This window comes from Vreelandella lutescens, assembly GCF_014640815.1.
GTDB lineage: Bacteria > Pseudomonadota > Gammaproteobacteria > Pseudomonadales > Halomonadaceae > Vreelandella > Vreelandella lutescens.
This window is the reverse complement of record NZ_BMHM01000003.1, coordinates 515,525-572,210: the sequence shown is the minus strand read 5'-3', so window position 1 is coordinate 572,210 and position 56,686 is coordinate 515,525. Positions and strand designations below refer to the sequence as shown.

General features: G+C 56.7%; 53 protein-coding genes and 2 pseudogenes (2 of these 55 cut by a window edge). 24 read left to right on the top strand and 31 right to left on the bottom strand.

Annotated features, from left to right (window positions below; all coding sequences use genetic code 11):
* From IEW65_RS10155 to IEW65_RS10140, 4 genes are all read right to left on the bottom strand, one after another.
* Positions 1–241: the 5' portion of an MGMT family protein gene (locus tag IEW65_RS10155; RefSeq protein WP_188639353.1), read on the bottom strand. The gene continues 62 nt to the left of window position 1, outside the view; 241 of the gene's 303 nt are visible here — the first part of the coding sequence; its start codon is at positions 239–241; the stop codon falls past the left edge of the window.
* A 28-nt stretch (positions 242–269) separates the two neighbouring features.
* Positions 270–878, bottom strand: a complete 609-nt coding sequence (locus IEW65_RS10150; protein ID WP_188639352.1) for an FMN-dependent NADH-azoreductase — start codon at positions 876–878, stop codon at positions 270–272.
* Between the two features lie 190 nt (positions 879–1,068).
* The gene (locus IEW65_RS10145) at positions 1,069–2,520 is read right to left on the bottom strand and encodes an alanine/glycine:cation symporter family protein (RefSeq protein ID WP_188639351.1); all 1,452 of its coding nucleotides are present in this window, start codon (positions 2,518–2,520) and stop codon (positions 1,069–1,071) included.
* 251 nt (positions 2,521–2,771) lie between these two features.
* Complete coding sequence (locus IEW65_RS10140; protein WP_188639350.1) at positions 2,772–3,194, bottom strand: secondary thiamine-phosphate synthase enzyme YjbQ; 423 nt, start codon at positions 3,192–3,194, stop codon at positions 2,772–2,774.
* Between the two features lie 165 nt (positions 3,195–3,359).
* On the opposite strand from IEW65_RS10140, the gene IEW65_RS10135 reads away from it, so the two are divergent.
* On the top strand, positions 3,360–3,920 hold the full coding sequence (locus IEW65_RS10135) for a lipocalin family protein (protein WP_479694275.1): 561 nt from the start codon (positions 3,360–3,362) through the stop codon (positions 3,918–3,920).
* A gap of 12 nt (positions 3,921–3,932) precedes the next feature.
* Here IEW65_RS10135 and IEW65_RS10130 read toward each other — a convergent pair whose 3' ends face one another.
* The gene (locus IEW65_RS10130) at positions 3,933–4,850 is read right to left on the bottom strand and encodes a LysR family transcriptional regulator (protein WP_188639348.1); all 918 of its coding nucleotides are present in this window, start codon (positions 4,848–4,850) and stop codon (positions 3,933–3,935) included.
* Between the two features lie 131 nt (positions 4,851–4,981).
* On the opposite strand from IEW65_RS10130, the gene IEW65_RS10125 reads away from it, so the two are divergent.
* A complete protein-coding gene (locus tag IEW65_RS10125) occupies positions 4,982–6,055 on the top strand; it encodes a tartrate dehydrogenase (protein WP_188639347.1) in 1,074 nt (357 codons plus the stop codon).
* 93 nt (positions 6,056–6,148) lie between these two features.
* Here the strand turns inward: IEW65_RS10125 and wrbA are convergent, their stop codons facing one another.
* Complete coding sequence (gene wrbA, locus IEW65_RS10120) at positions 6,149–6,748, bottom strand: NAD(P)H:quinone oxidoreductase (protein ID WP_188639346.1); 600 nt, start codon at positions 6,746–6,748, stop codon at positions 6,149–6,151.
* Between the two features lie 228 nt (positions 6,749–6,976).
* Here wrbA and IEW65_RS10115 point away from each other — a divergent pair, with 228 nt between their 5' ends.
* From IEW65_RS10115 to IEW65_RS10075, 9 genes are all read left to right on the top strand, one after another.
* A complete protein-coding gene (locus tag IEW65_RS10115) occupies positions 6,977–7,417 on the top strand; it encodes a hemerythrin domain-containing protein (RefSeq protein ID WP_188639345.1) in 441 nt (146 codons plus the stop codon).
* A 202-nt stretch (positions 7,418–7,619) separates the two neighbouring features.
* Complete coding sequence (locus IEW65_RS10110; protein WP_188639344.1) at positions 7,620–8,606, top strand: succinylglutamate desuccinylase; 987 nt, start codon at positions 7,620–7,622, stop codon at positions 8,604–8,606.
* Between the two features lie 231 nt (positions 8,607–8,837).
* Complete coding sequence (locus IEW65_RS10105) at positions 8,838–9,608, top strand: ABC transporter ATP-binding protein (RefSeq protein WP_188639343.1); 771 nt, start codon at positions 8,838–8,840, stop codon at positions 9,606–9,608.
* A gap of 18 nt (positions 9,609–9,626) precedes the next feature.
* The gene (locus tag IEW65_RS10100; RefSeq protein ID WP_188639342.1) at positions 9,627–10,328 is read left to right on the top strand and encodes an ABC transporter permease; all 702 of its coding nucleotides are present in this window, start codon (positions 9,627–9,629) and stop codon (positions 10,326–10,328) included.
* A 1-nt stretch (position 10,329) separates the two neighbouring features.
* Positions 10,330–11,061: an ABC transporter permease gene (locus tag IEW65_RS10095; protein ID WP_188639341.1), complete on the top strand. Its 732-nt coding sequence runs from the start codon at positions 10,330–10,332 to the stop codon at positions 11,059–11,061.
* A 134-nt stretch (positions 11,062–11,195) separates the two neighbouring features.
* Complete coding sequence (locus tag IEW65_RS10090; protein WP_188639340.1) at positions 11,196–11,966, top strand: transporter substrate-binding domain-containing protein; 771 nt, start codon at positions 11,196–11,198, stop codon at positions 11,964–11,966.
* A 335-nt stretch (positions 11,967–12,301) separates the two neighbouring features.
* Positions 12,302–13,099, top strand: coding sequence for a transporter substrate-binding domain-containing protein (locus IEW65_RS10085; RefSeq protein WP_188639339.1), 798 nt, complete (start codon positions 12,302–12,304; stop codon positions 13,097–13,099).
* 90 nt (positions 13,100–13,189) lie between these two features.
* Positions 13,190–14,338 (top strand): beta-aspartyl-peptidase, encoded by a 1,149-nt coding sequence (gene iadA / locus IEW65_RS10080; protein WP_188639338.1) that lies wholly within the window; start codon positions 13,190–13,192, stop codon positions 14,336–14,338.
* A 75-nt stretch (positions 14,339–14,413) separates the two neighbouring features.
* Positions 14,414–15,238 carry a TraX family protein gene (locus IEW65_RS10075; RefSeq protein ID WP_188639337.1) on the top strand — a complete coding sequence of 275 codons (825 nt, stop codon included), beginning with the start codon at positions 14,414–14,416 and terminating at the stop codon, positions 15,236–15,238.
* On the opposite strand, the gene IEW65_RS10070 is transcribed toward IEW65_RS10075, so the two are convergent.
* The 3 genes from IEW65_RS10070 to purE all read right to left on the bottom strand — a co-directional run bounded on the left by IEW65_RS10070 (position 15,216) and on the right by purE (position 18,660).
* A complete protein-coding gene (locus IEW65_RS10070; RefSeq protein ID WP_188639336.1) occupies positions 15,216–16,841 on the bottom strand; it encodes a diguanylate cyclase domain-containing protein in 1,626 nt (541 codons plus the stop codon). The two genes, IEW65_RS10075 and IEW65_RS10070, sit on opposite strands and share 23 nt — an antisense overlap.
* 141 nt (positions 16,842–16,982) lie before the next feature.
* Positions 16,983–18,122 carry a 5-(carboxyamino)imidazole ribonucleotide synthase gene (locus IEW65_RS10065; protein ID WP_188639335.1) on the bottom strand — a complete coding sequence of 380 codons (1,140 nt, stop codon included), beginning with the start codon at positions 18,120–18,122 and terminating at the stop codon, positions 16,983–16,985.
* Between the two features lie 10 nt (positions 18,123–18,132).
* On the bottom strand, positions 18,133–18,660 hold the full coding sequence (gene purE, locus IEW65_RS10060) for a 5-(carboxyamino)imidazole ribonucleotide mutase (protein WP_188639334.1): 528 nt from the start codon (positions 18,658–18,660) through the stop codon (positions 18,133–18,135).
* Positions 18,661–18,877: 217 nt separating this feature from the next.
* On the opposite strand from purE, the gene IEW65_RS10055 reads away from it, so the two are divergent.
* The gene (locus IEW65_RS10055; protein WP_188639333.1) at positions 18,878–19,150 is read left to right on the top strand and encodes an XRE family transcriptional regulator; all 273 of its coding nucleotides are present in this window, start codon (positions 18,878–18,880) and stop codon (positions 19,148–19,150) included.
* Between the two features lie 123 nt (positions 19,151–19,273).
* Here IEW65_RS10055 and chrA read toward each other — a convergent pair whose 3' ends face one another.
* Positions 19,274–20,467 (bottom strand): chromate efflux transporter, encoded by a 1,194-nt coding sequence (gene chrA / locus IEW65_RS10050; protein ID WP_188639332.1) that lies wholly within the window; start codon positions 20,465–20,467, stop codon positions 19,274–19,276.
* 101 nt (positions 20,468–20,568) lie between these two features.
* A complete protein-coding gene (gene ilvD / locus IEW65_RS10045) occupies positions 20,569–22,254 on the bottom strand; it encodes a dihydroxy-acid dehydratase (protein WP_188639331.1) in 1,686 nt (561 codons plus the stop codon).
* Between the two features lie 134 nt (positions 22,255–22,388).
* Between ilvD and recC the strand changes: the two genes are divergently transcribed.
* Positions 22,389–25,943, top strand: a complete 3,555-nt coding sequence (gene recC, locus IEW65_RS10040; protein ID WP_188639330.1) for an exodeoxyribonuclease V subunit gamma — start codon at positions 22,389–22,391, stop codon at positions 25,941–25,943.
* Positions 25,944–25,956: 13 nt separating this feature from the next.
* On the opposite strand, the gene IEW65_RS10035 is transcribed toward recC, so the two are convergent.
* Positions 25,957–27,528 carry an ATP-binding protein gene (locus IEW65_RS10035; protein ID WP_188639329.1) on the bottom strand — a complete coding sequence of 524 codons (1,572 nt, stop codon included), beginning with the start codon at positions 27,526–27,528 and terminating at the stop codon, positions 25,957–25,959.
* A 65-nt stretch (positions 27,529–27,593) separates the two neighbouring features.
* Positions 27,594–28,790, bottom strand: coding sequence for a nicotinate phosphoribosyltransferase (gene pncB, locus IEW65_RS10030; protein ID WP_188639328.1), 1,197 nt, complete (start codon positions 28,788–28,790; stop codon positions 27,594–27,596).
* Positions 28,791–28,936: 146 nt separating this feature from the next.
* Here pncB and recB point away from each other — a divergent pair, with 146 nt between their 5' ends.
* Positions 28,937–32,611, top strand: a complete 3,675-nt coding sequence (gene recB / locus IEW65_RS10025) for an exodeoxyribonuclease V subunit beta (protein WP_188639327.1) — start codon at positions 28,937–28,939, stop codon at positions 32,609–32,611.
* The gene (recD, locus tag IEW65_RS10020) at positions 32,608–34,905 is read left to right on the top strand and encodes an exodeoxyribonuclease V subunit alpha (protein ID WP_188639326.1); all 2,298 of its coding nucleotides are present in this window, start codon (positions 32,608–32,610) and stop codon (positions 34,903–34,905) included. Before recB ends, recD begins: the two co-directional genes overlap by 4 nt.
* Positions 34,906–35,096: 191 nt before the next feature.
* On the opposite strand, the gene IEW65_RS10015 is transcribed toward recD, so the two are convergent.
* The 9 genes from IEW65_RS10015 to IEW65_RS09980 form a co-directional block, all read right to left on the bottom strand.
* A complete protein-coding gene (locus IEW65_RS10015) occupies positions 35,097–37,514 on the bottom strand; it encodes an AAA family ATPase (RefSeq protein WP_229755540.1) in 2,418 nt (805 codons plus the stop codon).
* Complete coding sequence (locus IEW65_RS10010; protein ID WP_188639325.1) at positions 37,489–38,196, bottom strand: ABC-three component system middle component 1; 708 nt, start codon at positions 38,194–38,196, stop codon at positions 37,489–37,491. The genes IEW65_RS10015 and IEW65_RS10010 overlap by 26 nt, the downstream gene beginning before the upstream one ends.
* Complete coding sequence (locus IEW65_RS10005) at positions 38,196–39,629, bottom strand: ABC-three component system protein (protein ID WP_188639324.1); 1,434 nt, start codon at positions 39,627–39,629, stop codon at positions 38,196–38,198. Before IEW65_RS10005 ends, IEW65_RS10010 begins: the two co-directional genes overlap by 1 nt.
* A 113-nt stretch (positions 39,630–39,742) precedes the next feature.
* The gene (locus IEW65_RS17170; protein WP_268234718.1) at positions 39,743–39,871 is read right to left on the bottom strand and encodes a DUF427 domain-containing protein; all 129 of its coding nucleotides are present in this window, start codon (positions 39,869–39,871) and stop codon (positions 39,743–39,745) included.
* Positions 39,872–39,973: 102 nt separating this feature from the next.
* Positions 39,974–40,744 carry a carbon-nitrogen hydrolase family protein gene (locus IEW65_RS10000; RefSeq protein ID WP_188639323.1) on the bottom strand — a complete coding sequence of 257 codons (771 nt, stop codon included), beginning with the start codon at positions 40,742–40,744 and terminating at the stop codon, positions 39,974–39,976.
* Positions 40,745–40,836: 92 nt separating this feature from the next.
* The gene (locus tag IEW65_RS09995) at positions 40,837–41,103 is read right to left on the bottom strand and encodes a Txe/YoeB family addiction module toxin (RefSeq protein ID WP_159342812.1); all 267 of its coding nucleotides are present in this window, start codon (positions 41,101–41,103) and stop codon (positions 40,837–40,839) included.
* Positions 41,096–41,350, bottom strand: coding sequence for a type II toxin-antitoxin system Phd/YefM family antitoxin (locus IEW65_RS09990; RefSeq protein WP_062360219.1), 255 nt, complete (start codon positions 41,348–41,350; stop codon positions 41,096–41,098). Before IEW65_RS09990 ends, IEW65_RS09995 begins: the two co-directional genes overlap by 8 nt.
* 82 nt (positions 41,351–41,432) lie before the next feature.
* Entirely contained in the window at positions 41,433–41,768 is a 336-nt protein-coding gene (locus tag IEW65_RS09985; protein WP_188639322.1) for a zinc ribbon domain-containing protein YjdM, read from the bottom strand.
* Between the two features lie 105 nt (positions 41,769–41,873).
* Positions 41,874–42,236, bottom strand: coding sequence for a winged helix-turn-helix transcriptional regulator (locus IEW65_RS09980; protein ID WP_188639321.1), 363 nt, complete (start codon positions 42,234–42,236; stop codon positions 41,874–41,876).
* 92 nt (positions 42,237–42,328) lie between these two features.
* Between IEW65_RS09980 and IEW65_RS09975 the strand changes: the two genes are divergently transcribed.
* On the top strand, positions 42,329–42,658 hold the full coding sequence (locus tag IEW65_RS09975; protein ID WP_188639320.1) for a nuclear transport factor 2 family protein: 330 nt from the start codon (positions 42,329–42,331) through the stop codon (positions 42,656–42,658).
* Positions 42,655–43,428: an SDR family oxidoreductase gene (locus IEW65_RS09970; protein WP_188639319.1), complete on the top strand. Its 774-nt coding sequence runs from the start codon at positions 42,655–42,657 to the stop codon at positions 43,426–43,428. The genes IEW65_RS09975 and IEW65_RS09970 overlap by 4 nt, the downstream gene beginning before the upstream one ends.
* Before the next feature lie 87 nt (positions 43,429–43,515).
* Here the strand turns inward: IEW65_RS09970 and IEW65_RS09965 are convergent, their stop codons facing one another.
* Complete coding sequence (locus tag IEW65_RS09965; RefSeq protein ID WP_188639318.1) at positions 43,516–45,192, bottom strand: methyl-accepting chemotaxis protein; 1,677 nt, start codon at positions 45,190–45,192, stop codon at positions 43,516–43,518.
* A 513-nt stretch (positions 45,193–45,705) separates the two neighbouring features.
* Here IEW65_RS09965 and IEW65_RS09960 point away from each other — a divergent pair.
* The gene (locus tag IEW65_RS09960; protein WP_188639317.1) at positions 45,706–46,674 is read left to right on the top strand and encodes a zinc-binding metallopeptidase family protein; all 969 of its coding nucleotides are present in this window, start codon (positions 45,706–45,708) and stop codon (positions 46,672–46,674) included.
* Between the two features lie 26 nt (positions 46,675–46,700).
* Here IEW65_RS09960 and IEW65_RS09955 read toward each other — a convergent pair whose 3' ends face one another.
* On the bottom strand, positions 46,701–47,594 hold the full coding sequence (locus tag IEW65_RS09955; RefSeq protein ID WP_188639316.1) for a dihydrodipicolinate synthase family protein: 894 nt from the start codon (positions 47,592–47,594) through the stop codon (positions 46,701–46,703).
* A gap of 55 nt (positions 47,595–47,649) precedes the next feature.
* Positions 47,650–48,402 carry an SDR family oxidoreductase gene (locus IEW65_RS09950; RefSeq protein WP_188639315.1) on the bottom strand — a complete coding sequence of 251 codons (753 nt, stop codon included), beginning with the start codon at positions 48,400–48,402 and terminating at the stop codon, positions 47,650–47,652.
* A 174-nt stretch (positions 48,403–48,576) separates the two neighbouring features.
* Between IEW65_RS09950 and IEW65_RS09945 the strand changes: the two are divergent.
* Positions 48,577–48,819: pseudogene (locus IEW65_RS09945) on the top strand (AraC family ligand binding domain-containing protein); the annotation flags it as partial.
* A gap of 90 nt (positions 48,820–48,909) precedes the next feature.
* Here the strand turns inward: IEW65_RS09945 and IEW65_RS09940 are convergent.
* Entirely contained in the window at positions 48,910–49,230 is a 321-nt protein-coding gene (locus tag IEW65_RS09940; protein WP_188639314.1) for a hypothetical protein, read from the bottom strand.
* A gap of 189 nt (positions 49,231–49,419) precedes the next feature.
* On the opposite strand from IEW65_RS09940, the pseudogene IEW65_RS17230 reads away from it, so the two are divergent.
* From IEW65_RS17230 to IEW65_RS09930, 3 genes and pseudogenes are all read left to right on the top strand, one after another.
* Positions 49,420–49,551 (top strand): annotated as a pseudogene (locus tag IEW65_RS17230) (type II toxin-antitoxin system RelE/ParE family toxin); the annotation flags it as partial.
* Positions 49,509–49,763 (top strand): type II toxin-antitoxin system RelE/ParE family toxin, encoded by a 255-nt coding sequence (locus IEW65_RS09935; protein ID WP_479694274.1) that lies wholly within the window; start codon positions 49,509–49,511, stop codon positions 49,761–49,763. The pseudogene IEW65_RS17230 and the gene IEW65_RS09935, both read left to right, overlap by 43 nt.
* A 10-nt stretch (positions 49,764–49,773) precedes the next feature.
* Positions 49,774–50,076 (top strand): helix-turn-helix domain-containing protein, encoded by a 303-nt coding sequence (locus IEW65_RS09930; protein WP_188639313.1) that lies wholly within the window; start codon positions 49,774–49,776, stop codon positions 50,074–50,076.
* A 78-nt stretch (positions 50,077–50,154) separates the two neighbouring features.
* Here the strand turns inward: IEW65_RS09930 and trpA are convergent, their stop codons facing one another.
* Together trpA and trpB are read right to left on the bottom strand one after the other, a co-directional pair.
* Entirely contained in the window at positions 50,155–51,003 is an 849-nt protein-coding gene (gene trpA, locus IEW65_RS09925; protein WP_188639312.1) for a tryptophan synthase subunit alpha, read from the bottom strand.
* Between the two features lie 20 nt (positions 51,004–51,023).
* Positions 51,024–52,241: a tryptophan synthase subunit beta gene (gene trpB / locus IEW65_RS09920; protein ID WP_188639311.1), complete on the bottom strand. Its 1,218-nt coding sequence runs from the start codon at positions 52,239–52,241 to the stop codon at positions 51,024–51,026.
* A 122-nt stretch (positions 52,242–52,363) separates the two neighbouring features.
* On the opposite strand from trpB, the gene IEW65_RS09915 reads away from it, so the two are divergent.
* Positions 52,364–53,257, top strand: coding sequence for a LysR family transcriptional regulator (locus IEW65_RS09915; RefSeq protein WP_188639310.1), 894 nt, complete (start codon positions 52,364–52,366; stop codon positions 53,255–53,257).
* On the opposite strand, the gene IEW65_RS09910 is transcribed toward IEW65_RS09915, so the two are convergent.
* The 3 genes from IEW65_RS09910 to IEW65_RS09900 are packed head-to-tail and all read right to left on the bottom strand — an operon-like array spanning position 53,254 to position 56,010.
* Entirely contained in the window at positions 53,254–53,652 is a 399-nt protein-coding gene (locus IEW65_RS09910; RefSeq protein ID WP_188639309.1) for a VOC family protein, read from the bottom strand. The genes IEW65_RS09915 and IEW65_RS09910 overlap by 4 nt on opposite strands.
* A 35-nt stretch (positions 53,653–53,687) precedes the next feature.
* Positions 53,688–54,377 carry a VIT1/CCC1 transporter family protein gene (locus IEW65_RS09905; protein ID WP_188639308.1) on the bottom strand — a complete coding sequence of 230 codons (690 nt, stop codon included), beginning with the start codon at positions 54,375–54,377 and terminating at the stop codon, positions 53,688–53,690.
* A gap of 49 nt (positions 54,378–54,426) precedes the next feature.
* The gene (locus IEW65_RS09900) at positions 54,427–56,010 is read right to left on the bottom strand and encodes a PQQ-dependent sugar dehydrogenase (RefSeq protein ID WP_188639307.1); all 1,584 of its coding nucleotides are present in this window, start codon (positions 56,008–56,010) and stop codon (positions 54,427–54,429) included.
* A 148-nt stretch (positions 56,011–56,158) separates the two neighbouring features.
* On the opposite strand from IEW65_RS09900, the gene IEW65_RS09895 reads away from it, so the two are divergent.
* Positions 56,159–56,686, top strand: the 5' portion of a protein-coding gene (locus IEW65_RS09895; protein WP_188639306.1) for a glycerophosphodiester phosphodiesterase. 402 nt of this gene lie beyond the right edge of the window; only the first 528 of its 930 coding nucleotides appear in the window; its start codon is at positions 56,159–56,161; its stop codon lies off the right edge, out of view.

Here is a 56,686-nt window from a genome sequence, read left to right as displayed (position 1 = left end):
CGGCGCGCAGCTTTTCGTGCTGGCGTGCCGCGCCGCCATGATCAGCCAGCTTTAGTGACGCCGCGATAACGCGGTGCCAGGGCAGCTGGTGGCCATCGGGTAAGTGGCGCATGGCCGACCCCACCATGCGCGCCGTTGCCCCTTCGGTCATCTTGGCAATGCGCCCGTAGGTCGTCACCCGCCCGGCTGGAATCTGATCCACAATGGTGTAAATCTGTTCGAGCAGTTCCGGACGTGGCATGACAACCTCGTTGGCTTATGGCGTTGGTTTAGAGCGCTTCGACCAGTTGATCAATGGCTTGGAAGGCTTCTTTCATCGCGGCATCGCGATGGGCATCGCCCATGTTCAGGCCTTCGGCAAACACCACTTCCACATCGCTGATGCCCATCAGGCCCAGCATGGTTTTCAGGTGCGGCGTTTGGCTATCAAACTCAGTGCCCGCGTATTGACCGCCACGAGCGGCCAGAATAATCGCCCGCTTGCCTTCGATCAGCCCCTGCGGGCCGTTTTCAGTGTAGCGGAACGTTTCACCGGCGCGCAGCACGCGGTCAAACCACGCTTTCAGCTGTGACGGAATGCCCAGGTTGTACATCGGCACCGCCAGGACCAGCACGTCGTTAGCGCGCAGCTCTGCCAGCAGCTCATCAGAGTGAGCGGCCAGTGCCTGCTGCTCTGCCGTGCGCTCTTCAGCAGGGGTCTGCCAAGCGCCTAGCTCTGCAATATCGAGGTGCGGCAGCGTGTTAGCGACCACATCGCGGTGGGTAACGGCGACGCCATCGCGTGCAGCGGCTTGCTGTTGAAAATGAGTCGCCAGCGCATTGGACTGACCGTTATCACCGAGAATGGAAGAGGTGACTAACAGGGCACGAGTGGTCATGAAAATTCCTTAAAAATCAGGGGGAAGGTTAGGCGCTATTCTACGGCGCTTTTGGCTAAGCAAAAGCGCAACGTTTTCCGAGTTTCATTCGACAAAATCGAATTATCTTCCCCCTTGAAAAAGCCCCGCTCGACGCTGCTTTCACCGCAGCACCCAGGGGGCTGATAACGCCTAACAGGCAAACGCGTGCCTACTTTTTAGCAGGCCATGCGTTCGGGTCGACCTTTTTGGCCAGTTTCGGGAACTGGCTGGGGTCAAACACCGGCTCTTTTCCTGCTTTTAACTGGGTGTCGTAATCCTTGAACAGCGCAAAGGCAATGGGCGACAGCAGCAGAATCGCCACCAGGTTGATAATCGCCATCATGCCCATGGAGAGATCCGCGAAGTTCCAGATTGCCCCCAGGCTGGCCACCGAACCGACCATGATCATGCCCAACACGGCAAAGCGGTAGATCATCACCGCCAGCGGCGCACGACGCCCCGCCAAGTACTCGATGTTGGATTCGCCGTAGGAGTAGTTGGCAATCACCGAGGTAAAGGCAAATAGCAAAATGGCGATAGCGATAAACATGCCGCCCCAATCACCGACATGTGTAGAGAGCGCCATTTGCGTTAGCTGAATGCCATTATTCTCTTCACCTGCCAGTAGTTCAGGGCCCGCCATGATGATGATCGCCGCCGTCGCGGTACAGATCACCAGAGTATCCAGGAACACCCCCAGCATTTGAATGAAGCCCTGTGCCGCCGGGTGGTCTGGGCGGGTGCTGGCGGTAGCGGCGGCGTTAGGCGCAGAGCCCATGCCTGCTTCATTAGAGAACAGGCCACGCTGAATACCGTTCATAATCGCCTGGGAGATGGCATACCCCATCGCACCGCCCGCCGCTTGCTCGATACCAAACGCACTCTGCACAATCGTCATGATCGCTGCGGGCAGGTCGCTAATGTTGACGGCGACCACCACCAGGGCCAGCACTAAATAAAGCAATGCCATGAGCGGCACTACCAGCTCAGCCACTTTAGCAATCGACTTTAAGCCACCGAAAATAATCGGCGCGACGATGGCCATCAGTACTAACCCCATGGCCCAGGTGGGAATGGCAAACGCCTGCTCCATGGCCTGGGCGATAGAGTTGGCCTGTACGCTATTAAACGCCAGCCCAAACGCGATAATCAGGCAGATCGAAAACAGCACCGCCAGCCAGCGAAGACCTAAACCGCGCTCAATATAGCGCGCCGGGCCACCGCGGAAGGTGTTATCGCCATGGTCGGTTTTGTACGCCTGGGCCAGCGTGGACTCTACAAAGCTCGTGGCCATGCCCACCATGGCGGTCATCCACATCCAGAAAATCGCGCCCGGGCCACCAAAGTAGATGGCCACCGCAACGCCCGCCAGGTTACCGGTGCCTACACGGGCCGCTAAGCTGGTTGAGAGCGCCTGAAAAGAAGAGATACCGCCGTTAGACTGCCTTGAGCTGCGCAGCAGTTTGAACATATGACCGAAATAGCGAATCTGAATAGCGCGGGTCATTACCGTGAAATAGAGGCCAGCACCGATGAGCAGGTAAATCAGCACGCTGCCCCATAACAGCCCGTTGCCGCGATCCACCATCGCGGTCAACAGCGGAGGAAGAGTAAAATCCATACCAAACACGCCTTTTTTGAAACAATGAAGGCGCTTCATTCTTCACGGTTGCACCAAAATGGCAAGAAAATTGGCAAATTTCCTGCTTAACAGTCATAAACACTGCCTAGCGAGAGCCAGACAGCCACTCCCATACCTCGCCCGCCTCTTCGCTTACCTGCCGCTTGCTAGGACGCACGAGCCAGAGCCAGAACGCGATAAGTGACTGACCGCCATGCGACGAGGCAGCTTATATCACGGCGATGGTGCGTTTAAGCACATCCGCTCAGCGTCGCCAGTAGCCGACGAGAACCTCCCTGCTCACGGTGTTCACCTAGCCACACCCCTTGCCAGGTGCCAAGCGCTAAGCGGCCATCGCGCACCGCAAGGCTCAGCTGGGTGCCCAACAGGCTAGACGCCACATGCGCGGGCATATCGTCAGGGCCTTCCAATGTGTGGCGAAAGTAGTTAAGCCCTTCCGGCACTAGGCGGCGTATAAAGGCATCCAAATCGTGACGAACATCTGGGTCGGTGTTTTCATTGAGCGTTAACGAGGCGGAAGTGTGCATAAGCTGTAAATGCAGCAGCCCTTGGTGGCACTCCGCCAAGCAGGGCAGCGCCCGAGCAATATCATCAGTAATCAGGTGAAAGCCCCGGGGCATTTCCGGTAAGTGAATCTCTTGTTGATGCCACATAATCACTCCTTTGTTATCAGCATTGTAAGAGGAAACCGTCACAGACATACCATAGCCTATTTCCTTTACTAGCTGCGTAAACCCCAGTGGGGAACCATGGCACGTAGGGCCCCACACTGATAGATTTAATGTTTATTGTTCACGTGTTAACCAAGGAGCGAGATGATGAAATCCGCATGGCGGCCAGGGAACATGGCCACGCTGGTAGCGGTAGCCACCACCGGCACACTGCTGATCGGCTGCACGGGCATTCCCGACGGGACCGAGCCGGTCACCGGGTTTGAACTAGAGCGTTATCTAGGCGAATGGTACGAAATTGCCCGCCTGGACCACTCCTTTGAAGAGGGGCTGGACTGCGTGACGGCTACCTACAGCCTGCGCGACGATGGCGGCGTCAAGGTGATTAACCGGGGCTACAACCTGGAAGAGCAAGCCTGGGATGAAGCCGAAGGGCGCGCTTACTTTATTGATGATGAGAACGTTGGACGCCTGAAGGTCAGCTTTTTTGGCCCGTTTTACGGCGGCTATAACGTCCTTGAGCTAGATGACGACTACCAGTGGGCGTTGGTGGCGGGCCCTAACCGCGACTACCTATGGATTTTAGCCCGTACGCCCAGCCTTGAAGGCGACGTGGAGCAGCGTCTACGCCAGCGCGCCGCCGAGCTGGACTTCCCCACCGATGAGCTAATTGACGTGGTGCAGGACCAAACCTGCCCAGGCCGCTAGCACGCCCCCTCGTTAGCCATTGGGTAAGGCGGGCACCCTGCCCGCCATTTCCCGCTGTAAGAAATCGATCAATGCACTGATGCGCGCAGGAACATGGCGGCGGTGCTCAAACACGGCGTAAAAGTCGGCGCGCACGCCCTGCCAATCGGGCAGTAGATTCTGCAGTGAACCGCTTGCCAAGTGCTCGTTGACATCCCACCAGGAGCGCAGCATCACGCCGTGGCCATCCAGTGCTAAGCGGGTAATCACCTCGCCGTCGTTGCTGGCCAACGGCCCGCTGACCTTCACCGCTTGGCGCTGCTGCGAGTGGCGATGCTCAAAGCGCCAGAGCGGGAAGTCGCTATCGTTTTCACGAATCACTAGGCAGCTGTGTTGGGCAAGATCGCTCGGTACGTTCAACGCGGGCATCTGCGCCATATAGCTTGGCGAGGCGCACAGCACCCGTCGGTTGGGCAGAATACGCTTGGCCACTAGGCGCGAATCCGGCGGCTCGCCAATGCGAATCCCTATATCAAAACCGTGATCGCTTAAATTAAGCGGGAAGTTGGTCAGCTCCAGCCAGCTCTCTATGGCCGGGTGCTGGGCGCAAAAGCGTGAGAGCAGCGGCGCAATATGCCGCCTGCCAAAGCCAAAGGTCGCGTTAACTCGCAGCCGTCCGGTTAGCCCTTGGCTCGCGGTATCGCTGAGTGCGCTTTCCAGCGTTTGCAGCTCTTCTAAAATCAGCCCGCCCTGAGTGAGATAGCGCTCCCCTTCGGCGGTCAGCGTCAGGCGGCGAGTGGTACGCGCCGCCAGCGTCACGCCTAGCCGGGCTTCTAGCTGCTTTAAGCGCTTGCTGACGGCCGAGAGCGACAGGCCCAACTCTCGGGCGGTAGCGGTTAAGCTCCCTGCCCGGGCAAGCTGCTGAAAAAAGGCAAGATCATCCAGCATCATGGGATTCTTCACTTTAAGGCAACAATAGCTTGCATAGTAGCCTGATTATCTCGACGCCAACAGGCGCTACACTCATACCACGGAAGCACGCCCTGCTACTTTTGTAACGTCTAACAAAACAAGGAGCCCCCATGGCCCATCGTATTGCAGTCATTGCTGGCGACGGTATCGGTACCGAAGTCATGCCCGAGGGTATTCGCGCACTAGAAGCCACTGCCAAGCGCTTCAATATCGACCTGGAATTCACCACGTTTGAGTTCGGTAGCTGCGACTACTACCTGGAACACGGCAAAATGCTGCCTGACAACTGGTTTGAGCAGCTCAAAGGCTTTGATGCGCTGTTCTATGGGGCGGTGGGCTGGCCAGACAAAGTGCCGGACCATATTTCACTGTGGGGCTCACTGCTGCAGTTCCGTCGCCAGTTCGACCAGTACATCAACCTGCGCCCTTGCCGGTTAATGCCTGGCATTAAAAGCCCACTGGCGGGCCGCAAGCCCGGTGATATCGACTTTTACGTGGTGCGCGAGAACACCGAGGGCGAGTACTCCAGCGTCGGTGGCAAGATGTATGAAGGCACCGAGCGTGAAATCGTCATTCAAGAAACGGTGATGAGCCGTATCGGCGTTGACCGCGTGCTGAAGTACGCTTTTGATCTAGCGCAAACCCGCCCGCGCAAAAAGCTCACCTCGGCCACTAAATCCAACGGTATCTCCATCACCATGCCTTACTGGGACGAGCGCGTGGCCGAGATGGCCAAGCAGTACCCAGAGATCGCCGTGGATAAATTCCACATTGATATTTTGACCGCCAACTTTGTGCTGCACCCGGACTGGTTTGATGTGGTGGTGGGCAGCAACCTGTTTGGCGATATTCTTTCCGACTTAGGCCCGGCCTGTACCGGCACCATCGGCATTGCGCCCTCGGCCAACATCAACCCGGAAGGCAAATTCCCCAGCCTGTTCGAGCCAGTACACGGCAGCGCGCCGGATATCGCCGGTAAGGGCATTGCCAACCCCATCGGCCAAATCTGGTCTGGCGCGATGATGCTGGAGCACCTGGGCTATAAAGAGGCTGGCGACGCCATGGTCGATGCCATTGAAGCCGTGCTGAGCGAAGGCGATAGCCAAGTGCTCACCCGCGATGTAGGTGGCCAGGGCACCACGGTCAGTTTGGGTAAAGCCATTGCCGAGCGGATTGGCAGCTAATCCCCTATAAAAACAACGCCCCATAATGTACAACGCCTCGCTGCATCAGCAGCGAGGCGTTGCTCGTTTTCAGCTAGCATTTTCAGCTAAAGGTTAGCTCGCTAGTTTGGCAGCAATCTCAGCAACATGTTTACCCTGGAAGCGAGCGATTTTTAGCTCGCGATCATCCGGCTGACGGGAGCCATCACCACCGGCCAGCGTTGCAGCACCGTATGGCGTGCCGCCGCTTACCTTGGAAATATCAAACTGCTCTTCAATGCCGTAGCCAATCGGCACAATCACCATGCCGTGGTGAGCCAGCGTGGTCCAGGTGGAAGTAATAGTCATCTCATCGCCACCGCCGGTACCGGTAGAGGTGAACACACTCGCCACCTTGCCACGCAGCGCGCCGTTGGCCCATAAGCCACCGGTTTGGTCCAAGAACGTGCGCATCTGGCCAGCCATGTTGCCAAAGCGGGTCGGCGTGCCAAAGATGATGGCATCGTAATCGGCCAGCTCCTGAGGCGTGGCTTCCGGCGTGGTGAAATCCTGCTTTCCGCCCGCGTTTTTGAATGCCTCGTCTGGCATGGTTTCAGGCACGCGTTTCACCGTGACCTCTACGCCATCAACACCTTTCGCCCCTTCCGCGACGGCGGCAGCCAGGGTATCGATGTGACCATACATGGAATAATAAAGCACCAGTACCTTCGTCATTACTCACTCCTTTGCACATGCATTCAAGCATCAGACAGGTTGCCACTGCGGGCAGCGAAAACTATTTAAAACATAGCGTAGTTAAGCGTAGATAAAAGCGAATGTTTTCGACGCCGCGCTTCGATTTCATCGACGCGCCGACCTTGCGCTTTTGCCACTTCAGCACTAATTTTTCTTGTATCGTTTTTACGAGTTGTTTCATTCACGTATAACGCCAAGGAGTCCGGCATGACGATTTTCGAAGCACTGCGCAAAGACCACGATATTCAGCGGGACCTGCTGGCACGCTTGGTAGAAACCCATGGCGACAGCGAAGAGCGTGACACGCTGTACCAACAGGTGCGCGCCGAGCTGAAGCACCACGCTAACGCCGAAGAGCGCGCACTGTATGTCCCCATGATGGATATCGATCTTACCCAGGAAAAAGCGCGCCACAGCGTGGCAGAGCACCACGAAATTGATGAGCTCATCGAATTGCTAGATGACACCGATTACAGCGCTAGCAACTGGCTCACCCATGCCAAACAGCTGCAACATTTGGTGACCCACCACCTAGACGAAGAGGAGCAGGAGGTGTTCCAACTTGCCGGGCGCGGCCTGCAGGAGAATCAAAAGACATCGTTGGCGAAAGAGTACAGAGAAGAAATGCAGCGACAGCGGGCAGGTTAAACACCCTCTAGAGCGCGATTGATACAAGAGCGCCCGTGATAAAAGCGCTTATGGCCCTGTGCCATGAGCGTTTTTTTGTACCGGCAACTTTCATCATCCCACCGGCCATTTTCACGCGAACGACGCCTCCTCTTGTGATGAGGAGTCAGCGTGGTAAAGCTAGGGGCAACAAAAAGCGAAGCCCATGCTTAAGGACACTTTCATGCTAGGCCAATGGCTCGACTGGACCCTCGATGAGGAACGCCCCTCTCCGCGCATCGGCCGCTTTCCAAGCGGTACTTACCATCTGCACGGGCCGGGGATTATAGAATTAACGCCTAACATTCTGCGCCCTGGCGCTCATGCATGTATTTTTTCTGCCGCCATTCATGGCAATGAAACCGCACCTGTAGAACTGATCGGCGACTGGCTGAGCGCTCTGGAAGCCAGCACCGAACAGCTCGGCGCGCCGGTCCTGGTCATCTTGGGCAACATCCCCGCGTTAAAAGCACAGAAGCGCTTTATCACGACCAACCTCAACCGGTTGTTCAAGCGCGAGCTCGACGAACAGGGCAGCGAACCTGATCGGGCAAGGGAACTAATGGAAGCGGTGGACACGTTCTACGCCCGCCACCATGCGCTGCCAAAACTGCACTACGACCTACACACCGCTATCCGTGGCAGTTTATACACACGCTTTGTGGTAGAACCTTATGCGCTTTGCGCCACCGACGCCGAGCAGTGGCAATGGTTAGCCGCCGCCGATATGCAGGCAGTGCTGCATCAGCATCAACATAGCTGGACCTTCTCCCACTACAGCAAACACTACCATCACGCCCAGGCGTTTACGTTTGAACTTGGTCAAGTCGCCCCATTCGGTGAGAACGATATGGCAGCGCTGGAACCGATGCTGACTCTGCTTAGTACGCTCAGCGCAGGCTATGAACCGCCGAAAAAACCCGCTGACACCATGGCCTTTTTCAAAGTGCAGCATGAGCTGATGCGCCAAGCGGAAGGGTTTACTCTCTGCTTTGATAACGATGTTCCCAACTTCAGCCGCTTTGAACCAGGCACCTGCCTAGCCAAAGATAGCGTGGCGGGCGACTTTGTGGTGGAAGAGACACCGCTGCACGTGGTGTTTCCCAATGCTCAGGTCGAAATCGGGGCACGAGCAGCTCTGCTAGTCGTGCCCAGTCACGCCATCACGTGACCTTACACACCACCAGTAACACCGATTAGCGTCAGTAAAGACGCTTTTATAACAATAACGTAAAGGGGCAATCAGGACACAATGCCGTACACCAAGACCAATGTCGCCCTGATAAAGTACGCGCATTTGGCACAGTCCTGATAGAATCGCCCCTTTTTTCGCGCCAGCCGCACACACGCACGACGAATTCATCTGTTGCTGCTGCGGCAACCCTGTACTGGAGCCTAAGTTATGGCCGCTACGCCTACTCCCCTTGAAGTGCGCAATATTAAAAAGCGCTTTGGCGATACAGAAGTCCTCAAAGGCCTCTCTCTGGAAGCCCAAAAAGGTGACGTCATCACCCTCATTGGTGCCTCAGGGTCAGGCAAAAGCACCTTCTTGCGCTGTATGAACCTGCTGGAACAGCCCGACGATGGCGAGCTGTATGTTCACGGCGAGCAAATCCGTTTCAAAACCACCAAGCACGGCCGCGAGCCCGCCGACTGGAAACAGGTGGTGCAAATGCGCGCCAAGCTCTCCATGGTGTTTCAGAGCTTCAACCTATGGGCGCACATGACGCTGCTGGAAAACATCATTGAAGCGCCCATTCACGTGCTAGGTAAGCCGAAAAAGGAGGCCATCGAGCACGCCCACTCGCTGCTGGACCGTGTGGGGCTAAGCGCCCGTGCCAATGCCTACCCGGCACAAATGTCTGGCGGCCAGCAGCAGCGCGGCGCGATTGCCCGAGCGCTTGCCATGAACCCGGAAGTGATGCTGTTCGACGAGCCTACCTCGGCCCTCGACCCGGAGCTGGTGGGCGACGTGCTGAAAGTCATGCGCGATTTAGCCAATGAAGGGCGTACCATGGTGGTCGTCACCCACGAAATGAGCTTTGCTCGTGACGTCTCCAGCAAGGTGATTTACTTACACCAAGGCCTAGTAGAAGAAGCAGGCATGCCAGACGATGTGCTGGGAAACCCGCAGTCACCGCGCCTAAAGCAGTTCCTGGCTCCTAAATACTGATCGCGAGGCACGCACACCATGCTTGATTTGCAAGGTTACGGCCCCCGCCTGATCGAAGGGGCGGGCGTTACCGTTCAACTGGCCGTTCTATCGCTGATACTGGCGATTATTCTTGGCCTACTTACCGCCAGCGCCAAGATGTCGCGTAACTGGTTCTTACGCCGCACCGCCACCGTTTACACCACGGTGATTCGTGGGGTGCCGGATTTAGTACTGATGATGCTGCTGTTCTTCGGCGGCCAGATCGGCGTCAACGCCATCAGCGACATGCTGTACTACAACTATGAAATTGATATTTATATTAATTTCAATGCCTTTGCAGCAGGCGTACTCACCATTGGCTTTATCTTTGGTGCCTATATGGGCGAAACCTTCCGCGGTGCATTTATGGCGGTGGATAACGGCCAAATTGAAGCTGGCAAAGCCTACGGCATGAGCGATGCCCTGGTGTTTCGGCGCATTCGCTTTCCCCAGATGATGCGCCACGCGCTGCCTGGCCTCTCCAATAACTGGATGGTACTGCTCAAAACCACTGCGCTTGTCTCGGTGATTGGCCTGACCGATATGGTGCGGGTTGCGGCTGAAGCTTCCCGCGCGACCCACGAGCCCTTTGTGTTTTTAATCCCCGTGGCGGTGGCGTATTTGCTGATCGCCAGCGTGTCTGAGTGGATTTTTGCACGGCTACAAAAACGTTACGACATCGGCTTTGGGGGGCAGTGACATGCTAGACATCTCTGCATGGTTTAACGATCTGCTGGCGGATAACCTGATTTTCACCCCCACCACCCTGGGCTACTATTGGGAAGGGTTGGTGACCACCACACAGCTGGTGTTTCTATCGCTGGTGGCCGGGTTAATTCTAGCGGTGCCGCTGGCCATTATGCGCAGCTCAAAGCATAAGTGGATCAGCCTGCCGGTGTACTTTTACACCTACGTATTTCGCGGCACGCCACTGCTGATTCAGCTCTACATCATCTATTACGGTGTGGTGTTTATTGACGGCATTCAGGAAACCTTCCTGTGGCCGGTGCTAAGAGAAGCCTTCTACCCGGCGCTTATCGCCTTTACGCTGAACACGGCGGCCTACACCACCGAGATTTTCCGTGGCGCCATCAAGGCAACCTCTAAAGGTGAAATTGAGGCAGCGCGCGCCTACGGCATGTCGCAAAGCCTGATGATGCGGCGGATTATTCTGCCTAGCGCCTTTCGTCGTGCACTGCCCGCTTACGGCAATGAAGTGATTTTCATGCTTCACGCCAGCGCCATTGCCAGCGTAGTCACGCTCATGGATCTCACCGGTGCGGCGCGCTTCGTCTATGCTCGCTTCTACGCCCCCTTTGATGCGTTCTTGTTTGTCGCGGCGATCTATCTCTGCTTAACCTTCGCGATTTTGTACTTTTTCCGTTTCCTTGAGAAAAAGCTGCTGGCCCACCTGCGGCCACAAAATTCCTAGCTACAATAAATCCAACACGTCCAGCGTAAAACAAACGTTGGTTTATATGCAGGCTCCCCCCTTTTCGCCAACCTCAACCTGGGGTAGCTTAAAGGGGATCACCTTCGGTGAACCTGTTTCTATTGGAGTATAAAATGAAAAAACTACTGACTGTTTCCCTGCTGGGCTTGGCCGTTGCGGCAGCGTCTTCTGCACAAGCACGCGACTACGACAACGTTCGCATTGGCGTTGACGTTCCCTACGAGCCCATGGAATACCGCACCGCTGATGGTGAGCTAACCGGTTTCGACATCGACCTGGGCAACGCCCTGTGCGAGCGCATCGGTGTTACCTGTGAGTGGGTTGAGCAGGAGTGGGACGGTATTATTCCTGGCCTGATGTCACGCAACTACGATGCGATCATGTCCTCCATGACCATCAACGACGAGCGTCGCCAGCAGGTGCTGTTCTCTGACCCCTACATCACCATGCCATCTGCCTGGTTCGCCCCGAGCAGCCTGGATATCAGCGAAGCCAATGAAGAGACCCTCGCAGGCAAAACCATTGGCGTCCAGCGTGGCACCCTGCAGGATAACTTCGTCACCGATAACTTCAGCAGCGTCGCGCAAATCAGCCGCTACTCCACTGCCGACGACATGGTGCTGGATATGGAAGCCCAGCGTCTGGATATCGTGTTCCTCGACTTCCCGATCGGCCAGTCCACGCTGCTAGACAGCGAAGAAGCTGAGTACGTAGTCGTAGGTGAGCGCATCAGCGAGCCGAAAGAGTACTTCGGCGACGGTTTCGGTATTGCCTTCCGTCAGCGTGATGAAGCGCTGGCCGAGCAGTTCAACGAAGCCCTGGCTGAGCTTCAGGAAGACGGCACTTACGATGAAATCTACGCCCGTTACTTCGGCGAAGAGTAAGCGCTAGCTGCTTAAGTGTGCCTCCCCACCTGGGGAGGCACGCAAGCGAGATGCCACCATGACTTCACGCCACTGCTTATCCCCCGCGCTGCACGCGCTTCGCCCAGGTACCCGTGGCACCATTGCCCGTTTCTACCTGAGCGAATGGTTCGACGAATAGCCCCCTCCTTTTGGCATGCCCATGCCAATTCACGCCCCTGCGCGTGAACGTTGCCATGCGTGAGAAACGCACGGCACTCCTGCGCTTAGCGCATCCATGCTGTAGCCGCCCTTAAAGGCGCTTGGCATTAAGCAACACCCACATACCTACTAATAATCGCTTCAGGAGACTGACTATGCGTTATACAACGCTGTCCGTGGCCGCTATTCTTGCGGCAGGTGTTTCACTTTCAATGGTATCCACTGCCGCACTGGCGCGGGACTACGACGAGATCCGTCTGGGTGTCGATGTTCCTTACGAGCCGTTTATGTACCGGGAAGCCGACGGCACCCTTACCGGTTTTGAAATTGAGCTGGGCAACGCCGCCTGCGCCTACATGGAAGTTAGCTGTACGTGGGTAGAGCAAGACTGGGACGGCATCATTCCTGGCCTGCTGGCGCGTAACTACGACGCCATTATGTCCTCCATGGCGATTACCGACGAGCGTGCCCAGCGGGTGCTGTTCTCCGAAGCCTACTACACCACCCCCAGCGCCTGGATCACCACCCGCGACAAAGAGATCGATATTGAAGACCGCGCCAGCCTGGAAGGCTTAACCGTCGGCGTTCAGCGCGCCACGCTGCAGGATAACTACGTCACCGAACGCTACGGCGACGTGCTGGAGATCCGCCGCTATACCGGCGCAGACGATGTGGTCACCGACCTGATGGCAGGCCGCCTAGACCTGACCTTTATGGACTACCCCATTGCTGAAGCCACCATCGATATCGACACCCCAGAGAGCAACTACAAACGCATCAGCGACTTCATCAAGCAGCCCGAAGAGATCTTTGGCCAAGGCGTGGGCATGGCATTTCGCCCTCGGGATGAAGCGCTCGCTGAGCGCTTTAACGACGCCCTGCGTGCGATTAAAGAGAACGGCACTTATGATGAAATCATGAATCGCTACTTCAACTACGATGTACGCTTATAAGCGACCTGTTTAAATAGCGTGACGATACCAACACCAGCGCCGGCCCCAGGTCGGCGCTTATCGTTTGCTCATCACTCTCCTGGGAAACCCATGCTGACACTTGTAAAAAATGCCCAGCTCTTTGCCCCCGAACCTCGCGGGCTGTGCCACCTACTGATCGCCGACCAGCGTATTGCGGCGGTATTGGATGCTAACGAGGCGTACCAGTTGGGTACGCTTATCAAACACACCATCGACCTGGAAGGCCGCAGGGTGATTCCAGGCCTAGTCGACCCGTTGGTGCACTACATTGGCGGCGGCGGTGAGGGCGGCTTTGGCAACCGCACTGCCGAACTCAGCCTGGAGGATGCCTGCGCTTCGGGTGTGACTACGCTGATTGGCGCGCTGGGCACCGATGCCCTCACTCGCACCCCCGCCAACCTGATTGGCAAAGCGCGGGAGCTTGCCGCAGGCGGGCTAAGCACCTATGCCTACACTGGCTCTTATCAGCTGCCGCCCGTCACGCTGACCGGCTCGGTAGCCAGCGACATTCTCTATATTCCTGAATTTATCGGCGTGGGCGAAGTGGCGATTAGTGACCATCGCGGCTCCCAGCCCACCACTCAGGAGCTGACGCGGCTGGCCTCCGACGCCCGCACCGCAGGGCTGCTGGCAGGCAAATCGGGCATCGTGTTTATCCACACCGGCGACGCTGACTCCCACCTGGAGCCGCTGCGCCAGGTCGCCAAAAACAGCGCCATTCCGCTGGCGCAGTTCTACCCCACCCATATCAACCGCACCGCCTCGCTGTTTGAAGATGGCCTGCGCTTTGCCCGTGAAGGGGGGCGCATCGACTTTACCACCAGCACCACGCCCGAGCTGCTAGCAGGTGGCGAAGTGCCCGCCTCTGAGGCGGTGGCGCGGGCGCTGAAAGCGCGTATTGAGCCCCACCAGCTCAGCCTCTCCTCCGATGCCAACGCTTCACTGCCGGAATTTGATGACCAGCATCGGTTTATTGGCCTAAAACCCGGTAAACTCAGCAGCCTATTTGAGGTACTGGGCGAGTGTGTCAATGACCACCAGATCAGCATGGAGCAGGCGCTGCACTGTACGTCCACCACCGCTGCAGATACCTTGAAGCTGCCCCGAAAAGGCCGCCTTGCGCCCGGCGCAGATGCGGATTTTATCGTGCTAAGCGAAGGCCGCTGGGCCATTGATCACGTATGGGCGCTGGGTAAACCGATTTTCAGCGCGAGCTAATGCCCCATCTCCCTAGCGAACTTGCTCAGCCAAACCGGGTCTTTACTATCACTTAACCACATACAAGGAGGTAGCATGGCTGAATCGACGGCGGCTCACGCAACGCCACAGGCAAGCACCGCAGAGGTGTTCCGCCCCTCTTCCCACTGGACCGCGTGGGGCCAGTGGCTGGCGCTGTTTACCATGACCGTAGACCACCTGACCCGCTACGTGCTGCCAGGGGACTGGGATTTAGGCTGGGCTGGCTCTTCGATTGGGCGCATTGCGTTTCCGCTGTTTGCCGCCATGGTGGCGTGGCACGGTTTGTTTAATACGCGTAATCCGCTGCGCTACTCACGGCGGATTTTGATTATCGGCCTCGCCGCACAGCTGCCCTATATGCTGATGCCCCGCGCCTCCGATGCGTTTATTTTGAACGTCTGCTTTACCCTGGCCAGCGGCTTGGCCCTGGGTGCGCTGGTACGCCAAGGCTGGCAACACTACCAGCAGCAAACCTTGGGGTTAGGCTGGCTGATGCTAGGAGCCGCCGTCGGCGTAACCGTATGGTACCTGCTGGGGTTCTGGGTGGAGTATGGCCACAACGGCCTGCTGTTAATTCCGCTGTTTATGTTTGCCATGCAGGCGCTCAGCGAAACCCGAAATGCCTTGAAATCACGCCTTTGGGCGGGGCTAGCAGCGTTTCCCGTGCTGTGGATTGCCGGGCAGATGAACGCGTCTGACATGGCTAAATCATTTACCGTCGCTACTTGCGTCATCGTGCTCATGCTGGCTGCCGGTGCTGCCCAGCGGGTGCCGCCAGTGGCGCTGGAGATGCCGCGCCGTCTTTGGTTAGCCTGGTACCCAGGGCACTTTGCGTTGATTGCCCTGTGGCTACTGCTTAGCGGTCAACTGGCAGGTTAGGCGCTTGCTCAGCAACGCGTTTATGCACTTCATCACGCATCCAAGGCTGGTAGCGGCGCAGCCGCGTCCGGCCTTCGGTCTTCGCTTGATACATGGCCGTATCTGCCTGTTTAAGCACATCCGTATGGTCGCAGGCCGTGGCATCAAAACAGGTGTAGCCCATACTCGGCGTCACCTCCACCCAGCGGCTCTCTAGCCGATACTCGCCCGCCAGCGCCTGTTGCACGGTGTTCATGTAATGGGCCGCGGCAGCGTTCAACGCCTCACTCTCTGTCACATCAAACAGCGCCAGCAGCACGAACTCATCGCCACTCAAACGAGCGGCCATATCGTCTGCCTGCAAACACGACTCCAAACGACGTGCGACCTGCACCAGCAAATCATCGCCTGCCGCGTGGCCCAAGGTGTCGTTAATCAGCTTAAAGCGGTCCATATCCATAAACATCACCAAGCCACCGCGCTGGTCGCTTGCTTGCTCGTTACATAGCGTCTCTAAGCGCTCGATAAACAGCCTGCGGTTAGGTAAATCGGTCAAGGCATCGTAGTAGGCTTGGCGGTAAATAATCGCCTCGCTGCGCTTTCGCTCGGTGAAGTCTTCAATAATCGCCACACCGCCCACCATCTGGTTACTCGCGCTGTGCACACCATTGAAGAACGCCCGCAAGGGCGTGCCCACACTGGCTTTGGGAAGTTGATAAGTGCCTTCGTAATACCCCGTGCCTTTTTCCAGCGCATCCCTCACCGCCTGGGCAACCCCACGGTCGGCAGAGCGGTCCAGCATGCGGTAACCCAATAGCTTGGAGCGTTCAACGTCTAAAATGTCCAACAGCTTGCTGTTGCAGTCGGTGATCTGCCCTTGCTCGTCAAAGTGCAGCACCCCCAGCGGCGAGTGCTGAAAAATAGAGCGGTAGCGGTTCTCGCTTTCGCGCAGCTGCGCCTCGCGGGCGGCCATGTTCACCCGCAGGGCGATATTGTCGTGAATGGTGCGGCTAAAACGGCGGCTGGTCGCCATAATCAGACCTAAAAACAGCACCAGCATCAGACCAATCAAAATCGATAGCGACGAGCCCTGGAGCAAAAACTGCAGCTTCAAAGGCAAAAGAATTGGCAGTACAAAGCCAATCGCAATCCACCACACTGACGAAAGCGTGGTCACACCGCCGGCAGCAATCCCGGCCAGTACAATCGAGAGCGCGGCAATTTGGCCCGGGTGGTCGTGGCTGAACAGCAGCACGCCCGACGCCCCCCACACGCAGCCAGAGGCAATCGCCCCCATGGCAAACCAGCGCAGCCAGCGTTGGCGCTGCTGCTGTAGCGCGGGCAGGCGCTTAAACCGCTGGGCTAGCAGTAGCCTAAGCCCAGAAATCACCGCCAGGACCGTAAACCACCCCAGCAGTAGCGCGGAATCCACTACTGGCCACATGGCCGCCACCAAGAGCCCACCCGCCAGTACGCTGCTCAGCACCGGCTGCCATAGGTTGTCGTAAAGCAGGCGCACTTTTTCACCGCGCAAACGCTGCATGGTGATGTGGTGGTCTCGTTGATAGCCACTACGCAGCCCGGAGGCCGTCGCCGTGGTGGCGAGGGGTGTGGAGGGCGACATACAAACTCCCTGTTCTTCAGTCGGCTTAACGCCAATCTTATTGATTAGGATCTTTTTAATACATCTGTTTTAGCACGTTTAAGCGACAAAAGTAGTGACTGACTATAATAAAAAAGCCGCCTAACTCAGGCGGCTAATAGCTTACAGCGCGGATTCAAAACTCCATTCCACGGGGGGCGCATCCGGTATCAACGCCTGGCAAGCGCGCACTTTTTCCAGTAGCTCGGCGTGATTCTCCGCCACGACGTTCACATGGGCCAGCTTACGCCCTGGACGCTCAGCTTTGTCGTAGCGGTGCAGGTGGGTGTCGGCAATGGCCAGCAGCGCTGCGTTGTCGCCTTCCAGGCCAATCACATTCACCATGCAGGTCGGTGCAATGGCGTTTGTCGCGCCCAACGGCAAGCCTTGAATAGCCCGCAGGTGGTTCTCGAACTGGCTGGTGACCGCGCCGTCCATCGTCCAGTGGCCAGAATTGTGTACGCGTGGGGCCATTTCGTTGGCCAGCAGGCTGCCGTCGCGGGTTTGGAACAGCTCCAGCGCCAGCACGCCCACGTAATCCAGCTCATCCAGCAACACACGAATATAGTTATCGGCCGCTTGTTGAACGCTGGCGTCCAAATCCGGTAGCGGAGCCACGGAGTAGCGCAGAATTCCGCCCACGTGCTGGTTTTCCGCCATGGGGTAGAACACCACGTCCCCATCGCGGCCGCGCACCGCAATCATCGATACTTCGCGTACAAAATCAACGAACGCCTCGACGATCAGCTGAGAATGGCCAATCGCTTCCCACGCCTCTTGGGCCTGCTCCGGCGCTTTCAGCACCGCCTGGCCCTTGCCGTCGTAACCTTCGGTCACTGATTTGGCCACTACCGGGCAGCCTAATTCGGCCGCTGCAGCCTGGAGCTGCTCAGCGCTTTCAACCACGCGATAAGCGGGGGTAGGAATGCCCAAACGGTCAAACAGCGTTTTCTCTTCCACCCGGTTTTGGCATACCGCGATGGCGCGACTGCCTGGGTAAACCGGCTTGTGCTGCTCGATTTGCTGCACGAGCTCAACGGGCAGATGCTCAAATTCGTAGGTCACCACATCGACCTTATCGAGAAATGCCGCCAAGTGCTGGTTGTCTGGGTCAATGATGACTTCACCGATACCCGCGCTGGGGTTACCGGTGGTATCTAAAAAGGTAAAGGTGTTCCCCAACGGGTAACCCGCCAGCGCCAACATACGACCCAATTGGCCCGCGCCTAGAACACCAATATTTTTTGCAATTTGAGTGCTCATGTTGGGCGACCTATTGTGCGGAGTGATTGGTGGCAGGTGCATCGGGACGGGGGTCAGGGTTATCCAATACCAGCTGAGTTTGCTCTGCACGGAAGGTCTCAACAGCTGCACGCACGGCGCTATCCTGAAGGCCCACAATTTGTGCTGCCAGCAGGCCTGCGTTGGTGGCTCCCGCTTTGCCAATAGCTAGCGTACCTACCGCAATACCGCCCGGCATTTGAGCAATAGAAAGCAGTGAATCCAACCCTTTCAGTGCTTTGGACTCCACCGGCACCCCCAGTACCGGCAGCGCCGTTTGTGACGCGACCATCCCCGGAAGGTGTGCAGCGCCGCCAGCGCCAGCCACAATCACTTGAAGGCCGCGTTCAGAGGCGCTTTTCGCATAGTCGAACAGCAGATCAGGAGTGCGATGCGCCGATACCACGCGGGTTTCATAGGCAACGCCCAACCGCTCCAACATCGCCACCGCGTGCTCCATGACCGGCCAATCCGACTTAGACCCCATGATCACGCCCACTTTGGGTGCGCTGTTCGTCATGCAAAACTCCTCGGCCAACGGCCTATTTAAGCTAGAAAGCGGTCGATAAGCCACGCACAGCGCGCAGCTCACTCAGAAATAGGAAGGCGCATAGTTTACCAGAGCCACGGGCATTTGCGGGTGTTAGCGTGATCGTGAAATTTTCATCAAATTAGGCATTGAAAACCACGCGACTTGGCGGCATTGTGTGTTGGTCATTTCCGACTGATGGAGTCACATGAGTACGGCATACTCAACTGCTCACGCAGAAACGCTGGATCCTCCGCGAAGCAGCCCTGACCTCGATGTCAGGGAATTAGAAAAACGTACGCGCCTCATGCGTATTATTACCCGCCTGATCGCCGTATCAGATCTGGGAAGCCGTGAAATAGCCCGCCAGGCTGGCTTGCCCGTTCAAAAGATCAGCGACCTGCTCGCCGGAAGGCTGGAGCATTTGGATATTGACGAGCTCAATGTCCTGCGTCGCACCTTAGAGCTGGAGGCGCCATAGCCACAGCCCAAGCGTTATTATTTACCTCAACACATCTCGGCACTTATATTTGTACAGCTTCTATGGATGTTGCACTGACTAATCGCCCCACTTTTGTGGGGCGAATCGTTTTAAGCCGTATTATCACGCCGCAATCACTACGCCTCCCAGCGCTACCACTATCACCACCAGCCAGGCGGGTAATTTCCAAACGGTTAATAGCAAAAAGCCCGTTAGCGCCAGAGCAAACTCGTAAGGCCCTACAATGGCGCTGGTCCATACGGGGTTGTAGAGCGCGGCCGCTAAAATACCCACCACCGCTGCATTGGCACCACGCATCAGTGCCTGAGCGCTTCCCCACTGACGGAAACGGTTCCAAAACGGCAGCACGCCTACCAAAAGCAAAAAGCCCGGTACAAAAATCGCCAGCAGCGCCAACAGTGCGCCAATCACGCTAGGCAGCCCTGGGAGCAAAGCCCCTAGATAGGCTGCAAAGGTGAACAGTGGCCCTGGCACTGCCTGTGCAGCCCCATAGCCGGTCAAGAACTCATCCGCCGTTATCCAACCGGACTGCACCACTTCGGCTTCCAGCAGCGGCAGCACCACATGACCACCACCAAACACCAGCGCCCCCGAGCGGTAGAACGAATCGACCACGGCCAGCCACACAGCACCACCGGCCAGTAACGGCAACAGCACCAGCAGCGCTACAAAAAGCCCTAGGGAAATCATGCCTACCTTACGTGACACCGCAAAATGCAGCGAGTCGGCCAGCTCTCCCTGAGCACTTTCACGGCAGAGCAACAGCCCCACTAAACCACCCAGCACAATCGCACTCACCTGCCCCAACGGCCCGCTCACCACCACCACGGAAAACACCGCCGCAAGCGCAATGCCTGCGCGGGTTTTATCCGGGCAGAGGTTACGCGCCATCCCCCACACCGCATGGGCCACAATGGCCACCGCGACAATCTTCAAGCCGTGAATAATACCGCTGGCCATCGGCCCATCTAGCAGCGTCGCGCCCATGGCAAACATCGCCAATACCAACGCCGAAGGAAGCGTGAATGCCAGCCACGCCATGGCCGCGCCCCAAGGGCCTGCCCGCATCAGCCCCAACGCAAAGCCTACCTGGCTACTGGCTGGCCCTGGCAAAAATTGGCACAGCGCGACTAAATCCGCGTAGGCCTGTTCGCTTAGCCACTGGCGTCTTTCTACAAACGCCGTGCGAAAGTAGCCAAGGTGCGCGACCGGCCCACCAAACGAGGTCAGCCCCAGCGCTAAAAAAGCCCAAAAGACTTCGCTGGCTCGACCTCTTGCCTGCTTCTCTATCGTCATCGTGCCCACCGTTCATTCAATAAAAAGCGCAAAGCGTTAATGCTACGCCTTGCGCTTGACGACTTAGTGACAGCCTAACCGCATGGGTGACGCTTCGCGGGTTACTCTTGATCAGTCACCGCGCCGGTACTCGCAGAGCTAACCAGCTTGGCGTACTTGGCCAGTACACCGCGCGTATAGCGAGGTGCTGGCTGCTGCCAGGCCGCGCGGCGGCGCATTATCTCTTCATCGCTGATATGCACATCAATGGTATCGGCTTCGGCATCAATGGTGATGGCGTCACCATCTTCCACCAGCGCCAGCGGGCCGCCATCAAACGCTTCCGGCGATACATGCCCCACCACAAACCCGTGGCTGCCGCCAGAGAAACGACCATCGGTAATCAGCGCCACGTCGTTGCCTAAACCACGGCCCATAATGGCCGAGGTAGGGGTGAGCATTTCGCGCATCCCGGGCCCACCTTTCGGGCCTTCGTAGCGAATCACCACCACATCGCCCGCGACCACGGTGCCGTCATTAATTCGCGCCTGGGCTTCCTCTTCCGAGCCAAACACCCGCGCCGAGCCGCTAAAGCGCGTGCCCTCTTTGCCGGTAATTTTCGCCACCGCCCCTTCCGGCGCTAAGTTGCCAAACAGAATACGCAGGTGGCTTTCGGCTTTAATCGGGTTACCCAGCGGCGCGATGATTTGCTGATCCATCGGGTAGGGCTCAACATCAGCGAGGTTCTCCGCCAGCGTCTTGCCAGTCACGGTTAAGCAGTTGCCGTTGAGCAGCCCAGCATCCAACAGGATTTTCATCAGCGGCTGAATGCCGCCAATCGCCACCAGCTCGCTCATCATGTAGTGGCCGCTGGGGCGCAAATCGGCCAGTACCGGCACACGCTTACCGATCTCGGTGAAATCGGCCAGAGTCAGCTCGACACCGATGGTGCGCGCCATACCAATCAGGTGCAGCACCGCGTTGGTGGAGCCCCCAAGAGCAATTACCACGGTCACGGCGTTCTCAAACGCTTCGCGGGTCATGATATCGGAAGGCTTAATGTCTTGAGCCAGCAACGCCAGCACGGCTTCGCCAGCGGCTTTGCAGTCGTCGCGCTTCTCTTGGGAGATGGCGTTTTGCGCTGAACTCCCCGGCAGGCTCATACCCAGCGCCTCAATGGCTGAAGCCATGGTGTTGGCGGTGTACATCCCCCCACAGGAGCCAGGGCCAGGAATCGCGGTCTCTTCGATGTTTTTCAGCTCGATCAGGTCGATGTCGCCACGAGAGTGCGCGCCCATCGCCTCAAACACCGAGACAATATCGGTGTGCCCTTTGCCGGGCATAATGGTGCCGCCGTAAACGAACACGCTGGGGCGATTGAGTCGCGCCAAGCCCATCACACAGCCCGGCATGTTCTTATCGCAGCCGCCAATCGCCACCAGGCCATCAAAGCCTTCGCAACCCGCCACGGTTTCGATGGAGTCGGCAATCACTTCCCGCGAGACCAGCGAGTACTTCATGCCTTCAGTGCCGTTGGCAATGCCATCAGAAATGGTGATGGTATTGAACACCACGCCTTTACCACCGGCGGTATCGGCCCCATCCCGGGCAAACTCCGCCAGCTCACCAATATGGCTATTACACGGCGTCACCATGCTCCAAGTGGAAGCAATACCTACCTGAGGCTTTTGAAAATCGTCATCGTTGAAGCCCACGGCGCGCAGCATGGCGCGGCTAGCCGCTTTACCGGGGCCATCCACCACTTGGGCAGAGTGGCGGCGGGTATTATTGTTGGTCGGCTCGGTCATCACGGACTCCTCTCAATGGCATGGCAAAGGGCACAGCTTGGCGATATATCTTACATCCCGCAAGGTACTTAACTTATGGCACCATAGCCTCACCGCACCCCGTGACGCTGATTGCTGTGAAGGAACGCCGCCATATGCCTGCTAATGCTTTGTTCTCCCCCACTCCGCTCCCCCCTGGTTTTATGGTGGTACATGCTAACCGCTTGGAAGATTTACGCGGTTTGGCGGTGGAGTGGATGCGCCGCCAGCCGTTGGGGCCGTTGGAGAACGAAACCATTCTGGTGCAGAGCAACGGTATTGGGCAGTGGCTGAAGCTGGCGCTGGCGGAAGACCCCAAAAACGGCGGCGCGGGGATTGCGGCGGCGCTAGAGGTGATGCTGCCCGCGCGGTTTCTATGGCAGGCCTACCGCACGGTGCTCACTCACGTTTCGCAAAATGCCGATGCCGTGCCGGAAACCTCGCCGTTTGATAAGTCGCGCTTGGTATGGCGGCTGCTGCGCCTGCTGCCTACCCTGGCCGGGCAGCCGGTGTTCGAGCCGCTGGCGCAGTTTCTAGAAATCGACCGCGACCAGCGCAAGCACTACCAACTGGCCGAGCGGCTGGCGGATCTGTTCGACCAGTACCAGGTCTACCGCGCCGACTGGCTGGACGCCTGGGCCAACGGCCACGATGTGCTGATTACCGCCAGAGGTGAGCACCGCCCGCTGGAAGAGCACCAGCGCTGGCAGCCCGCGCTCTGGCGCATCCTGCGTGACGATGTGGCCGCCACCCAAGGCGATGCCGGGCTGAACAGCAGCCGCGCCCAGGTTCACCAGCGCTTCTTGAAGGCCACCGAGCACCTGGAAGGCCAAGACTGCCCTCCGGGGCTGCCCCGGCGGCTGATTATCTTCGGGATTTCATCGCTGCCCCAGCAAACCCTAGAAGCGCTGGCGGCGCTCTCCCGCTGCTGCCAAATCGTGCTGTGCGTTCACAACCCCTGCCAGTTCTATTGGGCGGATATCATCGAGCACAAAGACCTTCTGCGCGCCCAGCGCTACCGCCAGCGGCGCAAAACCGGCATGCCCGAAGCGCTGGATGTACTGGGCACCGGCGATGCCGATGACGCCCTGCACCTGCACGCCCAGCCGCTGCTGGCCGCCTGGGGCAAGCAGGGCCGCGACTACCTGCGCCTGCTCGATGAGCACGACGACGCAGGCAACTACCAAACCCTATTCGAGCAGCAGGCACTGCGCATCGATATGTTCGAGCCGTTCAGCGGCGAGGATCGCCACTGCCTGCTCAGCCAGCTGCAAGATGACATCCGCGAGCTGCGCCCCGTGGCGGAAACGCAAGGCCACTGGCCCGCACTGCCCGCTGCCGATGACTCCATCGTGTTCCATATCGCCCACGGCCCCCAGCGGGAAGTGGAGATTCTCCACGACCAGCTGCTGGCCGCCTTCAGCGCCGACCCACACCTGCGCCCACGGGACATCATCGTCATGGTGCCGGATATCGACCGCTACGCGCCGCACATCGAAGCGGTGTTTGGCCAGCTGCCCACCGACGACCCGCGGCACATTCCCTACACGCTCTCCGACCAAGCCAGCCGCCACCGCCTGCCGCTGATGATTGCGCTGGAAAAGCTGCTACGGCTGCCGGAGCTGCGCCTGTCGGTGAGCGATTTGCTCGACCTGCTGGATGTACCCGCCCTGCGCCAGCGCTTCGGCCTAGAAGAGCGCGACCTGCCGGTGCTAGAGCGCTGGATGGAGGGTGCGGGAATCCGCTGGGGGCTTAACGCCAAGCAGCGCCAAAGGCTGGAACTGCCCGGCGGGCTGAGCCAAAACACCTGGGCATTCGGCCTGCGCCGCCTGCTGCTGGGCTACACCGTGGGCGAAGGCCACGCGTGGCAAGGTATCGAACCGTTTGATGATATTGGCGGGCTGGAAGCGGGCTTAGCGGGGCCGCTGGCGACGCTGCTAGAGAAGCTCGAAGCCACCTGGGAGAGCTTCTGCCAACCCACTGATGCCGCTACTTGGGTCGCGCGGCTAAGGGAGCTGCTGGAAACTTTCTTTCTTACCGACGACGCCCAAGAGAGCATCATGCTCACCAAGCTGGAGAGCGGCTTGCAGCAGATGCTGGAAAGCAGCCGGGAAGCGGAACTCAACGACCCGCTGCCGCTCTCCATGGTGCGAGAGCACTGGCTGGCGCAGATTGATGAACACAGCCTTTCCCAACGCTTCTTGGCCGGGGCGGTCAACTTCGCCACGCTGATGCCCATGCGTGCTATTCCCTTCAAGCGGGTGTGCCTGCTGGGCATGAACGACGGCGAGTACCCCCGCTCCCAGCCGCCGCTGGATTTCGACCTGATGGGCAGCGACTACCGCCCCGGCGACCGCTCCCGCCGGGAAGACGACCGCTACCTGTTTCTGGAAGCGCTGCTCTCCGCCCGCGACCAGCTCTACGTGAGCTGGGTCGGCCGCAGCCAGATAGATAACACGCCGCTGCCGCCCTCAGTGCTGGTGGGCCAACTGCGCGACCACTTAGAAGCCGGCTGGCAAACGGAAAACGGCGCGCTGCTGCTGGAAACACTCACCACCGAGCATCCGCTGCAGCCTTTTAGCCGCGCTTACTTCAACAGCTCAGCAAGCCGACTGTTCACCTACGCCCACGAATGGCGCGAGGTGCACGCCCCGCGCACGCCACCCGCCGCTAGCCGCACGCTGCCAGCGCCGGAAAACGCCCCCACCAGCCTCTCGCTTGGGCAGCTAGGCAGCTTTCTGCGCGAGCCGGTGCGCAGCTTCTTCAATACTCGCTTAGGGGTCTATTTCGAGCAGGAAGCCATCGCCGAGCTGGACGCCGAGCCATTCGCCCTTGATGGCCTGCAAAACTGGCAGCTCCAAGATCAGCTGATTGCCGCCCAACGCCACGCGGTGGATAACGGCCAGCCGCGTATGGAAGCATTGCACGAAGCCTTGGAGCGCTTTCAAGGCCAAGGCGTGCTGGCCATGGGCGCGTTCGGCGAACGCATGCGCACGGCACTCGCCGAACCCATGGAGGCGCTTTTCAACGCCTACGAAGAAGCGCTCGACGCGTGGCCGCATCCCCTGCCCGACACCATGATTCACTTTGAGGCCCACGGCCTCACGCTGGAAGAACCCTTGGGTGAGCTGCGCCAGGATGAAGCAGGCCGCCGCTGCCGCCTGCTGCTACTCAGTAGCAGCCTGATTAGCCAAGGCAGCGGGCGCGGCCAGTACCGCTGGAGCCACTTGCTGCGCCCCTGGGTCGCGCACCTAGCGGGCAACCTGGATGGCCCGATGACGACGCAACTGCTCTCCAAAGCGGGGCATGTCACGCTAGCGCCGGTGGATGCCGATACCGCCCGCCAGCATTTAGAAACCCAGCTAGCCGCGTGGCAAGCGGGCCTAGAAACCCCGCTACCGCTCGCACCGCAAGCCGCGTTTGCTTGGCTAAGTAAGCAAGGCACGCCGGATATAGCGCAAGAGAAAGGCCGAGACAGCGACGCCTACGCCGCCGCCGAAAGCGCCTATGAAGGCGGCCGCTACCAAACTGGTGAAGTGGCCCAAAGCGCGTATTTAAGCCGCCAGTGGCCCCGCTTCGAGCGGTTGTTCGTCGAACAAGCCAACGGGCACACCTTTGCCACGCTCACAGAAGCGCTCTACGCGCCGCTTCATCAGGCGGTCAAAGGGTAAACCAGCGCGGGTGTTACATAGCGTCGAGCGTTTCCACATCGAACGCCACAATCTGGCGTTTGGCGCTGGAGAACTCGACGCCGATCAGGTGTATGGGCTTGCCAGAGGCGCGGTACTTGTCGGCGTACCCCTTCTGCTTGATTTGCGCCAGCGCCTGACCTTCCGGCAGCTGCTCCACCACTTTGAACTCGAACAGGTAGATATGCCCGCCAAAGTTCACGCTCATATCCACCTTGCCGTGGTGGCTGGCATCTTCCACCGTCACCTCCAGCCCCAGGGCCGCGAAGTGGCTGTAGAACACGCTTGCATAATGGCCTTCATAGCGAGCAATCGGGTTGTTGCGGTACCAGTCATGGGGCAGCCCGGCATAAAGCGCCTTTAGGTGCGCTTCTAACCCGACAAGGTCATGCTGGCTTAAATGGCGGAACAGCGTTCTACGCTCACGCGGGGCGTTTTCGACCCCCAGCGATGGCAGCAAGGCGTGGTTGAGGCTGGTTTCCACCTCACGGTTAGGGAAGCCCAGCGTGTACTGGCGGTATCCCAGCAGCGGCTCCTCTACCTGCTGGATGGTCAGGTAGCCGGTTTGAAACAGCAGGCCTTCGGTGCTGATCTGATCCACATCGAACTGGCTGAGCAGTTCATACTCGGTTTCCCAGTGATCCAGTGAGGGCGTAAATACACCCCGCTGTTTGAGAATATCGACCAGGAACGTCGGCGTGGCAGACTCGAACCAGTACGGCGCAAACTCGCGCTTTTGAAACAGTAGCAGCACATCAAAGGGGTTGTAGACAGACACTACCTCGCGCCCGCCCCAGCGGTAGCCGTTGTACCACTGACGAATGGCTTCACGATCCAAGCCGGGTAGCTCCGGCGCGAACACCGTATCGATGTCTTCGTCGGTGTAACCGCAGATTGTGCTTAAGTGAGCATCCAGGGTGATATCGTTCAGGTTGTTCAACCCCGAAAACAAGCTCACCTTACTGAACTTGGAAACCCCGGTGAGCAGCACGAAGTGCAAATGAGGGTCGGCATCTTTCAGCACGCTATACAGGTTCTTCAACCCCTCACGCAGCTCCCGAGCACGCTCAGGTTCCAGAATGTTATCCAGAATCGGCTTGTCGTATTCGTCGATCAGTACCACCACCCGCTGGCCATATTGCTGGTGGGCGCTGCGAATCAGAGTTGAAAATTCACCGGGTATATCCGTCTTGTGGTGTTGGACAATTCCCAGCCGCTCACGCTGAACTCGGAGCTGATCACGAATACGCTCATCCAGCGCGTCACGGCTCTGCATGACGCCATCGGCAAAGCTGATACGAATGACCGGGTAACGCTGTTGCCAGTCCCACCTGTCGTGAATATATAGCCCTTCAAACAGCGCCTGGCGGCCCTCGAACAGGCAGCGCAGCGTATCCAGCAACAGGCTTTTGCCGAAGCGGCGCGGCCGCGAGAGAAAGTAGTATTTGTTCTGGTTGACCAGGCGCTCGATATGCGGCGTTTTATCCACGTAGTAATAGTCGCCCTCGCGGATATCCGAGAACGTCTGAATCCCGATGGGGAGCTTACGGCGATGGGCATCCTGCACGGCGGCCTCCAGAACACAAAGTGCGATACAAAGAGCAGTTTAGCATGCGGCTGCCCCAGGCAGCCTCAGATCAGCGGGCTTTCATCTCCCTTGCCGCCCAGCGATAAAATGCGCTTAGCCAACGCAATCATCTCCGGGTCGCCGGTGTTCTTGGTGGGCACATCGGACAGCTTCACCACCGGCAGCCAGCCCTGCCCCTCGGGGCGGGCCTCGACCATCTTGATCACCATGTTCATGGGCGCCACGCCAATATCGTTAGTGAAGTTGGTGCCAATACCAAACGCCATGCCAATACGCCCCTGGCAGCAGGCGCGGATGCGTTCCACTTTTTCAGGGGTGAGTGCATCGGAGAAGATAATGGTTTTGCTCAGCGGGTTAATGCCCAGGCGTTGGTAGTGGGCAATGGTGGCATCGGCAAACTCAATCGGGTCGCCGCTATCGTGGCGCACGCCGTCAAACAGCTTGGCGAACTTCTTATCGAAGCTCTCGAAAAAGGCGCGGGTAGTAAAGGTATCGGTCAGCGCGATGCCCAAATCGCCCCGATAAACATCCACCCAGTGCTCCAGCGCCAAGCTATTGGCCATTTTGAAACCGAAACGCGCCCCGTGGAACATAAACCACTCGTGGGCGTGGGTGCCGATGGGCTTCACCCCGTGGCGCATCGCCAGCAGCACGTTGCTGGTGCCGCTGAAGGCCTCGCCGCCGTAGTGGCGCAGCGCTTTGACGACCCGGTCGTGCACCGCAAACGAGAAACGCCGACGGGTGCCGAACTCGGCAATCTTCAGCCCGTGCTGGCGGTAGAGTTCGATCTTCTTCCGGGTGCGCTGCTCGATGAGCGCTTCATCCTCTTCAGACACCGCCACGCCGCGCAGCCGATACCATAGCTCACTGATCAACGCCATCAGCGGCACTTCCCACAAAATGGTGCGGTACCACGGGCCTTCCATCACCACCGAGAGCTCGCTGCCCTGCTGCTCGATCGTCACTTCGCGGGGGTCGTAACGAAAGCCCGCCAGAAAATCGAGATAGGTGGGGTCTAAGTAAGGGCAAGTGGTTTCCAGGTAGCGCTTCTCCTCATCAGACAAGCGCAGCGCCGCCATGCGATCCACCTCACCGCGCAGCGCCTCACCAAAGCCCTCAGGAAACGCATGCTCCCCGCGATTGATAAACGCATAACGGGCATGGGCATAGGGGAAGCGTTTAATCACGGCGTTCTGCATCGTGATTTTGTAGAAATCGTTATCCAGAAGCGAGGTCAGCATGAGATCCCTTCGTGTGAGTGAACCGAAGCCGCTGGTAGCGTAAACTGAGCATCCTAAGAGTGGCTTGGCGGCTAGATTAGCAGGTGGCAAAGCACTCATACAGTCTAGGCCCCAAGCAGGGGCGCGTTATTGTTGGAGCCTGAAGAATGAGCCAGCCCGCCCCGCTGAACCCGCTGACGCTACCGCTTCACGGCAGCCGTTTGATTGAAGCCAGTGCGGGTACGGGGAAAACCTTCACCATTGCGCTGCTGTATGTGCGCTTGGTGCTGGGCGGCCAGCACAGTGAAGACGACACCGCCTTCGTACGCCCGCTCACCCCGCCGGAAATTTTGGTGGTCACGTTCACCAACGCCGCCACGCAAGAATTGCGCGAACGTATCCGCCACCGGCTAGTGGAAGCGGCGGCGGTGTTTCGGCATCAGGGTGAAGACTCACTTCTGCTCGCGCTACGCAGCCAATACCCCGAGGCCACGTGGCCCGCCTGCGCCCGCCGCCTGGAGCTAGCCGCCGAGTGGATGGACGAAGCCGCCGTTTCTACCATCCATAGCTGGTGCTACCGCATGCTGCGCGAACACGCCTTCGATAGCGGCAGCCTGTTCTCGCTCAATTTGGAAAACGACCAGCAAGAGCTGGAACAAGAGGTAGTGCGCGACTACTGGCGCACCTTCTACTACCCGCTGGACGCCGAAGCGCTGGGCAGCATTACCGGCTACTGGAAGTCGCCGGACCAACTCCACGGGCAGGTGCGCAAACTGCTGGCCGAAAGCGAAGCCCTAGGCAGCCCCCGACCCGCCCCCGAGCAAACCCTCAGCGCCGCCCAAGCCGAGCGCAGCGCTCGCCTAGCCGAGCTAAAAGCCCCCTGGCCTGCTTGGCTGGATGACCTAGTGCCCGCACTGGAAGACGCCGCCAAACGCAAAGCCTTCAAAGGCCAAAGCTTCAACGCCAAAAGCCGCGCCAACTGGCTAGGCGCGCTGCGGGAGTGGTGCGACAGCGACGCCACCCGCCCCGCACTCACCGATGCCGCCTGGAAACGCCTCACCCCAGACGGCATGGCCGAGATATGGAAAGAGGGCGCGCCCCCTTGCCCCGCCGCCTGGGAAGCGCTGGCCGAGCTGCCCGCCGCACTGAACGCCCTGCCCGAACCGCGCAACGACCTGCTGATTCACGCCGTGCAGTGGTGCAAAGTGCGCCTGGAGCGGGAGCAAGAGCGCCGCGCCGAAATGGGCCCCAACGACCTGCTCACCCACTTGGACCGCGCCCTGCAAGGCCCCAATAAAGAAGCGCTGGCTGCGCAAATACTGCGCCAGTTCCCCGTGGCGCTGATCGACGAGTTCCAGGACACCGACCCCATCCAGTACCGTATTTTCAACGCGGTGTATGAGGTCGCCAACCCCCGCCGAGACGCCGCCATGCTGCTGATCGGCGACCCCAAGCAGGCCATTTACGCCTTTCGCGGCGCGGATATCTTCACCTACTTAAAAGCCCGCGAAGACACCGCAGGCCGCCACGTGACGCTGGGCACCAACTACCGCTCCAGCCGCGCCATGGTAGAGGCGGTGAACCACTGCTTCCGCTACGCCGATGAGCACCCGGCCGGGGCATTTCTGTTCCGCGAAGAAGGCGGCGACAACCCGCTGCCGTTTCTGCCGGTAGACGCCAAAGGCCGAAGTGAACAGCTCGTTCACCAGGGCAAACCGCTGCCCGCCATGACGCTCTGGCCGCTCGCCGCCGACGAGCCACTCTCCAAAACCGCCTACCAAACCGAGATGGCCGAACGCTGCGCCTCGTACATGGCGGAACTGCTCAGCGCAGGACAGAAAGGCGAGAGCGGCTTTCAAACCGATGAGACACTCACTCCGCTCAAGCCCTCGGATATGGCGGTGTTGGTGAACGGCCTACAGGAAGCCCGCGCCATTCGCCAAGCGCTAGCCAGCCGTGGGGTGAAGAGCGTGTATCTTTCTGATCACGATAAGGTGTTTAGCTCGCCCATGGCCGCCCAGGTAGAGCGCTGGCTGCGCGCCTGCGCCGAGCCGCTGGCTAGCTCCCGCCAAGCCGAAGCGCACCTGCGCGCTGCGCTGGCCACGCCGGTGTTGGGGCTAAGTTTGGCGGACCTAGACCACCTGCAGCAAAACGAGCTGGCCTGGGAAGAGCGGGTAGAGCAGTTCAGCCACTACCACCGCCTGTGGCAGCGCCAGGGCGTGCTGCCGCTGGTGCGCCGCATGATGGTGGATTTTGATATTCCCGCCCGCCTGCTGGCGGAGTTTGAAGAGGGTGAGCGCTTGCTCACCGACCTGCTGCACCTGGGCGAACTGCTGCAGCAGGCCAGCGCCGAACTGGACGGCGAGCACGCGCTGATTCGCTTTCTGTTTGACGCCATCGCCGACCCGGAAAGCCACGGCGACAGCCACAAACTGCGCCTGGAGAGCGACGCGGATTTGGTGAAGGTGGTCACCATCCACAAATCCAAAGGACTGGAGTACCCGCTGGTGTTCCTGCCCTTCATCGCCAACCACCGCCCGGTTAAAGCCGAAGACGTACCGCTGCGCTGGCACGATGGCGAAGGCAACCTACAGCTCAGCCTAGAAGCCGATGACGCGATACTCGCCACCGCCGACCGCGAACGGCTGGGGGAAGACCTGCGCAAACTCTACGTCGCGCTTACCCGCGCCCGCCACGCCACCTGGCTGGGGCTGGCCCCGCTGAAAGGCCTGGAGAACAGCGCGCTGGGCTACCTGCTAAAAGGCGGCAATGCCCTTTCACCGGAGGCGCTCAATAAAGCGCTTGGTGAGCTGGTGGAAGGCAGCGAGATACAGATTCACCAGCCACCCGCGCCCACCGCAGAGCGCGTGGCCCAAGTGGAGCAAAGCAGTGTGCTGGGCCACGCCCGCACGCCCACGCGCCCTGCCAAAGAGCACTGGTGGATTGCCAGCTACTCCGCGCTGCGGCTTTCCGGCACGCTGACCGCCCCGGCACTGCCACCGCTGGAACCCACCACCGCCCAGGAAGCCACCGCCTTCGAAGTGCTGGATGAACCTCGGGATCTATCTCAACCGGAAGCATATCACCTGCACAAATTCCCCCGTGGCCCCGGCCCCGGCACCTTTCTGCACGGGCTGCTGGAGTGGGCGGGCAAGCAAGGCTTTAATGCCGCCGCGAACGATATGGACGTCCTCAACGACATGCTGTGGAGGCGGGTGCAGCTACGCGGCTGGCAGGCATGGCAAGAACCGCTGGCGGGCTGGCTAAGCGCCCTGCTGACCACGCCGCTACCGCTGGCCGCGCCCACCCCGCAAAGCGTGGCGCTGAATGAGCTAGAAAGCTATCAGGTAGAGCTAGAGTTCTGGTTTGCCGCCAAGCGGGTGAACACCCAAGCTATCGATGCGCTGGTAAGCAAGCACTTACTGCCAGGGGTAGAGCGCCCCGCGCTGGATGTCGACACCCTGAACGGCATGCTGAAAGGCTTCATTGACTTGGCCTTCGAGCACCAGGGGCGCTTTTACGTGCTGGACTGGAAATCGAACTACCTAGGCCCCAACGACAGCGCCTACGAACCCGAGGCCTTACGCCACGCGCTGCTCGCCAAACGCTACGACCTACAAGCCGCGCTCTACTTACTCGCCATGCACCGGCTTTTAAAAGCGCGCCTGCCGGATTACGACCCGCACCAGCATTTGGGCGGTTCGATGACGGTATTTTTACGCGGCAGCCGCAGCCCTGGGCGCGGCGTGGTGGGCGAACCCGCCCCGGTTGAACTCATCGAAGCCCTGGATAGCCTATTTGCAGGCGAGCCACACGCCACCCAGCAGGAGGCCACGGCATGAGCCGCCAGCACGACACCCACACCTTCGATATGTTCGGCGAAGCCGCCAGCGCCCACCCTGCACTCGGCAGCACCCCAGAACTGCTGGCCCTGTGCGAACGCTGGGTAGCGCGAGGCTGGCTGCGGGACTTGGACCGCGCCCTGGTGCGCTTTTTAGCCAGTGAAGCCCCGGACGCCCCCACGCTGCTGCTACTGGCGGCAGCACTTGCCAGCCACCAGCTAGGCCGCGGCCACGTATGCCTGGATATTAACGCCACGCTGAACGCGCCGGATTTCGCCCTTTCGCTACCGCCCGAAGGGGACGACCTCACCGACCCGCCGCCGCTGCCCAGCGACGTGCTGGCCACGCTCACGCTTAGCGAATGGCAAGCCGCCCTGCACCACCCGCTGCTCACCAGCGAAGGCTCCGGCAACACTCCACTGGTCGTAGTGACCACTCACTCAGCCAGCGGCACCCCCAGCACGCGGCTATACTTGCGCCGCTACTGGCAGTACGAACAAAGCCTGCACCAACACATCGCCGCCCGCCTGGAAACTACCAGCACCGGCTCAGAAAGCACGGGCACAGAAGGCCAAAGTGGGAGGCCAATTCATTGGGCGACGGGTGACGCCAGTCACCCTGGGTTACTCCCCCAAGCCCTGAACATACTGTTCAAACAAAGCAACGGCCTAGACTGGCAAAAAACCGCCTGCGCCCTGGCTGCCCGCAGCCGCTTCGGCATCATTACCGGCGGCCCCGGCACCGGCAAAACCACCACCGTGGTGCGCCTGCTCGCCCTGCTGCAAACCCTGCAACTGGCCCAGCACCCCAGCCAGCCGCTACGCATCCGCCTAGCCGCCCCCACCGGCAAAGCCGCCGCCCGCTTAAATGAATCCATCGCAGGGCAAGTCGCCAAGCTCCCCTTCACTGACCTAACCACTTTGTTGAAAGAGGCAAAGCAAGAGGGAATCTTGTGGGAGGGAGCTTTAGCTCGCGACGATTCAGCCACAGAACAGCTAAAAGCCACCATCCCCACAGAAGTCACCACCCTCCACCGTTTACTCGGCGCACGCCCCGACACCCGCCACTTCCGCCACAGCGCCGCCAACCCGCTGGCGCTGGATGTGCTGGTGATCGACGAAGCCTCGATGGTGGATATCGAAATGATGGCCGCCACCCTCAGCGCCCTGCCCGCCCACACCCAGTGCATTCTGCTGGGGGATAAAGACCAGCTCGCCTCGGTAGAGGCAGGCTCGGTACTCGGCGACCTATGCCGCCGCGCGGAAGCCGCCCACTACACCCCGGCCACCGCCGAATGGCTGGCCCAGGCCACCGGCCAGCCGCTGCCAGCCGAGTTCATCGCCCCCGCAGGCCAACCGCTCGACCAAGCCATTACCATGCTGCGGGTTAGCCACCGCTTCAATGAACACAGCGGCATCGGCCAGCTGGCGAAAGCCATTAACCAGCCGGGTCATGCGCAAAGCGAACGGGAAAAACAGCAGGCAGTCACAGCCGTGCTGCGCCACGGCTACCCGGATATTCACCATTTGGTGATGAGTGACGACGCCGCGCTGGATAAGCTGGTGATTCACGGCAGCCCCAGCGGCTTTGCAGGCAACGGCGAAGGCCGCACCGACCACGAAGGCAAGCCCATCGCCCCGCCCACCGGCTACCGCCACTACCTTAACGTGCTGCACGCACAGCGCCCACGGGGGGAGTCGTTCGAGGAGAACACAACCGCCTACAACACCTGGGCCAGCGAGGTACTCAGCGCCTACAGCCATTACCAACTGCTGTGCGCGCTGCGCAAAGGCCCCTGGGGGGTAGTAGGGTTAAACCAGCGCATCGCCAGCACATTGCGCCGCGAAAAGCTGCTGTTCGGCAGTGACTACACGCTAGAGAAAGGCTGGTACGAAGGCCGCCCCGTGCTGGTTACTCAAAACGACTACGGCCTGAAACTGATGAACGGCGATATCGGCATCACCCTGGCCGTGCCCGACCCGCGCAATCCGCAGCAGAAGTTATTAAGAGTCGCCTTCACCACTAGCGACCCCGACAAGCCCATCCGCTGGGTGCTGCCTTCCCGCCTGCACGCGGTAGAAACCGTGTTTGCGATGACGGTTCACAAATCCCAAGGCTCCGAGTTTTTGCACACCGCCCTACTGCTACCGCCCACCCTAAACCCCATTCTGACCCGCGAGCTGGTATACACCGGCATCACCCGCGCCCGCGAATGGCTCACGGTGGTGGAAGCCAAGCGCGGGGTGTTGAATGAGGCGGTGGTGAGGGAGGTGGTTAGGGTTAGTGGCATCTAAAATGCTTATTGTTTAAGCTCAAACTATGCCAATGATAGTAATTTTTCGATTAAAGCGCTTTCCTCAAAACTCTAGTATAATACTTAAAAACTGGCTAGCTATACACAATGCCAGCCGTTCACTATATTTACTTAATTTTTCCATGCTTGTTTTTCAAAAACCAAGATTTTATACTTCAACCTAAAGCTCCTTCATAAGCTAGTTAAATCTGCGTCATTAACCGTGTACAAGAATTTATTTCTGGGCACATACTCTTTTCTTTGCATAAGGTTTATAATTCTCACATGCTTACCGTACTTTAAATACTTATAAGTAAAGTACCTAGCAACTTTATCTTCATGCGTAGACAAGATGATTTGTTTTTCACAGAAATCATTACGCAACACTTCGACTAAAGATGACATATTTATCTCATCCATAGTCTGAACAGGGTCATCAATTAAAATGCTTGAAAATCTTTTCGCATAGACTTTGTTTAAGGCTAAGGTTAAAGCGATAACTACTGCAGACACCTGTCCAGAACTCATGGTATTGAGTATATCGTGATCACTATCCCAATTAGAAACGAGGCGTACGTTTTTGAGCTCATCCTCACCTTTTGGATCTTTAATAAGTATTCCATGCCCCATTCCTGCTTGATGTGTTTGTAAAATTTTACCTGAATAAATGTAGAATGGGATTTCAATGTCAGTGATTAACTTTTTTCTATACTGCTTAACTTTTCTGCCAATAGTATTAATTATCCGGCTTACGTCATCAGCAGCTTGCCCAAATAGATCGATTTGCCTTAAAAGCTTATCTAACTCATCCTTAACTTCTTTCATAGAACTAAAATAGAGTTTTTTGACATAATCCTCTTTCTCCTCAAGTTGAGAGACTCTAACCCCAGCCAGCTTATTTTTACTATTTTGAAAATAATCTCTGTAAATTCTATCAAAATTATTAGAGCCATTAGCTTCATAATATCCTTCAGGAGCATCGCCAATCGAAGCAAGTATTCGCTCACACAGATGATCGGCAGCCTCGGATATTTTATTAGGGCCACCTATTATAGGAAAAGTTTCTAAAATCAATTCATCATGCTGGACTTCTTCATTCACCAACCAATTACGAAGGTTTGTTAAACGCTCATGATTTTGTAGCGCCTTAGACAGAGAAAACAAATCTTCTTGAGAAGGTGCAATTGTTTTTTCTAGATAAGAGGAACATGCTTGAACTAAAGAAAATAGATATTTATGATTAAAATCATCTCTTGCCTTAACGAGATGCTTATCATGCACAGAAAGTTCAGAGCGGAGCAGATCACCATGTTGAGCTATAGCGTTAGTCAAAGTATCATGGGATTGATAATCATGCCCACAAAGCAGGCAAAGTGCTACATCTGGTATTTTTTTAATGTCTCTAGCCATATAATCATGATGTTTGAGCAGCTCGGAATATATTGAATTAAGGCCATTTGCCTTTTTCTCTAAATCCAAAAGAGACTGCAACTCCGTTTCAAACCCAGCATCTATGCTTAAATCTAAAATCTCAATAATAAATTTAATATTATCGATGCTATTTATTTTAACCAGATCACCACTTTTAAGAATTGGATATGAGTTTTCTATTAGCTGATATTCCTGACTTTTTAAGGCATATGAATCATACTCATTGACTACATTATAGTATCCAACATATAATTCAATAATCTCTCTTTGTTGAATGGCACTTTCAAACCTCCGCTTCCTTAAATAATAGTTTTGATACTCAACTAATTTTTTTACACTTATAATTTCAGACAAGCTTTTATTGAGCTTTTCATCATTTAACTCTGGAATGTTCAGCGTATCCCAGAATGGGCTACTACTGATATCAGCCAGCCATGGTAAAACATAAAAATGTTGCTCATCTACCAACCTAGCTGTGCGAACATTCTCATCTATCTTATAAATTCGATTAATCTCCTCAACTCGATTAACAGCAGTTCTTTTTGCTGACATCAACTTTTTATAAAAATCTTTGAGCCTGTATAGTTTCTGATCAGCTTCGCCTGTATTACCGAATAGTTGAGATAGTTCATCTGCTCGTTTTGACTCATTATTTGTTTTAAGAAATAGCGCTGTATCTTCCTGTTGTACATAATGGAATAAGAGAAAGTCACGTGCAAAATCTTTACAATTAAAATATCTATCTAGCTCGCTCTGATTCGAAGGTACCGAAATACCATCAACAATTTCGTTCAACTCCCATAGCTCAGCGAATTTTGATATTTTCTTTGAACTCTTAGGAACTGGATTCTTTAGCTTCCGTTGAAATATTTTTGAATTAGAGTCCTCTGATTTAAATTCTAATTCTATCTCAACATTTTCGGCGCCTTGATGTGCGACAACGATATCATCAGGATACTGACGGTCATCTAAAGTGATGAGACGTCTAATTTTTCCTGTTAAGCCTAACTCTATGGCATCAAAGACAGATGTCTTCCCGTATCCGTTCGGCCCATCAAGCAAAATTAAACGACTATCTTCAAAATTTATACAGTAAGGCTCAGCACCGAACACTTTGAAATTCTTAAACTTGATTTTATTTATCTTAATCACATTAAGCCCTCCAAATTCTTTCAACACACTCAAGAATATTTTCTTCACTCCATTCTACATCTTCACTTAACAACTGGTTATAAATAGAAAACTGATCGCTAGTAAGCGAACTCTCAATCTCCTTATCAAGATTAACAAGACTTTGTTCTTTAGGAGCATAAGAAAAAAAAGGAAGCTTTAAAACAACTTTCAATATAAGGGAATAATAATTTCTTTGCTGCTTGTGGTTATCCTTAAAAGACAAGAACGACCTCCCTTCATCAGAATTAATCATTCTATTTATTACAAAGCCATTCAAACTCTCAATCTTCAATTCTTTCATGTATTTCTTCAAATCAGCAAGCTCTTCATGATAATAAGATATAACATTCTTTTTAAAATTATACTGATCTTCCTCAATCAATAATACTGTATCTCTATTAATTTTATCTTCCTCGAAACATAAAAGCATCGTGCAATTTTTTAAAAATTCATTGTTTACTTTCCCTGAGCTAAAAACTTGCTCGAACAACGGTTCAGCCTTTATTTCCAACCAGTTCCTTGCTTCCGCATCAGTTTGATTGCGTAATCTTACAGCAACGAAATATTCTTCTCTCATGATTTCTTCAAGTGGCTGATAAATGTAAATCTCAGCTTCATCATGGTGTAATTCTAAATCAACTAGTCTATATCCGTTACTATCAAGTATATTCTTAACTACCTCAATCATTAATCTAGCACTCCCTTTGCATAAACTATAGGAACAAGAGTTATATTTTTTAACACTTCATCTCTTTTAGATCGCCTATCTTCATCTTCTGCTTGTGGAGCTGTTGTATTGGTCATTGAGTCTGGAGAAAAAACATACTTTTCTGAGCCACCACAAATCAAATAACCAACCTCGTATAAAGCTTCGATCATGTTATGATTTTTAACAATTTGTTTTGCAGTGTAAGACCTAGGAACAGCACTTGTAATAGTTGTGGGCAGAAAGCTCTGACCAGGTGAACTATTTGCACGATAGATAAATTTATAAGGGGACCCTTTTTGCACTACTTTTTCAATATTTAACTTATGAAACACCTCGATTAAAACATGCCTAATCCCTTCAGTGCTTACTTCAAGTGCATTTTCTGTATTACACTCGTGATGCAGGCTACTTTGAGGAGAGAAACTACGATAATACTCCCATAGCTCATCTGGATTGAGGCTTAAAAGAAACTTTCTTGCTTCTTTTAAATTACAGACCAAACCATCCTCTGGCTCAGAATAGTTGCAGGAATCTTCCATATAGTCATCTATCAAAGCGGCGAATTTTTCTTTAAATTTAAAAGCTAAATAAAAACTACCAATATCCTCTCTGTCACATTCTAAAGAACTAACAATATCACTAAATTCTAGTTGTATTTTTTCTTGATCTCGCTTAGTTTTATGCCGATCAATAATGTAACTATCCATCATCCCTAAAAAATAATAAAATGTTTTATCCTTTTTCTCATCAGTATTAACAGTACCCTTTTTATCCCAATATTTGGCCATTTCCGACTTCAATTTGGAATTTATTTCATTTAAATCACAATATGCATTTCCATCATCATACACATAGCAATCTAACCTTTCGAGAGCATTATTATCTCTTGTGACTATTGCTTTTAAAATATCGCGCAACTGCGGTGCGGAAAAATCTTTAAATGCTAATCTTAGGATAGCTGCTTTTTTTGGAATTTTGGTAGCAGTTGAAGCAGCCTTTGCTAGGATAGTGCCTTCATCCTTAGGGTCTGAGTTGTCAAAATCTTTTATAATTTCACTCATGTCATGCCGCAGCGATGCTTTCAAATCTGCATAGTTTGGCTTAGAATTAATTGGCTTCCATGTGTGAATTTTTCCCAAAACTGAAGGCTGTTTATATAATTCTAAAACAATTCCTAACAAGGCATCTGAGTAGTCATTGTAAGAACTGGAATTATATGCTTTAACCTGATGAATAGAGACAGCAACCCGATTTCTCTTGATCTCAAAATCTTCAGTATCCTCTAGCATCAAGCTATAATTAGAAAAATCTTCGGCTTCAATCTTTTTATTTATAAAACTTAAGGCATAATATAGAGCCACTTTACCTTGATAATTAAACCCACTCCATGAGGGTGACGCATCAAAAGCCATTAAAAAATCCTGTATTAACAAAATTATTAATTTTCACTTAGGGGAGGTTTCAACACACCCTCTGTATTAAGATTAATAACTTACAAGCTAAATAGTTGCATGACGCTTGAGGGCTAATGGCGCGGCGGGTAGCCGTGTTCGCGGAGTTCAAGCGTATTGCTAGAGTCGGCTAGCAGAATGCCATCCAACCGCACTTGCATGCGCTGCTGGCTAGGATGAACCGTTATGCGGGCATTCTGCATCGTGTAGTCCCTGCGGCATTGTCTACTCTAATGCTTCGAGACTAGCAGCAAACATAAGTTAAGCCTACCTTGGGAGCTTAACTTTTAGTCGGTAACTCATACTTAGCTATGTAAGTTAGTCATCACTTCCGCGTAACCGCTTATGCCACCGTGGTGAATACGGCACAGCACTAAGCTGGGCTGGGTGCCGTTGGCTTTCACGGCTAGCTCGCCTGCTGCGTTCCAGCCGCCGCTATTACCGCAGGTTTGCCAGCCGCCCGTAGTGGAAACGTGGTTGGCGAGCAGTAGCGGCAGTTGGTGGCGCTTTGCGATGGCGGCGAGCAGCTCGGCATCTTTTGCATAGCCGCCTGGAGAGATCAGCGCGCTGGCGAGATATACGTCCGCTTGTTGTTTGGCGGCGGTAGCGGCGTGGCTTGGGTGGGTGAAGTCGGCGCAAACGGCCAGGGCGATGCGGGTGCCGTTAACGTTGATGAGGCCGCTCTCAGTGCCGGGGGCACAGTAAACCTCTTCTCCTTCGTGAAGGTGCTGTTTTAGGTAGAAGGTATGTTCGCCGTTGGGGAAGCAGATCACCGTCGCGATGTAGGGTTTACCGTTGGGGTTGTGCAGTGGGCAACCTGCTATTACCACCGTGTTATTGCCTACGGCAGCGGCGGTGAGCGCGGCAAAGGTGGCATCGTTGCGGGGCATGGCCAGTTGGCTGAGTAGCGCCAGCTCGTAGCCGGTGAGCGAGAGTTCGGGAAAGGCCACCACGTTGGCCCCCAGCGCGGCGGCGCGTTCTATGTAAGCCAAGTGCGTTTGTAGGTTGTCGTCTACCGCCGCTTTGCTGACGGGCAGTTGGGCGAGTGCAATGGTGATGGCTTTGCTGTTGGTCACTTTTGTCCCTTGGCTGGCTGGGGGCTGGAATGGTCGCGGGCTAAAGCCACCTCCCACTGCTGGCTCACTCTCGGGGCCGATTCAGCTACGGGCTAATAGTGATAGCGGCAAGAAATGACAGTGATCGCGTGGTGATCGACTGCATAAACAAGCCGATGAGTATCGTCTATACGTCGAGACCAAAAGCCCGCTAGGTTTTCTTTTAAGGGCTCTGGCTTGCCGATTCCCTCAAAGGGAGAGCGCTTTACATCGTTTATCAGCTTATTAATGCGCTTAAGGGTTTTCTTATCCTGCGCTTGCCAGTAGACGTAGTCGTTCCAAGATTCATCTGTCCAACACAACAGTCGCTGACTACTCATCCATTAACTCGCGTGCGCTTGTTTGGCCAGCCCGATATTGCGCTATTGAGCGGTTAAGGTGTTCAGCATTATTAGGCGAACGAAGCAGGTGCACTGTTTCCATTAGGCTATTGTAATAATCCAGCGACATCACCACGGCATCTTCAGCATCCCTGCGCGTGATCACGGTGGTATCCGCATCATTAACGACGCCATCCAGCACAGCTTTCAAGCCATTCCTCGCTTCTGTAAAAGACACGATTTTCATACACGCCTCACATGTACTATTTAGGGTACAAGTCTAACCGTTGCCCGCAAACCTGTACAGCTAATAAGACAGAACGACTGCTTCAAGCCTTTTTCACAAACTGCGCGGTTACCATCATGTCGCCTGCGCCGTCGACTTTGCAGTCTAGCTGGTGGTCTTTACCCTCTTTTAGCCGTTTGATGACGGCTTTGGTACCGATCTTGAGCACTTGGGAGCTGCTTTTCACCTTGAGGTCTTTGATCAGCGTGACCTTGTCGCCTTCGGCAAGCGGCGTACCGTTGGCATCCGCCACGTTCACGGCCTCTTCGGCGGCGGCTTCTTCAGGGTTCCATTCGTGGGCGCATTCGGGGCAGATGAACAGGCGTTGATCCTGATAGACGAATTCCGATTGGCAGCGGGGGCATGGCGGGCAAGACATAAGCAGTGGCTTCTGTGGTGAATGAGCGGGTGATGATACTGAGCCAGGGCGGCCTTGGCGACTGGCGAGTGCCCTTGGCAGTGCCGCCGTGGGCGCTGGCGAGGCTCAGGCGCTGGCGTCGTCCGCGTGTTCGCTGGGGTGAAACACCTCTTTCTGCTCGGCCCATTTCAGCAGCGCATCCAGCGCGGGGCAGAGCGCTTGGCCCCACTCGGTTAGGCGGTACTCCACTTTGGGCGGCACTTGCGGGTATACCTTGCGCGCTACAATGCCGTCAGCTTCCAGTTGCCGCAGCTGCTGGGCGAGCATCTTTTGCGAGATGCCGGGGATCAGTTTTTCAAAATCGGAGTAGCGCTGCACGTTACCGTCGAAGAGGTGGAAGAGAATAATCAGCTTCCAGCGCCCTTCCAGCATTTTTAATACATCTTCCACTCCGCTGGCCGCGCTAGTGGGCGTGTAAATCCTTCTCATGGGTAAGCCACTTACCTTTTTGTGCGTTCTTGATAATCGGTAAGCCTAAGCAGAAGATCCTCGTACAGCAACCACGATGAGGAAGGCCTACCATGAGCGTGTCACTCTCTACTCCCATTGCCACCTATATCGCCATTAGCAACGGCGCGGATGATGCCCCGCTGGCGGAGTGCTTTACCGCCGATGCCCGCGTGGTGGATGAAGGGCAAACCCACCAGGGCATTGCCGCCATTCGTGCCTGGTTACGCGACACCCGCCGCCAGTTTGATTACCACGTGGCGCCCACCGACGTCTCTCGAGATGGCGACAAGATGGTGATGTCCACCACCGTGACCGGCGATTTTCCCGGCAGCCCGGTGCAGCTGTTTCACCATATCGAGCTGGCCGATGAACGCATTCAAAGCTTGGAGATTACCCCATGAACCTGCAGCTTAGCGGCCGTCGCGTATTGATCACGGGTGGCGGTAAAGGCGCGGGTGCGGCGGTGGTGGCGCTGTTTCGTGAAGAGGGCGCGCAGGTACTCACCACCGCCCGTAATCGCCCCACTGCCCTGCCTGAAGAGCTGTTCGTCGCTGCCGATCTCACCACTGTGGATGGCTGCGCCACCGTGGCGGAAGCCGTGAAGGCGCGCATGGGCGGTGTGGATATCATCGTGCATGTGGTGGGCGGCTCGTCTGCCCCGGCGGGCGGCTTTGCGGCCCTGGGTGAAGAGGAGTGGCAGCAGGAGTTGAACCTGAACCTGTTCCCCGCCGTGCGGCTAGACCGCGCCCTGCTGCCGGGCATGCTAGCCCAGGGTGAAGGGGTGATCGTTCACGTGACCTCGATTCAGCGGGAGTTGCCTTTGCCGGAATCCACCACCGCGTACGCGGCGGCCAAGGCGGCGCTCTCGACCTATAGCAAGAGTTTGTCGAAGGAGGTGTCGCCACAAGGGGTGCGGGTGGTGCGCGTCTCGCCGGGTTGGATCGAGACGGAAGCCGCCGTTGCCTTGGCGGAGCGTCTGGCTGAGCAGGCAGGCACCGATTACGAGGGCGGCAAGCAGATCATCATGGGCGCACTGGGCGGCATCCCGCTGGGCAGGCCTTCTACCCCGGCGGAAGTGGCGAACCTGATTGCGTTCGTGGCCTCGCCGCTGGCAGGCTCAATCACGGGCACAGAGTTTGTGATTGATGGCGGCACGGTGCCGGTGGTGTGAGGCCGTGATTGCAGCGTGATGGATGGTCAACACCATCAGCGGCATATAAAAAAAGCGCCCCGGCTGGGGCGCTTCCTGCTGTTGGGCTTAGAAAGAGGCCCAATCATCATTATCCTGCTGGCTACCCAGCACATGAGAGGCTGGCCGTTGTTTCGCTTGCGGTTGGCTGGCGCTGCGTCGCTCTGTGGCAGGTAATGCGGCCTGCGGCTGGTGAGTCGCAGTTCCTCTAAAGAACGACACCTCTTTCAATAACGCTGCCGCTTGAATTTGCAGCGAACGGCCTGCCGCGCTGGACTCTTCCACTAAGCTCGCGTTTTGCTGGGTCACACTGTCCATCTCGGAGATAGCCGTGTTGACCTGATCAATCCCTTGGGACTGTTCATGGCTGGCGGTCGCAATCTCGCCCACTAACACCGAGACGCGCTGCACCCCACTAGCGATATCTTCCAAGGCTTTACCCGCTTGGTTGACCAGCTCAGAGCCATTGCCTACTTGGCCGATACTATCCTCAACCAGTTGTTTGATCTCTTTAGCGGCGTTGGCACTGCGACCGGCTAAGTTGCGTACCTCGCTAGCAACCACCGCAAAACCACGGCCCTGCTCGCCTGCGCGGGCTGCTTCAACCGAGGCGTTAAGTGCCAACAAATTGGTCTGGAAGGCGATTTCATCAATCAAGCCCACAATACCGGCAATTTTACGGCTGGAGGCATTGATACCGTCCATCGCTTTGACCGCTTTCCCGGCAATTTCACCGCCTGCGTTGGCTTGCTGGCTAACCTCGTAGACGAGCTTATCGGCTTCGGAGGCGTTGTCTGCGTTCTGCCGCACGGTGGAGGTAATTTCATCCATTGAGGCCGCTGTTTCCTCAATGCTAGCGGCCTGCTGCTGAGTTCGGCTACTCAAGTCTTCGGTGCCATGCGCAATCTTATCCGCAGCGCTATTCACGGATTCGGCGTTATGACGAACGGACATGACCACCTGAGAGAACTTCACTTCCATGGCCCTTAACGCATTGAGCATGTCGCCAAATTCATCTTTACAGGTGATATTGATGTCGTTGTCCAGCCTGCCTTCCGCCATGGCAGTGGCAAGCGCTTGCGCCTTGCCCAGCGGTGTCATGATGCCTTTAATTAACCATATCGCCAACAGGATGCTCGCCAGCACTGCAAACGCCATTACGCCGATCACGAAGTTACGCGTCCACACATAGTCATTTGACGCTTGCTGATTAGAAGCGGCGGCTTGGGCGCTATTGCGGTCGATCAGTGCTTGGATCGGCGTTAGCGCTTGCGGGTACGCAGCCCGTAGCGTGGTGGTCGCAATTTCGCGTGCGGCATCAAAATCATTGCCAATCATCGCCGCGTTAATGTCGTCGATACCGGCACGCAGCTCTGCCAGAGCGCTAATAAACTCCTCAGCGATGCCACGCTCAATCTCATCAGACACACGCTGAGGAAAGTAATCGTCCCAAGCGGCATCAATAATGGCATCGTTCTCAACAATTTCTTGTTGCGTCGTGATGGCAGAAGCCGGATTCCGGTCACGCTGTTCCGCCGTTATCTTCACCCGCGTACTCAGCAGCGCTTGGTTGATTTTGCTCAGATCCGCCAGCGTGAGGACGTTACCCTCATAGGTTTGGGTAACGGCATCGTTGGTCTTGCTAAGGCTGTAAAGGCCGATAGTACCGACGACGATCAGCATCAGGATACAGGCGCCCAAACTGACGGTAAGCCGTAGTTTGACGCTTCGTTTTAGAAATAGCATGGGAGAGACATCTCATTAAACCCGCAGCGCGATGCCTTGGGGGGGTTGGAAGCAATCGCGTCACCTTTAGCGCTTAGGTAGGCAGCGTGTGGCTAGAAGCAATTGTGGTTAGCAGCAATATGTGGATTATCGGCATACTTACAAAAAAATTTAACCCTCATCAAAAATAAAATAGCCAATGGCTTACAAGCCGACAGGGCAATGTCTTACATCAAAAAAGGCTAATATCTTACAAGGTAATACGACAATGTCTTACAAACTCATTCGCGTATGCCTTACATAATTCACTCTTGGATAAGCAGCAAATACTATCTTGATCGGCATTCTCTTAACTCTTTAATTAAAAATATACGCATTCTTATTTTCATCTTTTATATCAATTAAGCGCATTTGTTGGCGTGCTAACCTTTATTCTTTACACATACGATATCGTCAACCTTCAGCAATCGCCGTTGGCGTACCCAGGCTTCGGCTCCTAGACTGAAGCTTCGTTTCTCTTGAGATACCCGACCTATGCGCGTTTTTTCTAATCCGGTCGGTGCCGGTTCACTTTGGTTTGATAATTTGGTCACGGCGGATGGCGTGCCGGTGGCCTACGACCCCCAGGCGCGGGCGTTTATTCCCATGCCGCCCTTCTGTGCCAACCGCGACGTGATTGGCTGTAACTGGATTGCCCCGAAGCAGGGCGAGTTCTGCCGCGCCTGCGCGATGACCGCCCTAGCCCCAGACCCTTCCATTTCCGATGCGATACCTAACTGGGCGCAAACCGAGGCAGCCAAGCGCTGGGTGATTGATAACCTGGGCCGCTGGCACTGGTTTCGCCCGGAAGACCCCGGCGCGCCGCCGGTGTTTCATATGCTGGCGGAAGGCGACACCCCGGTGCCCATGGGGCACGTGGGCGGCGTGGTAACGATTAGCGTGGCGGAAGCCGATGCCGTGCTGCGCACCACCCGCAAAGAGGCGTTAGATGAGCCTTACCGCACCATGATTGGCCATATGCGCCATGAAATTGCCCATATGCTGTGGTGGCGGCTTAGCCTACGGGAGGATTTTCTGGATGCCTTCCGTGAGATGTTTGGTGATGAGCGGGAAGATTACCCGGCGGCCTTGCAGCGCCACTACCAAAACGGCCCGCCTGCGGATTGGCACACGCGGTTTCTCTCCACCTATGCGTCTTCCCACCCCCACGAGGATTGGGCGGAAACCACCTCGCACCTGCTGCACTTAACCGATATCACCGATAGCTTTGTGTCGTCGGGCATGACCTCGCCCGTGCTACCGGATGACCACAATTGGGATGCCTACGCTGAACCGGATTCAGAGCGGCTGATTCATATTGCGGCATCCTTAGTGGCAGGCGTAAACCATGTAAACCGTTCGATGGGGCTGTCGGATCTTTACCCGTTTGTGCTTTCCGAAGTGGCACTGCGCAAGCTGGCGTTTGTTCACGACTGGCTGCGGCGCGGTGCGCAAGGGCTGTAGGCCACTTGCGCTTCGCTTGATGCGGGTTAGTGAAGTCCCAGCGTTTCAATCACCGCTTCAACCTGTTGGCGAGCTTCCCCTTGCAGGGTGTTCAGCGGTTGGGGCAGGCTAGGTGCGCTAACGCGACCGGTGAGTTCAGCAATGGTCGCCGCCACCCGCAGGCTGCCGCCATATTCGTGATACAGCGCCCATAGCGGTGCTAAGGCGTCTGAACGGGTTTGGGCCTGTTCGGCGTCGCCCGCTTGGGCGGCGCGTGTTAGCGCCAACGCTAATTCTGGGTAGAGCCCGCCAATCACCGAATACCACGCCTCGCAGCCTGCCAGCAGGCCCGTCGCGGCGGCGGGGTCGCCGCTGATGCCGATGGTCACATCATTAGGAATCAGCGCCCGCAGCCGCGCCACGCGGGCTTTGGCATCTTCCAAGTCAGTAGACACTGGCGGAATTTTGATCGAGCGCACCTGGGGCAACTCGGCAATGCGCCCGTGCAGCTCGTCGCTGAACGCAAAGTGCGTGGTGCCGGGGTTATCGTAGACGCACAGCGGCACGCTGATGGCGCGGCTGACGGTGCTGAACAGGTTGAACACGTCGTCATCAGTCAGCTTTTGGTAAGAAACAGGCGCTAACAGCAGCCCACTCGCCCCAGCCTGCTGGGCATGTTCAGCATTGGCCAGCACATCGCGGGTGCGCAGCGCACCAATGCCCACCACTACCGGCACCCCCGCCGCACTCTCCACACTCAGCTTGGCCACCCGCGCCCGCTCTTCCACGCTTAAATAGGCGTAGCTGCCGGTCGAGCCCAACACGCCAATGGAATCCACCTGCGCTTGGGCCAAACGTGCCACGAGCTGGGTAAATTCCTGCTCGTTGATGCCTTGCTCATTCATGGGGGTTAGCGGAAAAGCACTCAGGCCGGTAAACATGGGGGTGTCCTTTTAGGGGGGCATAGAAGCAAGCAACGGTGTGCTGACGAGGGCGCTACAGCCCGCCCGCGAGATCCAACAGGGTACCGGTGGCAAACGATGACTTGTCGCTGGCTAACCAGTAAATAGCGTCGGCCACTTCAGAAGGTTGGCCGCCCCGCTGCATTGGGATGCGTGATTTTAAGCGATCCACCCGTCCAGGCTCGCCGCCCAAGGCGTGCATCTCGGTGTGAATCAGGCCGGGGCGTACCGCATTTACGCGGATGCCTTCGGCAGCCACTTCCAGGGCCAAACCTCTGGTCAGTGTATCCACTGCGCCTTTCGAGGCGGCGTAATCCACGTACTCGTTGGGCGAGCCGCTTTTGGCTGCCATCGAGGAAACATTGACGATACTACCGCCAGCGCCGCCCTGGTGCGTCGACATGCGCTGCACGGCCTCCTTGCAGCAGAGAAAGCAGCTCATGACGTTCTTTTGCAGCACGTTGCTAAAACGCTCCGGCGAGATATCCACCAGCCGCGACTGGGTGTTGAGAATAGCAGCGTTGTTGACCAGCACCGTCAGTGTGCCGAGTTCTTGGTCGACCCGTCGAAACAGGTTCGCCACCTCATCGGCCTTCGACACATCGGCTTTCACAGCCATGCAACGCACGCCCAGGGCGAGAATGTCACTGCGCACGCGCTCGGCGGCCGCGTCGTTTTCGACATAGTTGAGGCAGACATCGTAGCCATGTTGAGCAAACAGCCTAGCCGTCTCGGCACCAATGCCTCGACTCCCGCCGGTAATCACTACCACGTTGGGATTTGCCATGCGCCCTCCTCGTTTGCCAGCGTTTTGCGAATGCCGCCCACTCTGCACCGTCTAGTGAATATACACTGACACCGCCGTTGAGCAATTATGTACAAGCCACGCTGGCGCCCGCGTCATATCCTAAACGGGTCAGGGTAAGCCTGCCATGGGCCGAATTCGATCAAGGAGGTTGGCATGGGCAGCAGCCAGTTCGAGTTTTTCAAAAGTCATCATGTGCCGTCACTGACTGTCTTGAAAGCGGCCATCGAGGATTTTAGCTATGACCGTCATGCCCACGAGGAGTACGCCTTTGGGGTGACGCTGGCGGGGCGGCAGGATTTTTTCAGCGGCGGGCAGTTTCATCGTAGCCCACCGGGTAACGTGATTCTGTTTAACCCTGAAGAGGTTCACGACGGCCACTCTGGCGGCAGGCACACCCGGCAGCTATTGGTGATAGGCAGCCTGATTGGCCAGCGCGTCAGGCTGCCGTAGCGGTGTCGATTGGTCATGAACACGTTTGGCTCGTGGTTACTGCCCGAAACTAATCCCCAAACGCAGCGCTTGCAGGCCGTCCAGCTGTACCGTGACCTCATCGGACCACAGCGGGTGGCCTTGCACACGCACGTTGACCGCTGCCTGGGAGCCACGATACCCCACGGTAACGGCGATATTGGTGCTGTCACTCACTGGGGCCAGCCAATCGTATTCGACGTTATCCACGCTTACCGATGACAGCCCACGGGCTTCTAACTGCTCCTCGACTTCCTTCTCAATCACCACGCCGTAGTAGACATAGAGTCCTGCGTAGCCGAGTCCCAGCAGTACCAGTAATGAAAAGAGCTTGCCCATTGTCTTCCTCTGTTTGAGTTGTCGCGGCACGTTGCCACCATCAAACGTGGATGATGCCTGTTTTCTAGAAACAGCGGCAAGTGAAGCATGGTGCTTTCGTGTACACACTTTCACGCACTATTTTCGTCGGCATCGCTTGATAATAGCCTAAGACCTATATAACTTATAAGCTATACCAGGGAGGGTGTTATGTGGTCGATTGAACAAACGCCAATTTTTGAAGAGTGGTTTTTCTCTCTTGACGATGCTGATCGTGAGAATGTGCTGGCCTCAGTACTATTGCTACAGGAACGCGGCTCCATGTTGTCTCGACCGCATGCCGACACAGTGAAAGGCTCGCAGTTCGCCAATATGAAAGAGTTACGAATTCAACGCCTTGGTCGAACCTTAGAGCTTTTTTTGCGTTTGACCCGACTCGAACAGGCATCATTTTATGCGCTGGCGACAAGGGTGGGAATGACAAACGGTTTTACGATGAGATGATACCGGTAGCGGACCGTGAATACGCGGCGCATCTGGAAACGCTGAAGTGAGGTGAGCATCATGGCAAGAAAATTAGAAGACTTGCTGGCGCAGGAAAAGCCGGAGGTGGTAGCAGCGGCTAAGGCGAAAGCAGGCGATATGCTGCTTGACATTAGACTTGCCGAAATTCGACTGCTGGCAGAAAAAACCCAAGCTGACATTGCCGATGCCATGGGCGTAAAACAACCAACGATTGCAGGACTTGAGAAGGTAGGCCAGGACATGCGCCTTAGCTCTCTAAAACGCTACGTCGAGGCACTGGGTGGCCGTGTTCGCGTTGATATTGAGCTACCCGACGGTAGCCATCACGGCTTCCCTGTCTGACTTTTTCCTCAATCTTTCATAACGTTATACAAACAGAGCGAGCCATTGCCCGCTCTGTTTTTTTGATACGGCTTCCCATCAGGCTGGCAAACTTGCGTGCTCCTCTTGGGCTTCTCGACAACCTCTCACACTCTCCGCCAGCTCTTTCACCAGCCCATGCACCCGCGTCACGGCCTCTTCGCCGCTGCTGGCGTGTTCGATGCAATCTACCAGCGCAGAACCTACCACCACGGCGTCGCTGAAGCGGCCAATGGTGGCGGCCTGTTCGGCGGTGCGGATGCCAAAGCCTACGGCGATGGGCAGCGGCGTGTGTTCGCGCAGCTGGTTCACGGCACCTTCGAGACGCTCTGGTGTTGGGGCGCTGCCGCCCGTCACCCCCGCCACGGAAACGTAGTAGATAAACCCGGAGGCGTTGGCCAGCACTTTGGGCAGGCGCTTGGCATCGGTGGTGGGCGTGGCTAAGCGGATAAAATCGATGCCGTGCTGAGCGGCAGGCTGGCACAGCTCTTCGTCGTGTTCGGGCGGTAGATCCACCACGATCAGCCCGTCTACTCCGGCCTTGGCGGCATCGGTTAGAAAACGCTCGACGCCGTAGCAATAAATCGGGTTGTAGTAGCCCATCAGCACGATGGGGGTGGTGCTGTTCTGTTCACGGAAATGGCGCACCATCTCCAGCGTTTTGGCTTGGGTCTGGCCGTTTTCCAGCGCTCGCAGGGCGGCTTTTTGAATGGCGGGGCCATCGGCCATGGGGTCGCTGAACGGCATGCCGAGTTCGATGATGTCCACGCCCGCTTCTGGCAGCCCGTGCAGCAGGCGGCGGGAGGTCTCGGCGTCCGGGTCGCCAGCGGTGAGGTAGCTGACCAGCGCCGGGCGGTTTTGTTGCTTGAGCGCGGTAAAGCAGTGTTCAAGACGAGAGGCGTTAGTCATGTCGTTCTTCTGTAGCGAGCTCATACGTTTTTCACTCCGAATTTATCGCCCAAGTGGTGGGCCACGCTCATCATGTCTTTATCACCACGGCCACTGAGGTTGACCACCATCAGGTGCTCGCGAGGAAGTGTCGGCGCGCGCTTAGCCACTTCAGCCAGGGCGTGGGCGGTTTCTAGCGCGGGGATGATGCCCTCTTGGCGGCAGCAGATTTGGAACGCTTCCAGCGCCTCATCATCGGTAGCGGAGACGTACTCAACCCGTCCTTGCTCGTGCAGCCAGGCGTGTTCGGGGCCGATGCCGGGGTAATCCAGCCCTGCGGAAATCGAGTGAGCGTCGATAATCTGACCATCTTCGTTTTGCAGCAGGTAGGTGCGGTTGCCGTGCAGCACGCCGGGGGTGCCGCCATTCAGGCTGGCGGCGTGCAGGCCACTGTTAACGCCTTTGCCGCCCGCCTCTACGCCCACCATGTGGACACTTTCATCATCAATAAACGGGTAAAACAAGCCCATGGCATTAGAGCCGCCACCCACACAGGCAATCAGCGAATCCGGCAGGCGGCCGTGCTTTTCAAGCATTTGGGTGCGAGTTTCGTGGCCAATCACCGCTTGGAAATCGCGCACCATGGCTGGGTACGGGTGCGGGCCTGCCACGGTGCCAATGATGTAGAAGGTATCGTCGACGTTCGTGACCCAGTCGCGCAGCGCTTCGTTCATGGCATCTTTGAGCGTGCCGGTGCCGGAAGTGACCGGCACAATCTCTGCGCCCAACAGCTTCATGCGGAACACGTTGGGCTGCTGGCGTTCGATGTCGGTCGCGCCCATGTAAATCACGCAGGGCAAACCAAAGCGGGCCGCTACGGTAGCGGTGGCAACGCCGTGCATGCCCGCGCCGGTTTCCGCGATGATGCGCTTTTTGCCCATCTGCTTGGCCAACAATACTTGACCAATGCAGTTGTTAATCTTGTGCGCGCCGGTGTGGTTTAGCTCTTCACGCTTGAGGTAAATGCTCGCACCGCCGAAGTGCTCGGTGAGCCGCTCGGCAAAGTAGAGCGGGCTGGGGCGGCCGACATAGTCGCCCTGAAAATAGGCGAGCTGGCGCTGAAACTCCGGGTCGTTTTTGGCGGTGGTGTACTCATCCTGCAGCTCAAGAATCAGCGGCATCAGGGTTTCAGCGACAAAGCGGCCACCGAAACTGCCAAACAGCCCGTTGGCATCGGGTAGGCTTAAGGGTTTGTTCATCACGACCTCTGCGGTATCGGGGCGATTTAAGATGCTTACGACGTTAGCGCAGGCAGGCGGGAAGAAAAATCGATAAGATGGCAACAACCTGTGAGTTTTACGCAACTATTAAAGAGGCACCCATGCAACATAGCCTGCCGCCCTTAAGTGCGCTGCGCGCCTTTGAAGCCACCGCACGGCTAGGCAGCGTGACCGCCGCCGCCGATGAACTAAGCGTGACTCACGGCGCGGTAAGCCGCCAGCTTAAGAGCTTGGATGAGCATTTTGGCGTGGCGCTATTCACCAAAGCGGGCCGTGGGCTAGTGCTCACCCACCACGGCGAGCGGCTACAAAGCGGCGTGGGGGAAGCCTTCGCGAAACTCAGAGATAGTTGCACCCTGCTCAAGCATGAGGTGGAAGAAGCGCCGTTTACCCTGGCTTGCCCCGGCAGCCTGCTGGCTCGCTGGCTGATCCCCCGTTTAGACCGCTTAAACCAGGCGCTGCCGGAGCTAAAACTTCAGGTGGTGGTGAGCGATTCTGAGCAGCTCGGCACGCCTTCAGATGCCAGCGCGACCTTGGCATTTTCTGCACCACCTTGGCCTGTGGATGTAGAAGTGATTGAACTCATTCCTGAAGAAATTTGCGCGGTACTCAGCCCGCGTTTGGCAGAGGCGTGCGAAGCTACTGACCCCGCTTCGCTGTTTACCAATAAGCTGCTGTATACCGCCTCGCGCCCACAGGCATGGCCCCAGTGGGCCGCCGCTCAAGGGCTAGAAACCGCCGCGTTGGAAACGGCCCTCAAACAAGGCCAAGGCTTCGCGCATCTTTACTACTTAATGGAAGCCGCCGTGGCGGGCTTAGGGGTGGCTATCGCCCCTAGGCTACTGGTGGAAGATGATCTGAAAAGCGGAAGGCTCGTCGCCCCTTGGGGCAGCATCGAAACCCCGGCTAGGCTCTGCCTGTGGCTGCCCAAACACACCAACGCCCGCCGCAGCGACGCGCTGGCTAACTGGTTGCGCAAGGAGCTTGAGGGCTAGAGCCCTACTCGGTGCGGATACACCACAAACGCCAGCTTGTTGCCATCCGGGTCGCGGACGTAGGCGGCATAAAATCCTTCGCCGTACTGCGGCCGAAAGCCCGGCGCGCCTTCGTCGCTTCCGCCGCTTTCCAGGGCGAGCTGATGCAGCGTGTCGACTTCTTTGATGTCGGTGAATTGGAAGGCGGTCATGGTGCCGTTGCCCACCGTCGCTTCGTGGTCATCAAAGGGGTAGCCCACGAAGTATTGGGGTACGTTGACATCGTCCGGGTCACCAAACGAGACACAGCTGTCATCTTGCCAGCAAATATCCAGCCCCATCGCATTGAACAGCGGCGTGTAGAACTGCAGGGCACGCGCGAGGTCTTTTGTTCCCACCATTGTATAGGCCAGCATGCGCGCTCTCCTTATAAGCGTTGGACATATAACGGTTATGCCATAACGCCAAACAATCGGCCAATGAGCGATGTCAACGCCATGGCCAGCGCCCCCCAAAACAGTACGCGCAGTGCAGCGGTACGCACCGGCGCGCCGCCTACTTTGGCGGCCAACGCGCCTAACAGCGCCAGCAACGCTAGAGAAGCCACAGCGACCAGCGGAATCAGCAATACGGTGGGTGCCCACCACGCCACCAGAAGCGGCAGCAGCGCACCGATGGTGAACATCGCCGCCGAGGAGAACGCGGCCTGCAGCGGCCGCGCTTGGCTCACCACGGTGATGCCGATTTCATCCCGGGCGTGGGCACCCAGGGCATCTTTTTGCATCAGCTGTTCAGCCACTTGGCTGGCAAGCTCGGGCGTTAACCCTCGCTCCACATAAATATCTGCCAGCTCCTGTTGCTCCGCTTCAAAGTGGTCGCTTAGAGCATCACGCTCTTTGGCGATATCGGCACGCTCGGTGTCTGATTGTGAACTCACGGAGACGTACTCCCCCGCTGCCATCGACATCGCACCCGCCACTAGCCCTGCTACCCCCGCCAGTAAAATATCGCTTTGCACAGTGGAGGCCGCGGCCACCCCAAGAATCAGGCTGCTAGTGGAAACAATGCCATCGTTAGCCCCCAACACCGCGGCCCTTAACCAACCCGAGCGGTGGGAACGATGGTGTTCTTGATGGATCATGGCAGCTCCTGAGCAACGCTATGTGAACGCCTTCTTGATTCAGCTTAGCTCATTGGCGGGGCATCACCCTTAGCAGTTGCCCTTGTGGGCTGTCGGTGAGCAGATACACTGCGCCATCAGGACCTACCCGTACATCACGAATGCGGGCATCAAGCTCACTAAACAGCCGCTCTACTTCTTCTGCACGGCCGTCTTCATGCAGCCGCACCCGACGCACTTCCCGGTTAACCAACGCACCCACCAACAGGTCGCCCTGCCATTCGGGAAACAGCTCGCCTTGATACAGCGCCATACCAGAAGGCGCGATGGAGGGTGTCCATTCAAGCGCAGGCGGCAGCATGCCGGGGTACTCCTCAAACGGCGACACCCGTGCGCCGGTGTAGTCCAGCCCGCCTGTGGCGATAGGCCAGCCGTAGTTGCCACCTGGGGTGATGACGTTTAACTCATCACCGCCTCGGGGGCCGTGCTCGTGGGCAATTAGCCGCTGATTCGCTTCATCAAACACCAGCCCCTGCACGTTACGGTGGCCGATGCTGTAAAGCTCCGGCAGTGCGTTGGCGTCCGCTACAAAGGGGTTATCACTCGGGGCGCTGCCATCGGCGTTCAGGCGCACAATACCGCCAATATGGCTGGTTGTACGCTGGGCTGCTTCGCGGTTATCAAAGCCATCGCCCAGGGTCATGATCAGCGTGTCATCCGCAAGCCACGCTAGGCGGCCGCCAAAATGGGCGTCGCCGCTTTTAGCCGGGTGAACGCGAAAAATCTCTTCGACCTGCTCTAAGCGGTTATCCCCGAGCGTCGCCCTGGCTAAACAGGCGTGGTTAGCGCTGGCGGTGCCGCAGGCGTAGCTGAGATAGAGCTGCTGGTCTTGCTCAAACTGAGGCGATAGCAGCACATCAAATAGCCCTGATTGCCCAGAGGCAAACACGGCGGGTACACCGCCCAGCGACTCCACCAGCGTCTCGCCCTGCGCGCTTAACAGCCTAAGCCGCCCCGGACGCTCGGTGACCAGCATGCGTCCATCGGGTAAAAATGCCAGCGCCCAGGGGTGCTCTAACCCCTCAGCCACGGTGTCAATCTGATAGGCGCTTGGGGCAGGCTGCGCCTCTAATGGCGATGCCATGGGGAGCGTCAACGCGCTCAGCAGCACCGCGATGCTGGCCGTTCCACGGGCATAGCTCGCACCACGTTGGGTAAGCCGTGCAAAGACCCACCCGGCCACGCCTGCCGTTGCCAGCATGGCCGCCAGCCCAACGGGGCCGCGCGTTGCTGCAATGAGGGTTGGCATGGGGGCAAAGGTATTGACGAGCACAAAGGTGGCCCATAACCCTAATGCTGCCGCCAGCGTATGGATCAGTAGGCGATACCGACGAGATACTCGCCGCACCACCAGCGTGGCTGCCGTTTGAGAACAGACAAACCCCACTATCAACACGCCTGCATAAATAGGTGCAAAGTGGAGGAGATCTTGCCCAGTGGTGGAGACCCTAACGCCCAAAGAAATCTCAACGCCTAGTGCTTGAAGTGCGGCTAAATTGATCTGTGTCTGCACTACGCTGCCCAGCACAACGCCTGCCAGCAAAGCGATGACAAAACGCAGCGCCAGCGCCCCCATACTTAACCGTCTGGTCATTACTCACCTCTCACCATTGTCTGTTTATTCATGTCAGTGGGCCTGGTCTTACTATGCGGTGCTCTACCATCCTCTGCCCACGACTTCGTGCGTTTGTCATGTGAGGCAGGTAAGGTCTTTACACTCAACTACCTCAAGGAGTGTGATTATGGCGCGCTACTCATTGATCACTATGCTCACGCTGCTAGCCGGCCCTGCGGCCATGGCAGCGGCAAGCGATTCACCATTGACGCAACAGCTCGACGAGTTAAACAAGTTCCAGGTGATTGCTCACCGCGGTGCCAGCGGGCACGCGCCGGAAAGCACCTTACCCGCCTACGAGCTTGCCCACCAGTGGGGCGTGGATTACCTGGAGCTCGACGCGCAGCTCAGCGCCGATGGCGAGGTAGTGCTTTTTCACGATGGGACGCTTGAGCGCACCAGCAACGGTGAAGGCCATATCCATGACCACACCTTAGCCGAGCTGAAAGCGTTAGATACAGGGTCGTGGTTCCACGATGCGCATCCTGAGCGAACTGAGGCGGATTATTCCGGCACGCAGATTCTGACGCTAGACGAACTGTTCGACCACTTTGGCCACACCACTCGTTACTATATCGAAACCAAATCTCCCGACCTGAACCCTGGTTTGGAAGAAGCGCTGGTGCAGCGCCTTGAAGCGTACAACATGGTGGAG

Excerpts from the sequence above, each read along its gene's own strand:
- IEW65_RS10145 (WP_188639351.1), bottom strand. The coding sequence starts at position 2,520 with ATGGATTTTACTCTTCCTCCGCTGTTGACCGCGATGGTGGATCGCGGC.
- recD (WP_188639326.1), top strand. The coding sequence starts at position 32,608 with ATGAGCCGCCAGCACGACACCCACACCTTCGATATGTTCGGCGAAGCC.
- chrA (WP_188639332.1), bottom strand. The coding sequence starts at position 20,467 with ATGACGATAGAGAAGCAGGCAAGAGGTCGAGCCAGCGAAGTCTTTTGG.
- ilvD (WP_188639331.1), bottom strand. The coding sequence starts at position 22,254 with ATGACCGAGCCGACCAACAATAATACCCGCCGCCACTCTGCCCAAGTG.
- recC (WP_188639330.1), top strand. The coding sequence starts at position 22,389 with ATGCCTGCTAATGCTTTGTTCTCCCCCACTCCGCTCCCCCCTGGTTTT.
- IEW65_RS10070 (WP_188639336.1), bottom strand. The coding sequence starts at position 16,841 with ATGTCGCCCTCCACACCCCTCGCCACCACGGCGACGGCCTCCGGGCTG.
- trpB (WP_188639311.1), bottom strand. The coding sequence starts at position 52,241 with ATGAACAAACCCTTAAGCCTACCCGATGCCAACGGGCTGTTTGGCAGT.
- IEW65_RS10130 (WP_188639348.1), bottom strand. The coding sequence starts at position 4,850 with ATGATGCTGGATGATCTTGCCTTTTTTCAGCAGCTTGCCCGGGCAGGG.
- IEW65_RS10140 (WP_188639350.1), bottom strand. The coding sequence starts at position 3,194 with ATGTGGCATCAACAAGAGATTCACTTACCGGAAATGCCCCGGGGCTTT.
- IEW65_RS09930 (WP_188639313.1), top strand. The coding sequence starts at position 49,774 with ATGGCAAGAAAATTAGAAGACTTGCTGGCGCAGGAAAAGCCGGAGGTG.
- IEW65_RS10090 (WP_188639340.1), top strand. The coding sequence starts at position 11,196 with ATGAAAAAACTACTGACTGTTTCCCTGCTGGGCTTGGCCGTTGCGGCA.
- wrbA (WP_188639346.1), bottom strand. The coding sequence starts at position 6,748 with ATGACGAAGGTACTGGTGCTTTATTATTCCATGTATGGTCACATCGAT.
- IEW65_RS09975 (WP_188639320.1), top strand. The coding sequence starts at position 42,329 with ATGAGCGTGTCACTCTCTACTCCCATTGCCACCTATATCGCCATTAGC.
- IEW65_RS09980 (WP_188639321.1), bottom strand. The coding sequence starts at position 42,236 with ATGAGAAGGATTTACACGCCCACTAGCGCGGCCAGCGGAGTGGAAGAT.
- IEW65_RS09985 (WP_188639322.1), bottom strand. The coding sequence starts at position 41,768 with ATGTCTTGCCCGCCATGCCCCCGCTGCCAATCGGAATTCGTCTATCAG.
- IEW65_RS10005 (WP_188639324.1), bottom strand. The coding sequence starts at position 39,629 with ATGGCTTTTGATGCGTCACCCTCATGGAGTGGGTTTAATTATCAAGGT.
- IEW65_RS09910 (WP_188639309.1), bottom strand. The coding sequence starts at position 53,652 with ATGCTGGCCTATACAATGGTGGGAACAAAAGACCTCGCGCGTGCCCTG.
- IEW65_RS09915 (WP_188639310.1), top strand. The coding sequence starts at position 52,364 with ATGCAACATAGCCTGCCGCCCTTAAGTGCGCTGCGCGCCTTTGAAGCC.
- IEW65_RS10115 (WP_188639345.1), top strand. The coding sequence starts at position 6,977 with ATGACGATTTTCGAAGCACTGCGCAAAGACCACGATATTCAGCGGGAC.
- IEW65_RS09905 (WP_188639308.1), bottom strand. The coding sequence starts at position 54,377 with ATGATCCATCAAGAACACCATCGTTCCCACCGCTCGGGTTGGTTAAGG.
- IEW65_RS10135 (WP_479694275.1), top strand. The coding sequence starts at position 3,360 with ATGAAATCCGCATGGCGGCCAGGGAACATGGCCACGCTGGTAGCGGTA.
- IEW65_RS09995 (WP_159342812.1), bottom strand. The coding sequence starts at position 41,103 with ATGAGTAGTCAGCGACTGTTGTGTTGGACAGATGAATCTTGGAACGAC.
- IEW65_RS10010 (WP_188639325.1), bottom strand. The coding sequence starts at position 38,196 with ATGATTGAGGTAGTTAAGAATATACTTGATAGTAACGGATATAGACTA.
- IEW65_RS10125 (WP_188639347.1), top strand. The coding sequence starts at position 4,982 with ATGGCCCATCGTATTGCAGTCATTGCTGGCGACGGTATCGGTACCGAA.
- IEW65_RS09965 (WP_188639318.1), bottom strand. The coding sequence starts at position 45,192 with ATGCTATTTCTAAAACGAAGCGTCAAACTACGGCTTACCGTCAGTTTG.
- iadA (WP_188639338.1), top strand. The coding sequence starts at position 13,190 with ATGCTGACACTTGTAAAAAATGCCCAGCTCTTTGCCCCCGAACCTCGC.
- pncB (WP_188639328.1), bottom strand. The coding sequence starts at position 28,790 with ATGCTGACCTCGCTTCTGGATAACGATTTCTACAAAATCACGATGCAG.
- IEW65_RS09900 (WP_188639307.1), bottom strand. The coding sequence starts at position 56,010 with ATGACCAGACGGTTAAGTATGGGGGCGCTGGCGCTGCGTTTTGTCATC.
- IEW65_RS10065 (WP_188639335.1), bottom strand. The coding sequence starts at position 18,122 with ATGAGCACTCAAATTGCAAAAAATATTGGTGTTCTAGGCGCGGGCCAA.
- IEW65_RS10100 (WP_188639342.1), top strand. The coding sequence starts at position 9,627 with ATGCTTGATTTGCAAGGTTACGGCCCCCGCCTGATCGAAGGGGCGGGC.
- IEW65_RS09950 (WP_188639315.1), bottom strand. The coding sequence starts at position 48,402 with ATGGCAAATCCCAACGTGGTAGTGATTACCGGCGGGAGTCGAGGCATT.
- recB (WP_188639327.1), top strand. The coding sequence starts at position 28,937 with ATGAGCCAGCCCGCCCCGCTGAACCCGCTGACGCTACCGCTTCACGGC.
- trpA (WP_188639312.1), bottom strand. The coding sequence starts at position 51,003 with ATGACTAACGCCTCTCGTCTTGAACACTGCTTTACCGCGCTCAAGCAA.
- IEW65_RS17170 (WP_268234718.1), bottom strand. The coding sequence starts at position 39,871 with ATGCAGAATGCCCGCATAACGGTTCATCCTAGCCAGCAGCGCATGCAA.
- IEW65_RS09940 (WP_188639314.1), bottom strand. The coding sequence starts at position 49,230 with ATGGGCAAGCTCTTTTCATTACTGGTACTGCTGGGACTCGGCTACGCA.
- IEW65_RS10095 (WP_188639341.1), top strand. The coding sequence starts at position 10,330 with ATGCTAGACATCTCTGCATGGTTTAACGATCTGCTGGCGGATAACCTG.
- IEW65_RS10105 (WP_188639343.1), top strand. The coding sequence starts at position 8,838 with ATGGCCGCTACGCCTACTCCCCTTGAAGTGCGCAATATTAAAAAGCGC.
- IEW65_RS09960 (WP_188639317.1), top strand. The coding sequence starts at position 45,706 with ATGCGCGTTTTTTCTAATCCGGTCGGTGCCGGTTCACTTTGGTTTGAT.
- purE (WP_188639334.1), bottom strand. The coding sequence starts at position 18,660 with ATGACGAACAGCGCACCCAAAGTGGGCGTGATCATGGGGTCTAAGTCG.
- IEW65_RS09955 (WP_188639316.1), bottom strand. The coding sequence starts at position 47,594 with ATGTTTACCGGCCTGAGTGCTTTTCCGCTAACCCCCATGAATGAGCAA.
- IEW65_RS10075 (WP_188639337.1), top strand. The coding sequence starts at position 14,414 with ATGGCTGAATCGACGGCGGCTCACGCAACGCCACAGGCAAGCACCGCA.
- IEW65_RS10085 (WP_188639339.1), top strand. The coding sequence starts at position 12,302 with ATGCGTTATACAACGCTGTCCGTGGCCGCTATTCTTGCGGCAGGTGTT.
- IEW65_RS10110 (WP_188639344.1), top strand. The coding sequence starts at position 7,620 with ATGCTAGGCCAATGGCTCGACTGGACCCTCGATGAGGAACGCCCCTCT.
- IEW65_RS09990 (WP_062360219.1), bottom strand. The coding sequence starts at position 41,350 with ATGAAAATCGTGTCTTTTACAGAAGCGAGGAATGGCTTGAAAGCTGTG.
- IEW65_RS10150 (WP_188639352.1), bottom strand. The coding sequence starts at position 878 with ATGACCACTCGTGCCCTGTTAGTCACCTCTTCCATTCTCGGTGATAAC.
- IEW65_RS10055 (WP_188639333.1), top strand. The coding sequence starts at position 18,878 with ATGAGTACGGCATACTCAACTGCTCACGCAGAAACGCTGGATCCTCCG.
- IEW65_RS09970 (WP_188639319.1), top strand. The coding sequence starts at position 42,655 with ATGAACCTGCAGCTTAGCGGCCGTCGCGTATTGATCACGGGTGGCGGT.